Here is a 57,671-nt window from a genome sequence, read left to right as displayed (position 1 = left end):
AGTTGATAACCGGCCAAATCGTTCCTCTAAGTTAACCTGAAACTTACCCGCTAATTCATGCGCAAGTGGCCAATCAAATTGACCATAGCTCATCTGTACCAAGTCAAAAATCTTTCGAACCTTCAGTCGTTCAGCATATAAATTCGCCTCACTCATTAGGTACATTTTTGAGAGACAATCATCATTTTCAAAAACTTCTGTATTATCAAGCATGACATCCCCGCTGCTTGGGAATATTCGGTTAGTAATTATATTTAGCAGTGTACTTTTACCAGCGCCGTTACGCCCCAGCAATCCATAAATCTTTTGTGGTTCCAACGTCATCGTCACGTCTTTTAAAACCTGATGTTTGCCAAAATGCTGTGAAATATGATTAACGTGTAGTGTCGTCATTTTGATACCCCCGTGAAATCAGTTGTTCCAATTTATCCTGCGTTAAGCCCAACTTCTGAGCTTCTTGAACCAGGTTCAACACATAATCAGAATAAAAACTTTCTCGTCTTTGATGCATAATTTTATCCTTCGCTCCTTGTTTAACAAACATTCCCAGCCCACGCTTTTTCTCAATCAAATCCTTAGCCACCAGTAAATTCATACCCTTTAATACCGTGGCAGGATTAATATGAAACTGCTTTGAAATTTCCGTTGTCGAAGGGACCTGATCATCCTCATTAAAACCACCCGTAAAAATTGCCTCTTCTAATTGCGCGGCAACTTGTTGGTAAATCGGTTCAGTACTATCAAAATTAAACTGCATCCTCTCACCCCCGCTTCGTGTCTTTCAAAACCAGTTGTCGATAAATAACGACCGTTACAACGTAGTACACGGCGTAGCAACCAACAAACATAAGGCTCGCCATACCAAAGGTATGATATGGACTAAGCATCAATTTGGTAAACATCCGCAAGCCCAATGCAACATAACTTACCCCAAGGACGGCTGGAATAATAAACAAGGTTCCAATTTCAGTCACCAGTGCCCAGTCTAATTGCCGCTGACTAGCCCCAATATTATTCAACACGTGATAGCGTCGTTGGTCAGCGCGGGTCCCTGATAATACTTTAAACATCAAGCAACTTGCAAGCATTGTCAAAAAGGCAATCCCCAAGAAGAGGCCCATAAATTCTAACCCACCAAACATGGAATTAGCGACTAAATACATGTTGTATCCGTTACTCGTCTCCATCCCACTTTGCTGTGCCGCTGTTTGATACTTCGCTAGTTTCTTCAGAACTGGCAGGCTGGCATGCAAATCTTTAACCCGGATTAACGTCAGGGCTGCACGCTTACCCGTTTGTGCTTTAAATTTAGCGGGTGTCAAAATAATGATTTCTTTATTCCGAACACTCGGATCTTGCAGCTCCTTAAACATCGCCTGTTCAGTGCCCGATTGAATCAACTTTTCGTTGGGAATGTTTCGGTAAGTTGGTGCCGAAACACTGGTCGTATCTTTGATAGTTCGGACCATCTGAAACGGCTGTTGCTTCAATTCTGCCTGATTGTAATAAACATACTTTCCTGCACTAATTTGATGGTACACAACCTTCTTTTGAACGTTCAACTCTTTGATCAATTTTTGTGCCTTCGTACTTGGATTCGTTAAGTTCATCGTATACGCACTGGCACGTTCACTGACAACCGGGATCTGTTGGTAATAGCCCGTTCCGACGGTAATGGCTCCCAGTGCAAGTGAGAAGAGAATCGTCACCATGGTTAAAATTCGTGTATAACTTCCAATTCGAAATTCCAGTTGACCCATCGTGAACTTGCGTAAATTTTTGGATGAAAAACTGGTCTTGCGCAGTAGTCGAATAATTAGAGTGAACAGTGAGCCGATAAGCAAGTAACTACCGAAACAGATTGTCACTAATGCAATAACAATGGCCATCAACCGTAGCTGCTCAATGCGATCCATTGCAATAAATCCGACTGCTAATAACACGATGCCGACGATTACACCAGCGAATAACTTATTTGTCGTCACCATTCGTTGGTTAGCTTGTTGCTGCGCATGAATAATTTGGGTCAGTGGTTTTCGATGGATCGAAATAATCGACGTAATGGCGCAAAATAGCGCTAAAATAAAGAAAATTACTAACGTTGTTACAACGGAAGTCACGGACCCTACATTCAACCCCGTCAATTTGAAATCAATCATCTTAGCTAATGCACCACTTGCAAACTGGGTCAAAACTGCACCCACAATAATGCCGATAATCGTTGACCCAAACTGAATGACAAAGGTTTCGATCATAATTAACTGATCAATTTTGGAGCGCCGTGCACCGAACGTCAGTAGCATTCCATAATCCTGTAGCCGCATCTGTAACAGAAACGACTGCGCGTACCAGACGTACACAATCGCAATCACCGTCAACAAGACAACCCCAAAGTAGAAGACCTGCGTCACTAATGAAATGCTAATATTTTGTTTCAAAAAATGCTCGTTAGTCGCAATTGACATAAAAAGATAAAAAATGGCTGAGCTAATGATCAAGCCGGAAAATAAAATGAGATAGTCCGCCAAGCGACGACGAATTCCGGTAAGTCCTAATTTTAATAACATTGATTGTTCTCCTTATCTATAGGTGCCCAGATCAGATAGGATTGACTGATAGAAATCATGGCGCGGTTGGCCATCTCTTTCAATCGTCTGACCAATTTGACCATCCTTAATCATTAAAATCCGTTCGCAATACGAAGCTGAGAATGGATCGTGGGTCACCATCAAAACGGAAACATGATCTTCCTGGTTGATTTGTGTTAATAACTCCATCAAATCACGCGCATTGTCTGAATCCAATGCCCCAGTCGGTTCGTCCGCTAAAATTAACCGTGGTTCATTTACCAATGCTCGAGCCGCGGCTACCCGCTGCTTTTGCCCACCAGATAATTGCGCCGGATATTGGTCAATAAACTTTTCAATCGATAGTCGGCGACTGATTTTTTCTACCTGAGCTCGCGATTGCTGCTTGTTTACCCCTTGAAGATCTAATGGCAATGCAATATTTTCAGCCGCGGTCAGATTTTCCAATAAGCTAAAATCTTGAAAAATAAAGCCTAACTGTTGGCCCCGAAACTCGCTTAACTGTCGATCCGCAATTTGGCTTAGATCCTGATCATTAATTTTAATCACACCACTTGTGGGACGATCAAGGGTTGCCAGTAGGTTCAATAGCGTGGTTTTACCCGAACCAGAAGCACCCATCACCCCAACAAATTCACCAGCCATGACCTGAAAATTAATGCCCTTTAGAGCCTCATAACTAGTTGTTTGTTGACTACCATATACTTTATGAACGTCTCGTACTTCAATAACTGACGCGGTTTGTTTTTTCATAATGCCCTCCATAGATAACTGGTTAATTACTTATGCAACTAACTATATATGGTTAATGCTTATTTGTCAAACAAAAATTCCAACTCCCGTTATCGCGGTCGTTGGAATTTTTGTTTTTTATGGTCGGTTCAACCCATCAAATTTTTGCTTAATAAACTCAGCAGAGCTCTTTAACTGTCCGTCTTCCAGTTCCGAAAGCTTTAGGAAAACCAATGATTCGATCCCATTTTTACCAACAATTGCTGGTTGCCCCACATAGGTCCCGAGTCCAGGATGGTAAGTAGATACTGGAGCTGCTAAATGGGCATCGGCAAGTACTGCGCGGGCCAATTTAACTGCGCACGTTGCAATGGCATAGCACGTATACCCCTTACCATTGAAAATATACCATCCTCCACGGCGTGAATCTGTTTCAAGCTCCTCGTAGTTAATCCGGTAGTCCGCTTCAATTTCTCCAACCGGGCGACCGTTAACCGTGACCGTTGACCAAGCTACAAATTGTGATTCACCGTGTTCACCATACACATAGCCACCAATGTTTTTCGGATCGACCCCTAATTTATTGCCCAATGCTCGCTGTATTCTCGCGGTATCGAGAAACGTGCCGGTCCCAAAAACTTGGTTGCGGGGTAATCCTGTCAACTCTTGATAATAGGCTGTTACCACATCACACGGATTACCAATGTTAATCAAGACCCCATTAAATCCAGATGCTTTAATCTTAGGGGCAATCTCTTGGACCGCGGCTTCGTTGAATTTTAACTCACCAAAACGATCACCATCTTGTTGAATCACATTGATATTCCCCACTGCAGAAATGATGACATCGGTATCTTTCAATGCCGCATAATCCTGCACCACAATCTTGGTCGACGTATCTAATCTCGCAATGGCATCCATTAAATCATACTGTTCGGCAACGACCTTATCCGAATTCGTATCAATCAACACGAGTTCATCCGCAATTCCCTTTGTCACCAATGTGTATGCAACTGTGGCGCCAACATGTCCCAATCCAATCACTGCTATCTTGCGCATTCCATCACCCTTTTTCTTTAATACCTTGATTATATTACAAAAGGAGCCGTCCCACTATCGTGGAATCGACTCCTTTTTTAGTGATGCTAGTTTTTTCCGTTTGGATAAACAGGAACAACAGCACCCTTATAATGCTTAGAAATCCATTGTTGAGTGCTCTTAGATTGCAGTGCCTTCATCAACTTTTTAATTGCTGGTTTATTCTTGTCACCCTTACGTACAGCAACAATGTTGGCATATGGTGATGAGTTCTTTTCAAGGGCAATCGCGTCCTTGGTTGGATTTAACTTCGCCTGTTCAGCATAGTTAGCGTTAATAACAACTGCATCGCCTTCACCCTTTTGATAGAATTGTGGCATCAATTTGGGCTCGAGATCCGTCTTAAACTTGATATTACGCTTGTTGTCTTGGATATCACTAAACTTGGCAGTCGTAATATCCGTTCCCTTCTTCAAAGTGATTAATCCGGCATCCTTGAAAAGGGTTAGCACACGGCCATAGTCAGAAACGTTGTTACTTACCAATACAGTTGCACCATTTGGTAAGTCCTTCAAACTCTTGTATTTCTTAGAGTAAATACCGATTGGTTCCAAATGAACTTTTCCGGCACTAACCAGTGTGCCGTTATTTTCTTTATTCCAGTTGTTAAGGAATGGTGTGTGTTGGAAATAGTTGGCATCCAAGTTCTTATTCGCCAAATCTTTATTTGGTAACACGTAGTCTTGGAATACCTTAATTTTCAGGTTGATTCCTTCTTTTTTCAGTTGTGGCTGAACATGCTTCAAAATCTGTGCGTGTGGAATGTTTGATGCTCCCACTGTCAAAGTTGTTTCCTTTGTTGATGATGACTTCCCACAGCCAACCAACAACAGTGCCACAGCTGCAACACTTGCTAAACCTGCAATCCATTTTTTCTTCATTATAATTCCCTCCATAACATAATTTGACTAACGCTTATCAATTCGCTTGACAGCAAAGTCTCCCAAATATTGAAATACAAACACAATCAGCACAATAATCACAGTTGCCATTAGTGTAACTGCGTTATTGGATGCTTGGAAACCATCCAAGTAAGCTAAATTACCCAAGCCACCAGCACCAATCGCACCGGCCATTGCCGTATACCCAATTAATGAAATTGCAGTGACGGTAATGCCCGAAACTAACGCTGGCATGCTTTCCGGTAGCAGAACCTTCAAAATAATCTGCCACTTGGTTGCTCCCATCGCTTCAGCTGCTTCGATGACCCCGTGATCAATTTCATGAAATGCAATTTCAACCAAGCGAGCGTAAAACGGCGCTGCCGAAATGATCAACGACGGTAATGCAGCTTGTGGTCCAATAATCGTCCCCATAATCAACTGCGTCGTTGGTAGTAATAAGACAATCAGGATAATAAATGGAATCGATCGAAAAATATTTACAAATGCTGCTACAATCCAATTCAAGATTTTAATCAAAATTGAACTACTACCATTGGTTTCAAACAAAACCAATCCTAACAAAATGCCAAGAATCGTGACGACAATAATTGAAACGACCGTCATCCAAACGGTTTCCCACGTTGCTTGTCCCATGTTCGCCCAGTTCACATTACTAAACTGAAAGTAGGACGCAAATCCGTTACTGTTCACGCTTAATCACCTCTGTTTCAACACGCATGGTATTAAAGTACTCTAGCGCTCCTTGGAGACTATCATGATGCTCGCTCAACAACTGGATATAAAGTGAACCCAAGGCACCTTCTTGCGTTTGATGAATATTACCCTCGATAATACTAAGGTCGACATCCGGAAATTGTCTTAACATTTCCGAAACGATTGGCAATTTAGCTTGGTCACCATGGAAAGTCAGTCGAACAATCAATCCATTTGGATACTTCTCCAACAATTCGCTGACGACCACCGTTGTGTCATCCAAACTTGCACTCGAGGTTTCTTGATTAACAAACCGTTTCGTAATCGCCTGTTGTGGATTCTTGAAGACATCCAATACTGGGCCTTGTTCCACGATCTTACCAGCATCCAGAACGGCAACATGATCACAAATTTTACGAATCACATGCATTTCGTGTGTAATCACAACCACCGTTAAATTCAGCTTCTTGTTAATATCAATCAGCAGATCTAACACTTCATCCGTCGTTTGTGGATCCAATGCACTCGTCGCTTCATCAGAAAGTAAAATTTCTGGGTCATTAGCTAACGCCCGAGCAATCCCGACCCGTTGTTTTTGTCCACCAGATAATTCAGAAGGATATGCATTTTCACGGCCTTCTAGTCCAACTAGCGCAACGAGTTTTTGTGCTTTTTGCCGCCGTTCTTCTTTAGCAACTTTTGCAATTTCCAACGGAAACTCGATATTTTCAAGTACCGTCCGTGACCATAGTAGGTTGAAGTGTTGGAAAACCATTCCAATTTTAAGACGCTGTTCCCGCAGCTCTTTGCCCTTTAAACTACTGATTTCACTACCGTTAATTGTCACGGAACCGGTGGTCGGAAATTCCAACCCGTTTAACATTCGAATAATGGTACTTTTACCGGCACCAGAGTACCCCACAATTCCATAAATTTTACCATCTGGAATTGTTAGATTCACATCTTTAACAGCGTGAACGGTGCCTTCTTTGGCAGTGAATGTTTTGGAAACATTCTTAAATTCAATCACCGCTGAATCCCTCCTTTAAATCAAAAAAGCTTTCCATCCTGAATCGGCCTAAAAACCGATTCGGGACGAAAAGCTTTGCTTTGCGTGGTACCACCCAACTTTTTAGTAATCTTGTAATTACTAACTCAACGAGTCTACTGACTCCCGCGCGATAATGGGCACGACCATTGCAAATTCATAACTCCCTTGAGTTACTTATTTACAAGTTAACAACCTCAAGACCATATTCGGTACCGTAACCTATTTCCTTTCACCAACCGGAAACTCTCTACCAGATTACTAGAACCTACTCATCCTGATTAACTTATACAACTTAAATGATGCTGAACATGATTATACTAATTCCAAAAATGAATGTCAAGTTCAGGGTCATCATTCAAAATCACATTTCAGCCTAGCTTTGAACCGTTAAAATCCAACGACTGCTCTCCACGTCACCATTTAAATCATCAGTCGAGTCAACCAAATTAGGATTTACAGCCACCACTTCGCCGGTCACCGGACTAGGAATATCCGTAACCGCCTTTTCGGCTTCGACAGAAATAAACTCACCATCTTGCGTTAACTGCGTACCCACATCCGGTAAATCAATAAAATTAACCTGTCCGAGCTCACTCACACCATTGTTATTAAGCCCGATCTTTACTTGCCCATCTGCAACGGGGGTTACCCAAAAATAACGACCTTCTTGTGCCATAATGACTGCCTCCTAATCACCTAAACTGTTCTTTATTGCTAAACATATACGAACGTTGATGGAACCTCATCGACATGATCATGCCAATTCCCAACATGTTCCCGATTAATGATGACCCACCGGCACTGATAAATGGCAATGGAATCCCAGTTAACGGTAACAACCCAATGTTCATGCCAATATTTTCAAAGACGTGGAACAAGATCATCATGATTACGCCGGTCGAAATATAAGCATAAAATTCGTTTTTCGTATCAAAAGTAACACGAACCATTTGGTAGATCAAAAGCAAATACAACAGTACCAGTAACGCACCACCAACGAACCCAAAGTTTTCACCAATGACGGAGAAAATCATATCAGATTCTCGCACAGGTACGTAGACATTGGAATTATTGAATCCAGTACCAACAATTCCACCAGATCCAACCGCCTTGATACTTTGCCAAAGTTGATACCCATTATTCGACGTATCCTGCGACGGATGCAACCACGTATCAACCCGCGCAAACTGATAGGCTTGGAATCCTAAATGCTCCAAGATTGAACGGCCCCAACTTGTCGTAACAAAGGCAAGTGCAGTCCCCCCAATCACAGCAACTGCGGTCACACCCGGTACAATTATCCGCCAACTAATTCCGGAAACCAGCAACATTCCCGCAAAGATCGCAGCAAACACTAACGTCGTCCCAAAGTCATTTTGAAAATGCAGAGAAATGACGATTGGTAATAACCAGCCAATCATTTTCCCAATCAACGCAAAATCGGATTCTAATGTATGATTAGGATATTGCGTATTGTGATTTGTTATGACCCGCCCCATCATCAGAATATACGCGGGTTTCATCACTTCAGACGGCTGAAAGGTAATCGGACCAACCGCAAACCAACTTTTAGCACCGGTACTAACATAATAGGATCGACTGTAAAATACTAAGATTGCGAACATCAAAAATATTCCCAACCAATATGCAATCGGTGCAACCTTCCATAACTGTTCGGAATCAAATTGCATCACGATAATGATGGCAACCGTTCCAATCACGTACCACATTAACTGAGAAATAACGGCCTTCATCACACTGGTACTTGATTTATCATGGTTAGCGGCAACATAGATTGAAGCTAGGCCAATTAACGCTAATAACAGTACACAAAAAATGATACCGTAATCAATTCTCGAATTTTCTTCTTTTACGTGTGCACTTCGCTGCATTACAAACTCCTTTTAACTCTACCGATTAAATTTTGTCATTCATGACTAGTTGTGTAAGTTATACTGACGCAACACTAATTCGATACCATCATCGACGGACTGCGCTCTAAATGGCTCTTCGTTAATTACTGCTTGAAACTTGCCTTGATCGTCAATCACCTGACCAACCACATTTTTACCAACTAAGACTTCGGTTATGTTTTTTGCACCATCTTGAACATCACGAATTGAGACTTCAATTGTTTTATTTTTTTTAGACACGACTTCACCTTAAAATTTATTTTGTTGATTTCGTAGTAACGTGAAATGATCCGGTACCGGATCATAGCCCCCCTTAACAAAAGGATGGCACCTTAAAACGCGGGCAATGCCCATCAAAATTCCTCGATATCCAAATCGTTCAATTGCCTGCAGCGTGTATGTTGAACAGCTTGGGACATAACGACAAACGGGTGGCCGTTTGGCGGACACCCCTCGCTGATACCAGACAATTAAGATTTTGATCAATTTAAGCACGTTTATTTTCTCTTTTTACCTGTTTTTTGCATCCGTTCAAGTAATTCACCGGCGCCTTTAGCAACATTATCCAGTGGATCTTGAGAAACAACAACGGGAACCTTCAAATGTTCACTAAACAACTGGTCGATGCCGGCTAATAATGCCGTTCCTCCAGTTAACATTACACCACGATCGATAATGTCAGATGCTAACTCGGGCGGTACTGTTTCTAAGACGTTCATGGCAGCATTAATGATCTGTTGTAGCGTCTCATGAAGCGCACTTTCCACTTCATTGGCATCAATTTCAATTGAGCGGGGCATTCCACTAACTGCATCGCGACCACGAACTTCCATTTTCTTAGGGTCATCAACACGGAGTGCAGTTCCAATTTCCATCTTGATATTTTCGGCCGAGTGTTCACCAATAATTAGACCATGTTGTCCCTTGATGTAACCCACAATATCGCTGTTCATCTTATCGCCAGCAATTCGTAATGATTGGCTGGAAACAATATCACCTAATGATAAAATGGCGATATCACTTGTACCACCACCCATATCAATGACCATGTTTCCACTAGGCTTGAAAATATCTAAGCCAGCACCAATTGCAGCCACCTTAGGCTCGTATTCAAGATATACTTTGCCGCCACCAGATTGTTCGGCCGCTTGCATAATCGCTTTACGCTCAATTTCAGTAATGTTTGTCGGTGCGCAAATCATAATACTTGGCTTAGACATGAATCCTTTAACGTTTAGTTTGTTAATAAAGTACGTGAGCATTTCTTGCGTCACATCGAAATCGGAAATCACACCATCCTTAAGTGGACGGATAGCACGAATATTGCTAGGAGTCCGTCCAACCATCCGGTAAGCCTCTGATCCAACGGCCAAGACCTTGTCCGTTTTTGTGTCTACAGCCACCACAGATGGTTCGTTCAAAACGACCCCTTTTCCTTGAACGTAGATTAAAACGTTCGCAGTTCCTAAATCAATTCCAATATCCCTTGCCATTATGTTTCTCCCTTCAAATTTTTCGTTCGTATTATATCATATAATGATCAACTAGTTTGTGTTTCTAGCTGGATTATTCATCGTGAACGTTGTCGTATCGTCAACATCACCACGGTAAATGTCGGCCCCGAGGCGACTAAGCTTCCCGGTAAAATCATAGTAGCCACGATCGAGGTATTTTAAATTCGTTACTTGGGTATAGCCATGTGCAACCAGACCAGCTAAAACCAAGGCGGCTGCGGCCCTTAAATCCGTTGCGGCAACTTGAGCGCCGTTAAAATCGGTTGGCCCTTGAAGCATAGCGGCTGAGCCTTCGATTCTGAAGTTGGCATTCATTCGCCGCAGTTCGTTGAGATGCATAAACCGATTTTCAAACACGGTTTCTTCCAACACTGAAGTCCCATGCGCACACAACTGTAAAATCGAAATCTGTGGCTGCATATCCGTTGGAAATCCGGGATGCGGCATTGTTTTAACATTTGCCGGCAAGATGACCGACGTTCCAATCACACGCACGCCATCATCCTGACCAATTACTGTAACGCCCATTTCACGCAGTTTCGAAATTAGCGGTTTATTATGCTCAGGAATGGCATCCGCAATAACCACATCACCATTCGTCACGGCTGCTGCAACCATAAACGTCCCGGCTTCAATTCGATCCTGAACCACGCTGTGTTCACAGCCATGAAGGAAGGTAACCCCTTGAATCCGAATCGTTTCTGTTCCAGCACCGTGAACGCGAGCCCCCATTTTGTTCAAGACATTCGCTAAATCAACAATTTCTGGTTCACGGGCCGCATTCTCAATCGTTGTAATTCCATTAGCCAGTGTTGCCGCCATCATGATGTTTTGGGTAGCCCCGACACTTGGAAAATCGAGATAAATATTATTCGCTTTTAATTGATCAGCAAAGGCCTCGATGTAGCCATCGTGCTGTTCAATTGTTGCGCCAAGGGCTTCGAGTCCCTTGAGGTGTAAATCAATCGGCCGTGAGCCAATTGCACAGCCACCCGGTAACGCCACCTTGGCATGACCACAACGCGCCAACAATGGCCCCATCACAACCATAGATGCTCGCATCTTCGAAACATATTCAAATGGTGCTTCCGACGAAATCTTCTCAGAAGCATCTAAAATCAAGTCATTGGTGGCCTGATTAAACTTCACGTTAATATTGAGAAACTTGAGTACACTGTTCATTGTAAAAACGTCCGATAGTATCGGTACATTATGTAATTGGACAATCCCAGTCGAAGCTAAGATACTGGCCGCTTGAATCGGTAAAACAGCATTCTTAGCGCCCTCAATTTTGACGCGTCCTTCAAGTCGTTTGCCGCCCTTAACAATAATTTTATCCATGAATATTTCCTCCGCGGTTCCAAAGTTACTTGAGTAAATAGCCTAAGTTTTGTAATGAACTGAAAAAGCTCATGAAGAAGCTCGCACAGCCATAGCCAATTGCGATCGACAAAAGAACTTTCATCAGTGGTAATGCCTTTGGTACCTGACGAAATAGTCTCTCAAAGTGAAGTTCTTGGAGACCTTTGAATGTCACCCAAATAAACCCCAGTTGAACAACAATCGTTATAATTGCATCGATTCCAATCTGTTTCATGTCAAAAACTCCTTTGCAGTCATCATCCATAATACCATATTCATACTGCGAATGTCGCCGCCCTTTAACAAACTTTAATAGTCCTTACAACACAAAAAAGACCAGATTATTTTTCAATAATCTAGTCTTTTAAAGTCATCACAGCGACTATTTTTCAGTTAAACTCAATCGGTTCAAGGCACGTCTTAAAGCAACCTCTGCCCGAGCTAATTCATCCTTATCGGATACTTCCTTAGCATGGGCAATATGTTCCTCGGCACGTTCCTTGGCACTTTGAGCACGTTGGACATCAATATCTTCAGGCAATTCCGCACTATCGGCAACAATTGTGGCAAGATTATTTGAAAATTCAACGAATCCCCCGTTGACGGCAACTTGATCTTCGCCATCTTCGAATTTGACTTTAACAGCATCGATCTTAAGACCGGCAACCACGGGAACGTGATTAGCCATAACCCCGATGTCACCACCGGTAGTCTTCAAAACGATCATCGTTGCGTTTTTTTTGTCGTACACACTTCCATCAGGAGTAACAATGGTGACGTCTAATGTATGATCAGCCATTTTTATGCCCCCTAGTTAGTCTGTTGCATTTGTTCAGCTTTTTTCTGTGCGTCTTCAACAGTTCCGACCAGACGGAATGCTTCTTCGGGAAGATCATCATACTTACCTTCAAGAATTTCCTTGAAGTCTTGAATGGTTGTCTTCAAAGGTACATAGGCACCTGGTAAACCAGTGAATTGTTCGGCAACACTAAAGCTTTGCGACAGGAAGTTTTGAATGCGACGAGCACGACCAACGATCGTTTGTTCTTCGTCAGACAATTCATCCATACCAAGAATTGAGATAATATCTTGTAATTCACGGTACCGTTGCAAAACGTGTTGTACGCCAGTAGCAACTTCATAATGTTCTTGACCAACAATTTCTGGCGTCAAGGCTGTTGACGTTGAGGCAAGTGGATCAACGGCTGGATAGATCCCGATTTGAGTCAGGGCACGATCCAAGTTAGTCGTTGCGTCCAAATGCGCGAAAGTGGTAGCAGGAGCAGGGTCGGTATAATCATCGGCAGGAACATAAACGGCTTGAATTGAGGTAATTGACCCCTTCTTCGTTGACGTAATCCGTTCTTGCAACTGACCCATTTCAGTAGCCAACGTTGGTTGGTAACCAACGGCGGATGGAATCCGACCTAACAGAGCTGAAACTTCTGAACCAGCTTGAGTAAAGCGGAAAATGTTGTCAATAAACAGCAACACATCTTGACCCTTAACATCACGGAAGTATTCAGCAATGGTTAGCCCAGTTAAGGCCACCCGCATACGTGCGCCAGGCGGCTCGTTCATTTGACCATAGACCATGGCCGTTTTTTCGAGAACCCCCGATGCCTTCATTTCAAAATACATATCATTTCCTTCACGAGTACGTTCACCGACACCCGTAAAGACAGAGATACCATTGTGTCCCTGTGCGATGTTATGAATCAGTTCTTGGATCAGAACAGTCTTACCAACACCGGCACCACCGAACAGACCAACTTTACCACCACGAACGTATGGAGCTAGTAGATCAATAACTTTGATCCCAGTTTCCAAAACTTCCGTACTGTTGTTAAGTTCGTCATAGGCTGGTGCGTCACGGTGGATTGGCTTACGTTCAGCATCTGCGCCGAATTCAGCTCCACCGTCAATTGGTTCACCTAAGACATTGAACACCCGACCTAGAGTATCGTCACCCACGGGAACCGTGATTGATGATTCAGTGTTTTCAACATCCATACCACGTTGAAGACCATCAGTACCATCCATGGCAATGGTCCGAACGACACCGTCACCCAATTCAAGGGCAACTTCGACAGTCAGACTATTGCTATCAGATAACTTAATCTTCAAAGCAGTGTTGATATCAGGTAATTTACTGTCTAAGGGGAACTCAACGTCGACGACTGGTCCGATAACTTGTACAACTTTACCAGAACTCATTTAGTTGTTTCCTCCTCTTCCTGTAGATTTAGTAGATTTATTCAAGGGCAGCTTGACCACCAGTGATTTCAGTAATCTCAGTGGTGATGGCAGCTTGCCGGGCACGGTTATATTGCAACTCAAGAGCTGCAATTAAATCGTCAGCATTATCTGAGGCCGACCGCATCGCATTTGTACTTGAAGCGTGTTCAGATGTTTTGGCATCTAGAATCGCGCCATAAACCAAGCTTTCAGCGTATTGTGGCAAGACGACGGATAAAATATCTGTTTCTGAAGGTTCAAATTCATATTCTGGACCCACTTGCTTATCTTCTGCTGATTCCTCATCAGAAACATCTTCAAGCGATTCTTCAGAAATAGGTAACATCTTATAAGTCTGAACGCGTGATGAAATCCGGTTCAGAAAATGGCTGTACGAAAGATAAAGTTCATCAAAAACCTCATTTCCATACATCTCTGTTACCGTTTTGACGATTTCACGAACTTCCACAAACTTCGGCACATCGCTGACACCACTATACTGGTACGCAATATTCATACCACGTTTAGTAAAGAAGTCCGTTCCTGTGTTCCCGACCGTCAAAAATACCGTGTTATCCTTGTTTAGGTTGTGCTCACGCATGAAATCAAGCGTTTGCTTAATGATGTTACTATTGTAACTACCAACCAACCCACGATCAGAAGTGATCACAAGAATCCCAGTCTTTTTAACTGGTCGCTGGACAGCAAGTTGAGAAATCGACGAATTTTCACCAGCAGAAACGAGACTGAAAATGTGAGCTTGTGCTAGATGTGCAACAACGCTTTCAACCTTCGATGCATATACACGATACGTCTGCGTGTGCTTTTGAATCTGGTTCAACTTAGAAGATGAAACCATCTGCATGGCACTCGTAATTTGACGTGTACTCTTAGTAGACGCAATCTTATGTTTAACAGCTGCTAATGATGCTGGCACTTAATCTCACCGTCCTTTCCTACCGGTCAAACTATTTATTTGAATCTTTAGAAGCAGCCTTCTTGTCGGCACTACCTTGGAATCCAGCAGCAAATTCCTTCACTGCGTTATCTAAGCTATCACCTTCAGGAAGCTTTTTTGTCTTCTTAATTTCGTCAAAGACATCTTGGTGGTTGGCAGCGATGAAATCAAGTAATTCACTTTCGAATCGTTGAATATCATCCACTTCGATACTATCAAGGTATCCATGAGTCAAAGCGAACAGAATGGCAACCTGTTGTTCTGCGGCCTCTGGTTGGTGAAGTCCTTGTTTCAAAACTTCAACCGTTCGACGACCACGGTTCAACTTAGCTTGCGTTGCTTCGTCCAAGTCAGAACCGAATTGAGCAAATGATTCCAATTCACGGAATGAAGCGAGATCCAAACGAAGGGTCCCAGCAACTTTCTTCATGGCTTTGATTTGGGCATCCCCACCAACACGAGAAACTGAAGTACCGGCATCAATGGCTGGACGAGTTCCGGCGTAGAATAAGTCAGAATCCAAGAAGATTTGACCATCAGTGATGGAGATAACGTTCGTTGGGATATAAGCAGAAACGTCCCCAGCTTGTGTTTGAATAATTGGTAGGGCAGTCATTGAACCACCACCCAATTCATCAGACAATTTAGCCGCACGTTCCAACAAACGTGAGTGGGTATAGAAGATATCACCAGGATAAGCTTCACGACCAGGAGGACGACGAAGAATCAATGACAGTTCACGGTAAGCATCCGCTTGTTTAGTCAAATCATCGTAAACAATCAAAACATGCTTGCCATTGAACATAAATTCTTCACCCATTGCAGCACCGGCATAAGGCGCGATGTAAAGCAATGGAGCTGGATCAGAAGGACCCGCATCAACGACGATGGTGTAGTCTAAGGCACCATAACGACGTAATGTTTCAACTTGATTTCTCACAGTTGATTCCTTTTGTCCAATTGCAACGTAAATACAGATCATATCCTGATCTTTTTGGTTAATAATCGTATCCATGGCAATTGAAGTCTTACCAGTTTTACGGTCACCAATAATTAATTCACGTTGTCCACGACCAATTGGAACCAAGGCATCAATCACCTTAATACCAGTTTGAAGTGGTTCGAAGACACTTTTACGTTGCATAACGCCCGGTGCCTTCCGTTCGATAGGACGTGTCTTATCAGTATTGATTTCACCTAAACCATCCAATGGACGACCTAGTGGATCAACAACACGTCCTAACAGTGCATCGCCTACGGGAACTTCCATGATCCGACCAGTACGTTTGACGCTATCGCCTTCACGAATACTAGTAAAATCACCAAGAATAACGATACCAACATCGTTACTTTCGAGGTTTTGGACCATTCCGTAGACACCATTATTAAATTCGAGCAACTCACCAGCCATAGCATTGTCTAGACCGTGCGCACGAGCGACACCATCACCAACATACGTAACTGTCCCAGTTTCTTCAACTGACAGTTGATCTTGGTAGTTTGCTAATTGTTGCTTGATGAGTGAACTGATTTCCTCAGCCTTAATGCTCATAAATGTCTCACCTCTTTATAAGATATTCATTATTTAACAAGTAAACGACGTATCTGTTCAATCTTTGAGCTAAGACTACCATCCCACGTTTCATTATTAGCGTGAATGATTACCCCGCCTAAAATCGAGGGATCAACTTGTTCAGATAACATAATTTCATTGGCATCAATTTTTTTAGCCAATGTTTGTGACAGTTGATCTTTTTGTGTCGCATCAAGCTTAACCGCTGTGACAACGTCGGCATGAACTCGTTTTTTCTTTGAATCATATCGCCGTTCAAACTCATCAATAATTGCGACCATATCATCCATCCGGCCGTAATCAAAAACCATCATAATTAAGTTCTTAACTACTGGTGTTGCACCATCAGTCAAGATCTTAAGGATTGATTGCTTTTCTTGAAGTGATAATTCAACACTTGTTAACAAGTAAGCTAAATTATCGTTGGTTTGAAAAACATCACGTAATTGTTTCAGTTCTTCAAACGTTGAGTCAAGCTGATCTTGTTCAACGACTAATTCAAACAATGCCTTAGCATAGCGGTTTGCAATTGTCATTTTATCAAGACTCATCTTTTCCCAACCCTTCAATATAAGAATCAATCAAGGCTTTTTGATCATTGGCATTTAATTCTTTGTGAATGATCTTGGAAGCAATCTCAATAGACAAGTTTGCAACATCGTTTTGAGCACTATTCAAAGCGTCTTGACGCGCCTGCTTAGCATCTTGCTGAGCATTTTCCTTAAGTGCTTGCGCATCATTTTGCGCCGATGCAATAATTTGAGTACGTTGCTTCTCACCGCTTTGCTTAGCGTTGCTAATGATCGTTGCAGCTTCCTGACGTGAGTTTTGCAATTCGACCTGACGCTTTGACGCTAAATCACTTGCTTCGTTGCGTGATTGCTCAGCACTATCAATATCATTAGCGATTTTTTCTGCACGGTCATGCATCATCTTGACAACAGGTTTCCAGGCAAATTTCTTCACTAATAACATCAAGATGATGAATGAAATTATGTAGAAGACCATGTCACCTACGTACAAACTGTTTGATTCAGCTAGAACACTTTGTGCAAACATCTATCGGCACCTCCCTATAAATGAATTTATTAAAAGCTTTGATTACTTGTTCATTACAAGGAAAGCAATAACAATTGAAATAATAGGCATAGCTTCAACAAGACCAACACCTAAGAACATGGTCCCACGAAGTGAGCCACCTAATTCAGGTTGACGAGCCGTACCTTCAATTGTACTTCCAATAACAACACCGTTACCAATCCCAGCACCGATAGCGGCACCAGCAGCGGCGATTCCTGCAGCAATTGCTCCCATTATAAAATCCTCCTTAATGTGTGTTATTCCTCCGTCGAGACCTTCGAAGAAATATAAACCGTCGTTAATGTTACAAAGACATAAGCTTGGACCCCACCAATGAAGAACGAGAACCCTTGCCAAACAACTTCAAGCGGCAGGCTCACGATCATTGTCGGTATACCATGTGAAAAGGCCATCTGAGCAAGCAGCTTCAATAGCAATTCACCGGCATAGATATTCCCAAACAGCCGCAAACCTAACGTTAGGAAGTTACTGAACTCTTCAAATAAGTTGATCGGTAACATCGCGGTATATGGTGTGCAGTATGATTTAAGATATCCGACAAAACCATGTCGGGCAACCCCAGCAAAATGTGTCAATGTCATAATAACCAACGCAAGCGTCATTGTGATGATTGGGTCAGCTGTTGGACTTCTGAGTAATTCGTGACCGCCCCAGCCGAATTGGAAAATTAAACCAAATTCGTTGGCAATCAGAATAAATACGAATAACACAAACGCCATAAAGTTGTAATGTGGGGCTTCGTTAGCGGGCATTTGACCACGAACGATTCCGTTCGTGAAGTCAATCATCCACTCCATTAGATTTTGGGCACCTTTGGGCTTCATTTGAAGCTTTCGAGACAACCCATATAATAGACAAAAAACAAGTACAAAGATTACTAATCCTGAAATCAAGTTCGTCCAGTTAAACATGAGGCCCAAAAACTTAAATGTATAAGCGTCACCACCCATGTATATTCCACCTCTTTTCTTTATAACAATTAATTTGGTTGCGTTGTACACCGAAATGTCTAAAAATACGTAACAGTATCCACGACACTCCAAAATACATAGCAAAATGATACCACCAATTCAAACAAATATCAAAAAAATTTCAAAAATAAAAGTATTGTTAGTAACGCTAACAAACCGCGTTATAGCAATACTTCTCGTATTATTTTACTGTTCACTATGGGCATTTTTCGGTAAAATTAAATTTAAAAGGATGCCTAATACCGCGGCAACAGCGAGTCCTGAAAATTGATACTGACCAATTTGTAAATATGCATTCCCAATTCCGATCACTAAAATTGTAGATGCAATCATTAAATTCCGTTTTTGATCAAAATCAACTTTCTTTTCAATCATCACTCTCAGCCCACTGGAAGCAATCACCCCAAACAGAAGAAACGAAATCCCCCCAATAACTGGACTAGGAATTGATTCGATCAAGGCGCTCAACTTTCCAACAAAACTGAATAAAATCGCAAAGAAGGCTGCCCCGCCCAGGACATAGACACTATGAACCCGGGTGATCGCAAGAACCCCAATGTTTTCGCCGTAGCTAGTCACTGGCGGGCCACCGACAAAGCCAGCAATAATTGAAGCTGAACCATCCCCCGCCAGGGTATGACGTAGTCCAGGATCCTTGAAGAAATTACGTCCGGTTAACTGATTGAGCACCATAATATGGCCTAAGTGCTCTGTCATCGTGACAAACGCAATGGGGGCCATACTTAAAATCGCGCCCCAGTACAGATGTGGATGATAACTCACAAATGGAATTTGAAAGGCCGGTAAACTAAACCAAGCAGCCTGTTCGACCGGCTTAAAATCAACGATCCCAACTGCCACGGCTACCAAGTACCCCACGACAATTCCCAGTAGGATTGGAATCAATCCTAAAAAGCCACGTAAATACATGTTGAAAAAGATCGTAACCAGCAATGTAATCAAGGCCACAGCAAAATATTTAATTTCGTAAGTTCCTGCCGCGTTAAGCGTGGCATCCTTTGCTGCCGTTCCAGCAAGCGAAAGACCAATCACCATGACAATCGGCCCAACGATGACAGGCGGTAAAACACGGTCGATCCAATCTGAGCCAAACAAACTCACAATTAGGGCCACAATTAAGTAAACCACCCCAACAGCAATCGTTCCCTGTGCGATTGCCGGATAACCAATCGTCTTCATCATGGCCATCATGGGTACGATAAATGAAAAGCTCGAACCCATATAAGCGGGAATTTTGGCCTGGGTAATTAAAATATAGAGTAACGTCCCCACCCCAGAACTAAATAATGCAATTCCAGGATTCAATCCGACTAAGATTGGAACCAACACCGTTGAGCCAAACATTGAAAACATATGTTGAATTGATAACCCAACCCATTGCGCAAACTTTGGTCGTTCACCAATGTCCAATACGACATGTCTTTGTGCCATTTACATATTCCTCCAAAAATGAAGCCTTAAACTAGGGGTCCAGTTCAAGGCTTCATAAAAAGAGTTCGGATAATGCTTATCCGCTATTTAACTCCCTTGAGGCCTCACTGGACCAACTTAAAAGGACTTCCAATTCAATTGATAGTAGTTTAATCGTTTTTCGATGAACTGTCAACGACCACTTTATCTTTACGTCGCGCCATTACCAAGGATGTAATCGGGACTGTGATAATCACACCAACAAACGAAACCAACACCATAATTAATTCTGATACAAAAATTTTGTTATTAATAATCGAACTAAAGGAATATCCTAACCCAACGAACCAGATAAACAAGGCTAAGAAACCACCAAAGAAACCAAAAAACAGCGTATTAAACGTCGTACCAATAATATTTTCACCGATTGATAGACCGCTATGGAAGAGCTGCTTTCCAGTAGATTGCGGGTGATTTTGCAAGACCTCTGCCAGACCAGCCGAAATGGCCATCGCTGCTTCGGCAATGGCCCCCAGCGTACTGAGAACCGTCGTCGTCACCGTCACCTTTAAAAAGTTAATGCCAATTAAAATCGACATACCTTCCAAATCCTCGGTGTCTTCCTCACCAAATCCTTGGACCATTGCCCAGTGTTCTACTGGAATAATCAGGAGAATTAATACAGCTAATACGATTAAAGACGCGTAAAATGCCGTCTGCGTAGTCAATAAATCATCCTCACCCATAAAAATCGTAATCGCTAGGATCACCACGCCGGTAAAAATGGTGACGGCAAGGGGCGGCAGATGGAACGCAATTAAAATTACAGCAAAGAAGAGAAACCCAAAATTTAAAATGATACTTAAAAACGATTTCCACCCCTGCTTTCCACCAACTAATACCATTAAAACCAACAACACTAATCCTAATCCGGTAATTGTACTCATCTATGCACGCCTCTTTCCCAATAATAGTCCCGCAAAGGCACTCGCAACGGGGATTGCCAGCACGATACCAATCCCACTGATCAAGCTTTGAACCGTTCCTAACCCCATATTCATCGCAAACGTATAGCCCCACGAATTACCATTCTTAATGTATAGAAGGCTTGAGGTGAACGTGTCTGCCATAAAAATCATAAATAAGACGTTAATTAGTGGTCCCATGATTGACTGTCCCACGCGTCGACCGGATAAAAACAAGCTTTTAGCACTAATGTCGGGATTGAGGGTCTTGAGTTCGAAAAGTGTGGAGACGATGTCCGTGGACTCGTCCATCACGGCCCCGAGAGAACCAAGTAGGGTTTCAGCTAAAAATAAGGGTCTTGCAACCTGAGTAACATACTGCATGGATTCATAGTACATTCCACGCTCATGGGTCCACGAAAAGACTAGTAGGCTGATCACCATTGATAATACGGTACCAATCGTTGTTGCGCCCAGCGTTGCCATCATCTGTTTGGTTGGTCCTTGCACAATTAGCAATGTAACCACCGCAAATACAAAGGCCAGACTCCCAAAGATCCACATCACATGATTCCCCTGAAAGTTTAAATCAAGTTGAATCGAAATAAAGAAAATGACTGCATTTAATAGGACACTTAAGAACGCCAGAGCCCCCTTAAACTTCATAATTAAGAGCAGCAAACAGACAACGAGCCAAACAAGAAAGACCAGTACCCGGTCTCGTTTATATCCTTGAATGGTTGCTGATAAAGCCCCGTGTCCACCGCGTTGAATACTTAAAAAGACCTGATCCCCAACCCGATACCGCTGATCCATCGCATGGGAATCGGTAAATTCATTCGTTACCTTGATGTGTTGTTCCTTGTACTTTCCGTTAACGACACGTACGGTAACAACCTGAGATGTCGTGTGGTCAACGTTATCAAACGTATCTTTTTGTTTCTGTGGTTTGCCATTCTTAACCGCTACGACTTGCCCAATCGGTTCACGATAAAACGCCTGATTGTGGTTCACAAAGTACATCGCAATTAATCCCGTTACGGCTACCAGTAAAAACATGGTCAATGTTCGCCAATTAATGATCTTTTTCATTCTCATGTTTCCCTCTCCAAATTATTTCCATCCATCATTTTAATCCAATCAGCGCTCATCGACGCTGATGATTTAAATTCTTTAACAGATTATAACTTGAAATAAAAAAAGAAGATCACTTTTTTGTGATCCCCTCATTAATTCAGTTCTATTTGGTACCAAATAGCCGGTCACCAGCATCACCGAGCCCTGGAACAATGTAGCCATCTTCATTCAGCTTTTCGTCCAAAGCAGCGGTGTAGATATCAATATCAGGGTGAGCTTCTTGCAAAGCTTTAACCCCTTCCGGTGCCGCAACAAGGCACACAAACTTGATATTAGTAGCGCCACGTTTCTTAAGCGCATCGATTGCCATGATCGCTGACCCACCAGTTGCAAGCATCGGATCAACGACAAATAATTGACGTTGATCAATATCTGAAGGCAACTTCACGAAATATTCGTGGGGCTTGAGCGTTTCTTCATCGCGATACATTCCGATATGCCCCACCTTAGCAGCAGGAATCAGTTCAAGAATGCCATCTACCATGCCCAAACCGGCACGTAAAATGGGAATAATCGCTACTTTTTTACCAGCCAACTGTTTCTTGACAGTCGTTTGAATTGGTGTTTCAACCTCAACATCTTCAAGCGGCATATCACGCGAAACTTCATATCCCATCAGAGTTGAAATTTCATTAACAGTTTCCCGGAAAAACTTAGTACCGACGTTCTTATCACGAATTAACGTTAACTTATGTTGGATCAGTGGATGATCAAGTACTTCAAACTTGCCCATGGCAAATAAACACTCCTTTAAGTTTCTTAACTATTGTACCAAATATCACGAACTAATACCCATTTCTAATTAAAAATTAATCAACTTTATGAGCGTTGGTCAATTCATGCACTTTGTTGGCAACAGCCTGCATAACGGCATCATCATCACTATGATGAATAACCTGTAAAATTAGCCGTGCGACTTCGGCTGCTTCGGCTTGCTTAAATCCCCGACTGGTAATGGCGGGCGTCCCAATTCTTAATCCGCTCGTTACAAAGGGACTAAGTGGTTCATTTGGAATTGATTCCTTGTTAGCCGTGATCATTACGCTATCCAGCAAGTTTTGTAGTTGCTTGCCATTTAAGTCTGTCTTAGAAATATCAATCGTCATTAAATGATTATCCGTCCCACCAGACACGACATGAACCTGTTCGTCAGCGTTAAACACCGCCGCCATTGCCTGTGCGTTAGTTACAACCTGATTGATATAGGTCGTAAAGTCAGGTTGCAACGCTTCATAAAAGGCTTGGGCCTTCCCAGCAATTACGTGCTCTAATGGGCCGCCCTGTGAACCGGGAAAGACAGCTGAATTTAACTTCTTGGCAAATTTTTCCTGGCTCAGAATCATCCCCCCACGTGGACCGCGGAGTGTCTTGTGGGTCGTCGTTGTGACAACATCTGCAATTCCAATTGGGCTCGGATGTGCACCAGTGGCCACTAGCCCCGCAATATGGGCCATATCCACCATTAAGTAGGCGCCCACTGCGTCCGCAATTTCACGGAATTTTTGCCAGTCAATAATCCGGCTGTAAGCAGAGGCTCCGGCAACAATTAGTTGTGGGTGAACTTCTTGTGCCTGCTTTAAAATCGCATCGTAGTCTAGACGCTCCGTTTCCGGATCAAGACCATACCCATATGACCGATAAAATTTACCACTGAAGTTAACGGCGGCACCGTGAGTGAGGTGACCACCAGAGTCTAGTCCCATCCCAAGAATGGTATCGCCTGGTTTTAGTAATGCTTGGTAGACCGCAGCATTAGCTTGTGAGCCTGAATGGGGTTGCACATTTACGTATTCAGCCCCAAATAATGCTTTCGCATGGTCAATTGCTAATTGTTCCACTTCATCAATATACTGGCATCCCCCATAGTAACGCTTTTGGGGATAACCCTCCGCGTACTTGTTGGTGAGCACCGTTCCCTGAGCTTCACGGACCGCGTCAGAAACAATATTTTCAGATGCAATCAACTCGATGGTGTCTTCTTGCCGTTGGACCTCTTTTTGGATCGACTGCCATAAGACAGGATCTTTACCTTGATAATTCACGTGCCTCACTCCTTTACTTTAAAACTATTGTAAATGAATTCAGTTAATTAACAAACCTTTTCGACTACATTTTGTCATTAAAGTGGGCCCCACCGGCCGACTTATCTAACCGGTTCATGTAAGCTATTCCGAGTCCTTGTTGACTAAATCCCTGGGCAAAGATGACGGTTACTTCGGGGTGTTCATCAGCACCACGTAATCCCGCAAAAAGATGGGCACTTGCTTGTTGAACCCCTGTGCCCAGCGAATATTGCACCACATTATCCGGCCAGTTAATGGCTGTTAAAATAGCTTCTTCTGCTAAAATCGCCGCCGGTTGCGAATGATTTGTCAGCCACCTTGCCACTTGCTGCCAATCCGACGTGTGATCGACAATGTAAACTTGGGCACGTGGTGCGTAGTGCTTGTACTTCATTCCGGGAGCCTTGGGTGTCTCATCCTTGCCTACGTGGTGATGGTTGATATTTATCGTACCGATCACCGCTTCAATTTGCTCTTGCGTGACCGCGCCAGGTCGCAGAATCACCGGATTGTCCGTTGACATATCAAGGACCGTTGATTCAACCCCCACTGCGGTCGGACCATCATCTAAGATGCCAGCAATTTTTCCTTGTAAATCATGATAAACATGCTGTGCTGTCGTCGGACTCGGCTTACCAGAAGTATTCGCCGATGGTCCCACAATCGGACATCCTGCCTTTTTAATAAGGGACAATGTCGCTTGATTGTTAGGAAACCGAAAAGCAGCCGTTTGTAAACCGCCCGTTACCGTTTTAGATAGTACCCCCGGCTTTAGTTTAAAAATCATCGTCAGCGATCCCGGCCAAAAATGCGCCATTAATTGACGTGCGGCCGGAGAAATGGTTGCCGCATACTTTTCTACCGTTGCCACATCAGCAACATGCACAATTAGCGGATTATCACTGGGACGCCCCTTGGCAGCATATACCTGTGAAACCGCCGCTTCATTAGTGGCATCGGCGCCCAGTCCGTAAACCGTCTCCGTTGGAAATGCAACTAATTGACCAGCAGCTAACTGCGCGGCGGCCGCATCAATTTGTGCCACCGTATAAATTTTCGTATCCAATTCACTCACTCCATTTCTTTCTGATTTAATCGCACCCGAACCATTCTCATTAGGCCATTAATATCATGTTTAGTATCCACTGTTGCTGTGGGAAGAGATTGGTGAAACAGTGTTTGAATCGCTTTTTCTTGTTGAAACCCGGTTTCACCAAATAGCATCCCGTTATGCGCCAATCGATTCTCGAGGTGCAATGCAATTTGTTCATAGATTGCCAATCCTTCATGATCAGCAAATAGCGCCATTGCCGGTTCGTATTTGAGCACTGCCGTATCCATTAGATCACGTTCCGCATCTGCTATATATGGTGGGTTAGTCACAATCACATCAAATGTCGCATCAGGAGGTAACTGATCGAAAACATCACTTTGATACAACGTGACCTGAGCCCCCAATTGTGCTGCATTCTGCCGAGCCACCATTAATGCCGTTGGTGACAAATCGCTCATGGTAACCTGCCATTGAGGCCGTTCCAGTTTCAGGGTAATGCCGATCACGCCACTGCCCGTACCAAGATCTAAAATACGGACCGGCCGTTGAGCGGGAAGCGTTTCGAGCACCCATTCGATAAGCTCTTCTGTTTCACTTTCAGGAACCAGCACTTGATCATTCACGGTAAACGAGCGGCCATAAAACGGGGCCTTGCCAACGATGTATTGTGCTGGTTCATGCGCCAAAATACGGGGCACCGCCTCCTGCAAAAAAGCGAATTGCTCTGCTGGAATGCGGTGGCGCCGGTTCAGTAACCAATCAGTCGTGGACCAATCATTTAGCATCGTAATGATAAACTGTGGTGCATTCTGATCTACATTTTTTCCCTCAATACAAGAAGAAGCCCAACTAAGGGCTTCCTGGTAAGTCATTGTGTTATTCATTACGGAGTTGCTCCATTTTTTCAGCTTGATCCGCAATGACGAGTGCATCAATAATTTCATCTAACTCGCCATTCATAATTCGATCCAATTTATTCAGCGTTAAGCCAATTCGATGATCGGTTACCCGGTTTTGAGGATAATTATAGGTCCGAATTCGTTCCGAACGATCCCCCGTACCAACAGCAGATTTCCGTTGTTCATCGTAGGCACTTTGTTCTTTTTGCTGGTAGTAATCATAAACCCGCGCCTTTAGAATTTGCATTGCTTTGGCCCGGTTTTGTTGTTGTGACCGTTGATCTTGCATCGCCACCACAATTCCAGTTGGTAAATGCGTCATTCGTACAGCTGATGACGTCTTGTTGATATGTTGACCACCGGCCCCAGATGACCGATAAACATCAGTCCGAATATCCTTTGGATCCAAATCAATATCAACATCTTCAGCCTCGGGCATAACCCCAACAGTCGCGGTTGACGTATGAACCCGTCCCGCCGATTCGGTCACTGGCACCCGTTGAACCCGGTGTGCACCGTTCTCGTACTTCAGCTTCGAGTAGACACTGTTCCCAGTAATCATCAGGACAATTTCCTTGAATCCACCAACCTCGGTTTCGTTTTTATCAACCACCTCAGTTGTCCACCCCTGCTTTTCGGCATATCGGGTATACATTTCAAATAAGTCACCAGCAAATAGGCTCGCTTCATCCCCACCAGCGGCCCCATGAATTTCCATAATAATGTTCTTATCATCATTTGGGTCCTTAGGGAGTAATAACACCCGTAACGCCTGTTCAAGTTCTTCCTGTTGGGCTTTAGATTCTGCTAATTCTTCCTTCGTCAACTCTTCCATTTCTGGATCTAGTTTTTCGCGGAGGAGTTCCTCATCATCGCTCACCTGCTGCGTAATTTTTTTGTACTCGTTATACTTTTCAACGGTTTCCCGTAAGCTGCCTTCTTCTTTTGACAACTTCATAAATTTTTGCGTATCCGCAATAATATCTGGATCACTAATTAATTCGTTTAATTCGTCGTAACGGTCGGCAACCGACTGTAACTTATCAAAGATTTCGTCCATCATAATCTCCTTTATTGCTTAGTCTAACTTGGGATGAAAATAGTGCTTTCGGCATACCGGGTAGTAGGATTCATTGCCACCAATCATGACCTGTTGTCCTTCATAGACGGGCTTACCATCCAACACACGCAAATTCATAATCGCCTTTTTCGTGCAGAACCAACAAATGGTCTTCATCTCTTCTATTTTATCAGCGTAAATCAACAGGTATTTAGAACCCTCGAACAACTGATTGCGAAAATCGTTCTTTAATCCAAACGTCATGACTGGAATATTAAGGTCATCGACAATCTGGGTCAATTGGATAATGTGGGCCTTCGTTAAAAACTGCGCTTCATCAATCAGCACACAAGCAGCCTGCGTGTTAGTTGTCTTCACGTAATCGTACACGTTGGTATCTTGCATCACCGGTACTGCAGCACGTTGCATGCCAATTCGGCTGGCAATCTTGCCCACACCCGCACGATCGTCGACACCACTAGTCAAAATAATGACCGACTTACCCTGCTCTTCATAATTATGAGCCACTTTTAAGATCTCAATTGATTTTCCTGAATTCATTGCACCGTATTTAAAAAATAGCTGGGCCACTTGTGTTCACCTTTTTCTTTGCAGATTCTTTTATAGTATAACAAATTTAGTTCTCCGAACAAATATTGTTTTCTAATTGATTTCGCTTACTTCCCAATAATTATCTGTTTTGACAATGGTTATCACATAATTTAAACAATCTTTAGCTTATTTCTAAAATAAAATATGATAGATTATGTAGTGGTAACCTACCGAAGTCATGTAATATTTGTGATTTAGGTGAATTAACGCTAAAATAAGGCGTTAAAATAGTTTTTTTACATTAAATACGACTCAACCATTGGAGGAAAATGTCACATGTCAGTTAGAAGTACTTTGGCCACTGCCGCCGGCAAGTCAAGTTACTGGTTCTTGCATACTTTTTTACACGGTGGAAGCTCCCTACCTGGGAAAATCACTACCGCCATTGATCCTAATATTTTAAAAGCGTTCGGCAAAAAATATGATGTGGTCATCATCACCGGTACCAATGGCAAAACGTTGACCACTGCTCTGAGCGTTCGCGTCTTGAAACAAAAGTATGACAACGTTCTGACCAACCCCACTGGTTCTAACATGGAACAGGGCATCGTAACGACGTTCATCACGGCTCAAAAATCAAAACGGGGTAAGACCCTGGCCATCCTTGAAGTTGACGAAGCTAACGTTGTGAAGGTCACTAAATATATCACCCCCATCGCCTTTGTCTTTACCAACCTCTTTCGGGATCAAATGGATCGGTATGGTGAAATTTACACGACTTATGATAAAATCTTGGCCGGTGTGAAGCTCGCACCTGAAGCTACCATTATTGCCAATGGTGACGAACAAATTTTCAACTCGCGAGAACTACCAAACCCAATCATCTATTACGGCTTTAACCATCAACTAGCTGGTGATATCAAAGCGCCGGCTAACACAGATGGGTTGCTTTGCCCCAAGTGTAACCATATCTTGCACTTCGGGTTTATCACTTACGCTAACTTGGGTGATTACTTCTGTCCCCACTGTGGCTTTAGACGGCCCACCCTTAACTATCAAGTCAACAAACTGACCGAATTGACCCCCACTAGTTCGACGTTTGAAATTGACCATCACGAATATAAGGTCATGATTGGTGGTATGTACAACATTTATAACGCACTCGCTGCCTACGCCCTCGGTCGATTTTTAGACGTTTCTCAAGATCAAATTCAAACCGCCTTTGAAGCCGATAAGAAGGTTTTCGGACGGCAAGAGGTGATTAACGTCGACGGTAAACAGGTCACCTTGATCCTGGTTAAAAATCCCGTTGGCTTAAACCAAGTGCTAGATATGATTCTGACGGATAATGATCCCTTTTCGTTTGTAGGCCTCCTCAATGCCAACTACGCCGACGGAATTGATACCAGCTGGATTTGGGACGGTAACTTCGAAAAACTGAAGGAGCATGCAATTCCTGCATTTATGACGGGTGGCGAACGTTATAAGGACATCACCTTTAGACTCAAAGTTGCCGGTATTGACGATCCAATCACCGAACCCGATCTGGCTAAAGTGGTCGATAAGCTCAAAACACTGCCCACGAAAAAGGTTTATATTTTGGCAACCTACACAGCTGTGTTACAATTGCGCAAACAACTAGCCGAACAAGGCTACATCAAGGAAGGAATGGAAGCATAATGGCAACATATTCATTACACTTAGCCCATTTATATGGCGACCTTCTCAACACCTATGGTGACGTTGGTAACATTCTAGCACTCCGCTACTATGCCAATTTAATGGACGCCGATTTAACTACCAAAGTCATCAGTATTGAACAATCATTTGATCCTGATCAGTTTGATCTTGCCTTTTTCGGTGGAGGTCAAGACTACGAGCAAATGATCGTGTCGAAAGATATCCAAACAAAAAAAGATGGCATTGTTAAGTTTATTAATGATGACAAACCAATGCTTGCAATCTGTGGTGGATATCAACTTTTAGGCCACTACTACATTGGCGCAGATGGTGAAAAGATTCAGGGAATTGGTGCCCTCGATCACTATACCTTGAGTCAGGACCATCATCGTTTTATTGGGGATATCACCATAAAAAATGAACAAACTGGCGAAACATACCATGGCTTCGAAAACCATAATGGCAAAACCTACACTGGTAAAAGTGAACAACCCCTCGGCGTTGTCGTTGACGGCCATGGTAACAACGGTGAGGATCATCAAGAAGGTGCCATTTATAAGCAAACTTATTGCTCATACTTCCACGGCCCCATTCTGACCCGTAACGGTGAACTCGCTAAACGAATGCTGCTTAAAGCACTCCACAACAAGTATCCCGATGCTGATCTCAGCGCACAAGAAGCACTAGAAATTAAACCAACTTTTTAAAGTTGGAAAACGCTAGCGCAATTTAAACGAACTCGGCAACAGCCGCGCTTCGCGGCCCTGACCATTACAATTTATAGTCATGAAAAAGGCTGGACAAAACTCACGTTTTGTCCAGCCTTTTTGCCTATTTTTCTTGTAGATACGTTTGAACTAATTGATGACGACGCTCAATAAACTCGGGGTTATTAGCGCTCGGGTGTACCCGATTAGAAAGCATAATAAAGCCCTGTTTAGTTTGTCGATCTAGTATCATCCAGGTTCCTGTGTACCCAGTGTGATAAATAACCATGTGCGGCTGATTGTCACACGTCGGTAATACACGCCAACCAAACGAACGACCGTGATAACCAGGCATCGGTGTTTGATCGACAAACAGATGATCCATCGTTTCGTTCGTCAATATTCCGGCTAAATTATCAGTGACCATTGCCTGACCAAAACGGGTTAGATCGCTCAATGACGAAAACAGTCCCGCACACCCGCAGTGTTCTCCTAAAATATAACCTTTTGGATCATGAGTACTTCCGCGAATCAACCCCCGCTGTGGTTGAATCTCCGTCGGTACGCACTGTGCCGCGATCGGTTGAAAGGTACTCTGATCCATTCCTAAGGGCGTTAATACTGCCTCCTGAATTACCTGTTGAACGGGACGGTGATAAAAATGTTCAATAATCCACCCCAAGTAAATAAATCCGATATCGGCATACTTCACCCGTTGGTTAAAATCTTCACCAACATGTAACCCAAGAAGGGCCTGTGTTAATTGATCGGGGCGTAACTGATTCCGGTTCGGAATATATCCCGTAATTCCAGATGTGTGGGTCATTAAATGACGAATTGTAACCCGTTCATCACCAAATGTTGGTAAATAACGGCAAATTTCATCGTCAACGGACAATTTGCCGTCTTGCACCAATTGCATCATAACCGTGGTCGTACCTACAACTTTGGTCAAAGATGCAACATCGTACAAGGCCCCCTGCCATAGTGGCTGAGTCGTCGGCTGTAGTTGACTAGCGCCAAAAACTTCCTCAGTCTTTTCTTCACCGTCAAAAATAGTATATGAAACACCTGGAACAACCTGATCATCTACCAGTGCGTGCAACTGAGCAATTGTTTTTTGGTAACGCACAACCATGCCTCCTAAATTTCATTGCCTAAAAATTGACTATTGTAAAGATCCGCATAGAACCCATCTTGAGCCATCAGCTCTTCATGATTACCGGTTTCAACAATCTGCCCATGATCCATTACAATAATTTTTTCGGCATTTCGAATGGTAGAGAGCCGGTGTGCCACCACAAAGCTGGTTCGGTTACGTTGTAGATGACTCATCGCTGACTGAATCAGGGACTCCGTTCGTGTATCAACCGAGCTTGTCGCTTCATCTAAAATTAAAATCTCAGGATCCGCAACAAATGCCCGTGCAATTGTCAGCAATTGCCGTTGTCCCTGCGAAATATTAGACGCAGATTCATCGAGAACAGTCTGATACCCATCTGGCAGCTGTCGAATAAAGCTGTCAGCATGCGCATCCCGAGCTGCCTGACACACTTCTTCCTCTGTCGCAGTTTCTCTTCCGTACTTGATGTTATCGTAAATTGTTCCGGTAAACAACCACGTATCCTGCAATACCATCGCAAAATGCTGTCGAACCGCCTCTCGACTCATATTCCGCGTTTCTTGACCATCGAGGTAGATATGTCCGCCTTGAATATCATAAAATCGTTCCAACAGATTAATAATGGTTGTCTTACCAGCCCCCGTCGGCCCGACAATTGCCACCATATGATTTTGCTGGGCGTTCAGACTAAAGTCTTTAATTAATGGCGTTTCATCGTAACTAAAAGCCACCTGGTCAAAGACAATCTTATTTTCCTGAACAGCTTGCTGTTCAAATTGTTGCGTCCCATCAATCATCTCCGGTTCGTCTAATACACTAAAAATCCGTTCGGCCGATGCGATCGTCGCCTGAATGGTATTAGTAAGGTTGGCAATCTGGGTGATTGGCTGAGAAAACTGATTCGTATACTGCAAGAAAGCCTGAACGTTCCCGAGCGTGATTTGTCCGTGTGCCACCTGAATTGTTCCGAGAACGGCCACCAACAAGTAACCGATATTTTTAATGAAATTCATCATGGGAAAAATCAGGGTTGAAAAGAACTGGGCCTTCCAAGAGGCTTTGTAGTAAACCGCATTTTGTTGTTCAAATTCATCAACCGCATCTTGTTCATGGTTAAACGTCCGAACAACGGTATGGCCGGCATAGGTTTCTTCAACCTGATCATTAATTTTTCCCAACGTTGCCTGTTGCCGGGCAAAGAGCTTTTGGGAATGCGGTGCAATGACCCCCACCACTAACAAACTCAGTGGAATAATGACTAATGAAACCAATGTTAACTTCCAACTGATCGTCAGCATAATATACAGCACACCGAAAAACGTTAACAAGCTCGTCACAATTTGAATCAAACTTTGTTGCAACGTCCCCGCAATATTATCCATATCGTTAACAGCACGACTCATGATATCACCGTTAGAATGCGTATCATAATAGCTGACCGGAACCCGCTGCATTTTCGCCTTAAAGTCCTTCCGTAACTGATAAACAACTCGTTGTGAAATACGAGTCATCACGACCTGCTGCACCACGCTGAACAGCGCGGAAAATCCATACAGTAACGCCACAACGATCATAATATGAATGATTTTATCAAAGTCAATCGGTAACTTGGAGACATGCAGCCCCATCTTCATTTCCCGGTAGCCCTTCATCACCCCGCTAAAGATTTCAGTCGTTGCCTTCCCAAGAATCTTAGGTGCATTGATCGACAAAATAACCGAAGCGCCCGCCAAGATAACGGACAATACAATTCCTGGAATCCATTTATTCATATAACGAAAGAGACGAGCAGTCGTTTTCCAAAAGTTATGTGGCGTATCAACGACACCCTTTGGTCCATGATTATGCATGTGCGCCATCTCCTTCCTGAATTTGTGATTCAATAATTTGCCGATATGTGGCATTGGTTGCTTTCAACTCTTGGTGGGTACCTTGGCCGACCACTTGACCGTCTTCCAGAACCAAAATTAAATCAGCATCTGCGACCGTTGAAACCCGCTGTGCAACAATCACGGTCACAGCCTGTTGAACCTGCTGATCTTGTTTCAATGCCAACCGTAATTGGGCATCCGTCTTAAAATCAAGTGCAGAAAATGAATCATCGAAAACATAAATACTAGCAGGCTTGATGATCGTTCGTGCGATTGCTAGACGCTGGCGCTGACCACCAGAGAAGTTCCCGCCATTTTGCTCAACAACCGCGTCTAGTCCACCACTTTCCTCGACAAACGTTTTGGCCTGTGCAATTTCAAGTGCTCGCCACATCACCTCATCCGTTGCCTGTTCATACCCGTACTGCAAATTCGATCTAATGGTTCCTTTAAACAGCACCGCTTTTTGCTGCGTAATTGAAATCAGGTCGTGCAAATCATGCTGTGCGACTTGGTCAATCGATCGACCATTGACTAAAATCTCCCCTTGATCATGATTAAACAGTCGCGGAATTAAATTAACTAATGTTGATTTACCAGATCCGGTTCCGCCGATGATCGCTACCGTTTGTCCAGCATGTGCTGCAAAATTAACTGCCGTTAGCGCATTTTTTTCGGCGCCACGGTACTTGAAGGCGACATCCTTAAAAGTTAGTGATGCCGGCTGCGTTGCGTCAAACTGCTGTTGCTGTTCAACCGGAACATCGCTCACCGAGCTTGGGCGAGTCAAAACTTCATTAATCCGTGCTGCAGAAGCAGACGCCCGCGGGACAAACACGAAGACCATCGAAAGCATCATAAAGCTCATCAAAATTTGAGTAGCATACGTCATGAAAGCAACCAAATTACCAACCTGCATTTGCATATCGGCAATTAAGTGCCCGCCTAGCCAAATAATGCCAATGTTCGTACCACTTAAAATCAGGGTCATCACTGGAAACATAAATGAAACCAGCGTATAGGCCTTCATCGCCGTTTTCGTATAATCTTGGTTAGCACCATCGAAGCGATCCTGTTCAAATTGATCCTGATTGAAGGCACGGATTACCCGGACCCCCGTTAACCCTTCACGAAACACCAAGTTAATCCGATCGGTTTTCTTCTGAATACTTTTAAAGAGTGGCACCGCGAAATACATAATCACAATCACACAAATTGCCAGAATTGGCAGTGAAATTAAGAAGACCTTTGTCAACCGTGCTTCCCGGTTAAACGCCAGTACACCAGCCGCAATCAGCATAATCGGCGATTGGAGCATCATCCGTAAAATGGTAACCATCACATTTTGAATTTGGACAATATCGTTGGTCGTTCGAGTAATTAGCGATGCATCGCCAAAATCAGTGAACTCACGACTAGCAAAGTTAACTACCTTGCTAAACATTTGTGAACGTAGCTTTTGGCCCACCTTCATCGCTTGAGTCGATGCAAAATAGACGTTTCCGCCAGCCGCAACTAACCCAATGACCGACACCAGCATCATCTTAATTCCTTGCTGCCAAATATAGGCGGTGTCATTTTTGGCAATTCCCTTATCAATTAGATCTGACGTAATTGTTGGCAGATATAAATCACAGCTCACCTGGACCAACAGAAAAGCGACGGCTAAGGTCACCGCCCACCAGACTAAATTTTTGCGTGCAATTTTTATCATTGACCATCGCCTGCTTTCTTAATTTGTTGCTGTAACGATTGAGACATTTTTTGCAAGATCGTCGTCATCGTTTGGATCTCACTTCCCGACAAGCTCCCAAACATCGTTGCTTCAATCTCTCGGCGAACTTGAATATTTTGCCGTACGATTTGTTGCCCCTTCTCAGTAATCGATACCCGCACCACCCGTCGATCATTTTGATCTCGGGACCGAACGATCAACTGATCACGTTCCAATTTTTCAAGTAGATCCGTTAACGAAGCTGGGCGGATGTTGAGCCATTGGGCGAGTTCTTTTTGCGCAACATCGTTATGCTTCATTAACATGCCTAAAACATGCCCTTGACCATGATGAATCCCATGTTGAGACTTCATTTTAACGAGGCTCATTCGCCTCATCGTTTGCATCAGATGAAACATCTCCTGCGATAAATCACTATATTCATCGTTCATAATTGACTCCTTTACATAAACACTTAGGTACCTAACGGTTTCTTAACTTACACTTTTACTTACAAAAAGTCAATCATATAAAAAAGCGTGCATCTTGAGGAAGATACACGCTTTGAGCCGAGTGCAATTTACTTGGCTATTTAACTTTATAAATCCAGCCTTCGGGAGCTTCAATATCACCAAATTGGATCCCGGTAAGTTCATTGTATAGTTTTTGAGTAATTGGACCGACCTCAGTCTCACTGTAAAAGACATGCAAGTCATCCTTGTACTCAATGCCACCAATTGGTGCAATTACGGCTGCGGTTCCCATCGCACCAGCTTCCTTGAACCGATCAAGATCATCGATAAAGACATCGCCTTCTTCTGTTTCCAGACCCAGTCGATTTTTTGCAAGAAACAGTAACGACCGCTTTGTGACACTTGGTAAAATAGAATCTGATTTTGGTGTTACAAATTTATCATCCTTAGTAATACCAAAGAAGTTTGCAGAACCGGCTTCTTCAATCTTAGTATGGGTTGCCGGATCGAGATAAACCACATCAGAGTAACCCGCTTTATGTGCTTCATCACCAGGAAGCAAGCTACTCCCGTAGTTACCACCCACTTTGCTTTGCCCCGTACCATGAGGCGCAGCACGGTCATAATATGAAGTCGTAAAGTTTGTCGGCTTAACGCCACCCTTGTAGTAGGCCCCAACCGGCATTGCAAAGATCGTAAAGATATATTCAGGTGCAGCGTGAACCCCAATGGTACCACCAACACCAATCATGAGTGGTCGGAGATAAAGCGTGCCACCAGTACCATAAGGTGGTACAAAGTCTTCATTTGCTTTAACCACTTGCATTGCTGCATCAATAAAACGATCAGCCGGCATCGTTGGCATTAACAGCCGCTTACAACTGTTTTGCATCCGTTGGGCGTTTTGATCGGGCCGGAACAATTGAATTTCGTTATTCTTTGTCCGGTAAGCCTTCAATCCTTCAAAATCTGCTTGCCCATAGTGGAGTGCTGTCGCACCCTCACTAATATGTAGTGTTGAGTCTTCTGTCAGCTCGCCTTCATCCCACTGGCCGTCTTTCCAATGAGCTAAGTAGCGAAATGGTAAGTCCATGTATTCAAAACCTAAGTTCTTCCAATCAATCGTTGACGGTTCTGGTGCTTTTGTCATAAATGATGCCTCCAAAGAAATATGTATTGAACTCTCACAATTCTAACGAGAATTTAATAAAAGTCTAGTCACATTAGGAGAAGATGTCAAGTAAGTTTTCAAAAAAATGGACATGATACTAATGGTGCTATTTCAAGCCCGTTGTATAATTTAAATTTTACATATTTCGCTTAATATCTTCTCATTTTTTGAAAACTTTCCCAACAGCTTACTTTTAATCAGGTTTAGCATTCTATTGTCAACATCTTTGATTTCTTTTCAATTAGGGCGACTTAGTCGTAATCTGAGGCCCAGCTCGCCATTGATATAATCTGTCAACATGGACCAATGACTTGCTATATCAAGCTTTAAAGGATAAAAAAAGAGCTACCAGAAAACATCTGGTAGCTTGAATATCACCCGCACGGGGATCGAACCCGTAACTCCGCCTTGAGAGGGCGACGTCTTAACCAATTTGACCAGCGGGCAAAAATACAATAAATAGTATATCGATAATAGGAGACAGTGTCAAGAATTATTCGAAAGATAATTCAACTAAGTAACGTCCCTTAGCGACCAAGTGCGACGTTGTCACCCACACATCATGGTAGTTAGGAATCTCCTGCTTTGTCATGTCATAAAAGAAATCCAATAACTCCCCATTTTTTGCGACAAAATCAACACTCAAGCGGTTAACCATTAACTTTTGATCGGGAAAATAGATATCCGCGTCCGCGACCTTAAATGTATCTGGAACACTTAGTGTAATGACATTACCATACCGGAGAGGTTCAGCCGTAAATAGCTCAGGTTGGGATTGCATATGCGTCAGTAGATAGTAAATTGAATCAGAATTACTTGCCATTTTGTACTTCCTCCTTAATTCTCTCCCTGTCATTGTACCAAATTAGACTTATTTTGGATAATTTATTATTTTTTCAAAAAGAATGGTTGAATCTGGTCGAATGATTTTGTATAATTATTATCGTTCGTTAGCGATAGCGAAGAAAATCATTGGGCATTCGCCAAATTGGTAAGGCAGCGGACTCTGAATCCGTAATTTACTGGTTCGAGCCCAGTATGCCCAATTGTAAGTTGATCTCGGAGCCTTTTGGCTAGTGATCGACTTTTTTTATTTAGTCGTTATATATATTTTAAGAATGTTTTACTTGTAATTTTATAATTATTGGTATAACATCTCTTACAATAATCATAACTGCTTTCTCCCAGTTTGGTTATGTTAATTGAGTTTGTCTTAAGCCATCTTGCCAATGATATTTTATATTTTTGGAATATTGTTTAAGAAGTACTATCCTATACCCCTAATAGCGAAAAAACGATCCCCATTCAACTGAGGATCGTTTTTTAGTATCCAATTGTAAGTAAAGCACCCTCATGTAGTAACGAGACCAGCGACTGAGTACTGCTGAGTTCGAGGTGTAGTGACAGCATAACCGGCACCGAGACAATGGGAATGATGATCAATGTCATCAGGGAAAACCAACCCAGTCGGTTTTCGGCAGCCTCTTGCGGACCGATCGTTCTATCGAAGGTCGGCGCCATCAACTGCGGTAAAGCAACGATTCCGCGCTCAATTGCGTTGAATATTGCATGAACGACCGCCCAAGTCCCAACAACCAAATAGATGTTAAACCATTTATTGCCGACGACGGTTGGTGAAGTTAATAGGTCCGGACGTAACAGCCACAGCACAAAAATAACGACCAATACGCCAAGCGATATCATCGCCAACATCCATTTCTTTGTCATTGTTGATTTTGCAACCCGCTCCATTATCCGACACCCTCTCACCGTTAGAATGTCCAAAATTATAGCATAAATATTTTGACGATTAAACAATAAAAATAAGACTTTTTTATAAATGAAAACATTGTGAAAACTTATTCGTATCCGTTTTCACTGCTTCTTTCATTTGTCTGGAAGCGGATTAAAACTAATAATATCAATTAATTCCATCCACCTAATTATGTCATTATTTTTATTTCCACCACAAAATGTATTCCCTTTAGTGCAGCAAAAAATATTTTTTACACAAACTAGTCTTGCTCACGTTTCATCAAGTTAGTCGACACAGAAACATTAGATTTTTTTCATTTTCTAATTATTTTGCCATTTACAAATCTTACTTTCAGGCGTATGCTAACGACATCAAATTGATGTTAGGAGTCCTGATAAATGAATTTAACCAGCGTACAAGTTAACATTATTATCGACCATACAATTACCAAGTGTGGGCGATAGTTTTGATTGTCCGCACTTCTCCGCGGACAGCGTTGGTTTCGCCAAGAGCTGTTTTGTTGCTCTTGGCTTTTTTATTTGTCTAAATCACTAACATCACCCTCTAGGAGGCGAGGATCGCAAATCATCGATCAGTTTTTTATTGTACTTAATACCAACGGCATACATAATTGAGGAGTGAATTATATGGAAACAGTTACACCTACAACATTACATACGAGTCAAACAACCAAACTCAAGCGAGATTCCGTTAAAACCGTCATCCTAGCATCTATGATTGGGACCGCGGTTGAATTTTACGATTTTTACGCCTATGGGACCGCGGCAGCTGCCTACTTTCCCAAAGTCTTTTTTCCAACTATGACCCCCGCAATTGCGGTGTTACTTAGTTTGCTGACCTTTGGTGTTTCATTTGTCGCCCGACCGTTAGGATCCTTTGTCTTTGGTCATTTTGGTGACAAAATCGGTCGAAAAAAAACGTTACTAGTTTCACTAGTTCTCATGGGATTTTCAACTGTCCTCATTGGCTTTCTTCCCGGTTACGCGACTCTCGGCTTTTCAGCCGTCCTACTCCTTTGCCTTTGTCGCTTCGTACAAGGAATCGGTCTTGGCGGTGAATGGTCCGGCGCCGTACTAGTCGCCACAGAAAACGCGCCCAAAAGAAAACGCGCGCCCTATGGATCATTTCCAGAACTCGGTGCACCATTGGGCTTTTTCCTCTGCAATGGCCTGTTCTTCGTCTTGGAATCATTCTTAACCCCCGCACAAATGCTAAGCTTTGGTTGGCGAATTCCTTTTCTAGCCTCGTTCGTGATGGTTGCCATCGGCCTATGGGTTCGTGAAAAAATGCAGGAAACACCGCTTTTCCGACTAGCACAAGAAAAACAGCAAGTTACAAAATCACCATTGAAAGATGTCTTTAGAACTAGCTGGCGTCAAATTCTCAAAGGAACCTTTATCGTTTCGGTAACCTATACCCTTTTCTATACCCTCTCGACTTGGTCATTGACCTATGCAACAACCACCTTAGGCTTCTCTAATCGTGCTTATCTCTTACTACTCATGACCGCAATCGTTGTTTTTGCCGCCATGATCTTAGCATCATCATACTTGGCTGATTTCTGGGGTCGCAAAAAGATGCTCATGACCATTTCCGCTGCGCTCGTCGTCTTTTCGTTTGCCTTCCCTTACCTCCTCAGTGGTCAGCATAACACTGGTGGGGCACTCACATTTCTCGTGATTGGCTTTTTCCTAATGGGCTTCATTTACGGACCTGTCGGGGCCTTACTTCCCGAACTCTTTTCCACCAAGGTTCGCTACTCGGGGTCGGCACTCGCATACAACCTCGCAGCAATTATCGGTGCAGCCTTTGCGCCAACAATCGCTACTTGGCTCGCCGATACTTGGGGTGTCAAGTATGTTGGTCTCTACCTTGGTGTAATGGCCGTCTTTTCCTTCGTTGCCTTAGCACTGACCAAAGAAACGAAAAATATTGACTATACTAAGTAAATTTAAAACGGATGTTGCATCTTCTTCATGCAACATCCGTTTTTTTATAACCAGTATCCGCCCGCCAGTAGAATGCACCCACCAACATACGTCGCAAAAACGTAGTAAAACGCCAAACGATAGTAGTGTTGCTTAATTAACACCACCGTTTCCAGACTCAATGTTGAAAACGTTGTAAAGCCACCACAAAATCCAATTCCCAGAAGCGCATACCAGCCAGTGGTTGCATTAAAATGACTTGCCACTACCCCCAAAATCAGGGCTCCCAGCCAGTTAATCAGCAGGGTGGCCACTGGAAACGTACTGGCACGCTGCTGCTTGATCCACTTAGTCGTATCATAACGGGCAATGGCACCAAGAGCAGCGCCACCGCCAACTAACACGCCACTAATCATCGATTGAAGCCTCCCGTCTTTGATTCGAGCCTAACCACATTCCTGCGGCCGCCATCAAGGTTCCACCGATAATACTACTTACTATGTATGTTAATGCCAACCACCAATGCTGACTCAAAATAAGATGGTAAACATCCAGTGTCAACGTTGAGAATGTTGTGAACGCGCCAATCATCCCCGTTCCAAGTGCTAGGCTCAGAGCCGCCGGAATTTTCAACCGCCGCACGATATTGCCAGACATCCAGGCCAACAAAAAGCTTCCCACTAAGTTGATCAAGAGTGTTGTCAGCGGCCACTGACCAGTTGGTAGTAACTGACCCACCAGCCATCTCAAAACGCCACCCACAATTGCAAACAGGCCAATTAATAATTCGTCCATCTTTTCCCTTCTTTCCTAATCCCATCAGTCTATCACAACTCCTCTCAGAAAACACACCCAGAAAGCGCGCCACCAACTATCGGTGACGCGCTTTTTAGATTGTTCATTATAGATGATTAGCAACGTAGTCACCAAACCCGCTGGTTGACAGGATGGTCGCTGTGTCGTCGGTTGCGAAATCTTCTGTCACGTGATGACGCTTAATTGCGGATTGGATTCCCTGTCGAATCAGTGTCGCGACCTCTGACCAGCCGATGTAGTCGAACATCATCGCACCAGATAAAATAATCGAAGTTGGGTTTAATCGATTCTGCCCCGCAAACTGCGGTGCCGTACCATGAGTGGCCTCAAAGATTGCATGGCCGGTTTCATAATTGATGTTACCACCAGGTGCAATCCCAATTCCGCCAACTTGAGCTGCCAATGCATCTGAAATATAGTCACCATTCAAGTTCATTGTTGCAACAACCTCAAAGTTTTCTGGTCGCAACAACGCCTGTTGAAAGAAATTATCGGTAATCACATCGTTCACGATTACTTTCCCCGCTTGTTTGGCGTTAGCTAAGGCCTGATCTGCTGCATCAGCACCGGAATTTTGTGCGATCTGCTCATACTGTGGTGTTGTAAATACTTGTTCTGCATACTGATTCTCGAGAAAGTCATACCCCCATTTTTTGAAACTACCCTCGGTCTTTTTCATGATGTTGCCTTTATGAACTAGCGTCAGGGTATGGCGCTGATGGTTCAGGGTATGTTCAATGGCCGCCTTCACCAACCGCTTCGTCCCCTCACTCGAAATTGGCTTGATCGCAAATGCCGCGGTCTCGGGGAAGCGCACCTTCTCGAGTTGTCCCTGAGATGCAAGTAACTGCTTAATTGCCTGAGCTGCTGGCGTTCCCACATCCGCTTCAATTCCCGCATAGATATCCTCAGTATTTTCACGAAACACGTCGATATTGACCCGTTCAGGATGAATCACCGGTGATGGCGTGCCTTCGTAATAATTGACTGGCCGGAAACATGCGTATAGGTCCAATTTCTGCCGCAGCGTCACGTTAATTGAGCGATGTCCCTCACCGATGGGCGTTGTCAGTGGTCCCTTAATGGCAACCAGATCCTCTTTTAATACCCGTAGTGTATCATCCGGAAGCCACTGGCCCGTTTCCTTAAATGCAACCTCTCCTGCCAACAGCGACTGCCAGCTAACACGTCGCGCCCCCTGATACGCCTTTTGAACTGCCGCATCAAATACTTTCTGGGCTGCTTGCCAAATTTCCGGTCCAATACCATCCCCCTGAATGTAGGGAATCATGGGATTGTCTGGTACCATCATCTTCCCGTTGACCTTCGTAATCTTCTCCGCTGTCATTTTTTTTGATTCTCCTTCTCATGTCCTGGATAGTGCCGACCAGTCGGTCCCACATACTCTGACGATGGCCGAATGAGGCATCCATCACTTTGTTGTTCCATAATGTGTGCCAACCATCCCGCCGTTCGACAAGCCGCAAACATTGTCGTAAATGTTGACTTATCCAACCCCAAACAATGGTAAATTAATGCCGTATAGTAATCTACATTGGGATGCAGATGTGTTTTTTCAAACATGTAATCCCGAATTTGCTCTTGGAGGTTGAAATACACCGAATTATTGGTCTCGTCTGCAATCTGTTCTGCAATTCCGCGTAAAATTTTGGCGCGGGGATCACCATCCTTATAAATTCGATGACCAAATCCCATGATTTTTTTACCGGCCGCAATTCGCTTGTTGACATAGTCAATGGGCTTTTGTCCGGTATGACGAATCTCTTCTAACATCTTGAAAACTTGCTCGTTAGCACCACCATGCAAGGGGCCCTTGAGTGCACAAACGGCCGCAGTTAAACAAGAATAATAATCCGCTTGCGTGGATGCCACGACACGTCCGGTGAAGGTGGATGCGTTAAATTCATGATCCGCATGCAACACCATCACCGTATTGAACATGCTGACCTGACTCGGTGTTGGGCGTTTGCCCGTAAATAAATACATGAAGTTTTCCACAACGCCCCATTGTGGATTAACCTTCATCAGCTCCTGATTGTCCCGCAAGCGGATGATTGCGGCAATCGCAGTTAACATCTTCGATAAAATTTTGAGTGGCTGATCTCGTCTAACATCATTATGGGTGGTCCCGAGCAACGATACCGTCGTTCGTAAAATACTCATTGGGTGTTGGGGCTCCAGCGCCACATACTTCATTAACCGAATTGTTTCATCCGGTAATTTCATTTCATCAACCAACTGGTGGCGCACCTCTTTGAGCTGTGATTCAGTTGGCAATTTCTTATGCCACAGCAAGTATACGACTTCTTCAAACGGCGCATCCTTGAGTTCATTAATTGGGTAGCCGGCATAGGTGAGAATTGCGTCCTTGGTTGAGCTAATTTTAGTCTCAGAAATGACGACCCCTGCCAGTCCTTCTGGTAATTTCATTCATACACCTCCTCGTACTGTTCACCTAAGCATTCAACTTATCATCCACAATTAACGGTAGGATTCCACCATGCTCGTAATAGGTCCAGTCAATCGGGGTATCGAAACGCACCCGCGTATCAAACTTAACCTGTCGCGTAGCAGTCGTTGCAGTCACGTGCGCGATCTGCTTATCCAACTGAATCGTATACGTTTCGGTTCCATCTAGCCCGATTGTGGCTGCCGTTTCTCCTGGCAAATATTCTAGGGGAATAATGCCCATCATGGCCAAATTAGACCGGTGGATTCGCTCAAAGCTCTCGGCAATAATAACCTTCACCCCGAGCAACTTAACCCCCTTGGCGGCCCAATCACGAGACGATCCCATCCCGTAATCTTTGCCGGCTAAAATAAGCAAGGGTGTCTGGTCATGCAGATATTCACGTGAGGCTTCAAAAATTGTCGTGGGCTCGTTTGTTGGTAAGTAAGTCGTGAATCCACCCGTGGTTCCAGGTGCTAATTCGTTTTTGAGACGGATATTGGCCAGGGTACCACGCATCATAACCTCATGATTTCCCCGTCGCGATCCGTAGGAATTAAAGTCCCGCACTGCAATTCCATGATCTTGTAGATATTTTCCAGCAGGGGTCTTAGACCCAATGAACCCAGCCGGCGAAATATGATCAGTAGTAATTGAATCTCCCACTTTCGCCAATACTCGAATCCCTTGAATCTCCTCTGGTTGTTGATCTGCCGTTTCAAAGAACGGCGGTGACGCAATGTACGTAGATGCAGTATCCCAATCGTACGTGGCAGACGTTGGTGCTTCCAATTGATTCCAAGTTTCATTTTGTTGGAAAATCTGTTGGTAATTTTCAGAGAATTGTTTGGGTGACAGGTACTGACGCGTTAAATCAGCAATCAAATCGTCTGAGGGCCACAAATCCTTCATGTATACCGGTTGTCCGTCACGCCCCGTTCCAACGGGTTCGGTCGTCAAGTCGATGTCACAGGTTCCCGCCAGCGCATAAACCACGACCAATGGTGGCGAAGCCAAGTACGTATCCTTCACGAGTGGATTAACCCGTCCTTCGAAGTTTCGATTACCACTTTCTACCGCCGCAATTGGATACGCATCTGCACTGAGTCGCGATTGAAGCTCTTCGAGAAGCTGCCCAGAGTTCCCAATACACGTCGTACAGCCATAGCCCACTAAGTTAAATCCAATTTCATCCAAATACTGCTGTAATCCAGCCGCCTTTAAATATTCCATGACGACTCGTGAGCCTGGTGCAAATGAGGTTTTAACATAGGCCGGTACCTTCAATCCCAATTCAACCGCTCTTTTGGCCACTAAAGCCGCTGCTAAAAGTACCTGAGGATTAGAAGTATTTGTACAACTCGTGATAGCGGCAATTCCAAGCGACCCCGGCCGTAACTCAAACGACTGCTCATTAACCATCACCGGGTAGGCCGGCATGTCGCGACGATCATCAAACTGCTGTGGCATTTGCGCTAATTTCACTAAATCCTGTGGTCGATTAGGTCCAGCCACACTACTTTCTACGGTGCCTAAATCTAGGGTTTCATACTCACTATACTGCCGTTGATCATCTTGACCAGACTCGTAAAATAAGTGGTTTTGATGCGCATATTGTTCAACCAACTCAATCAGTGCCGCTGGCCGATCAGTCAATTTTAAGTAGTCGAGTGTCTGCCGATCGATTGGAAAGAACCCACAGGTCGCACCATATTCTGGTGCCATATTAGCCACCGTTGCCCGATAAGCCAACGGTAAATGATCCAATCCCTCACCGTAGAATTCAACGAACTTTCCAACTACTTGATGTTGTCGCAGTAAATTCGTCAGCGTCAACGCTAAGTCAGTGGCGGTCACACCTGCTGCGAGACGGCCGGTTAATTTGACGCCAACAACCTTAGGAATTGGCATAAACGAATTTTCCCCAAGCATACTTGCTTCCGCTTCAATTCCGCCGACACCCCAGCCAAGCACACCGAGGCCGTTAATCATGGTGGTGTGCGAATCGGTTCCGACTAAGGTATCCGGAAAGGCTTCGAAGCTCCCATCACTTTGTTGCTTGGTCATTACGACCGTTGCCAAGCGTTCCAGATTCACCTGATGAATAATTCCGGTATCGGGCGGAATAACTGTTAAATTATCAAAACTATTCTGCGCCCACTTCAAAAATGTGTAACGTTCATGATTACGTTCAAACTCTTTTTGAACGTTAAACGCAAACGCCGTATCATCCCCTGATCGATCAACTTGAACAGAATGATCAATCACCAAATCTACTGGCACTTCGGGATTGATCGCCTGCACATCGCCACCCTTTTTAGCAATCGCATCGCGCATCGCCGCCAAGTCGACTAACGCGGGGACCCCGGTAAAATCTTGTAAAATTACCCGTTCGGGTTTGTAAGCCACGTCAGCATCGTGTTGGTCATCCCAGTGGACTAGCGCAGTAAGTTCATCACCTTGGGACTGATTGTGATTATGCCGTCGAACGGCTGCTTCTAGTAGGATGCGAATTGTATACGGAAACTTATCGACATCCACCTGATGCTGAGCTAAAAACTCGGCAATATCGGCAAATCGATAAGTCTGATGATTCAGTTGAAAACTATTTTCATACGTGGTATTCGTCAAATTTATCACCATCTTTCGCCTTAATTGAAACCCGATTTACATCTTCTAATTTTTCTCTCATTTAAATCGGAATAGTCTCAATCTAAAGCAAGTAAAGGGTTTCGTCAAGTTAGACGATGTAAACCAGTTGCATCTTTTCTAATTAAAATTTAATTATAGATTAGTTTTACAAACTTTTCTTAAGTGAAAATCCCCTCCAAGTTTATGAATCAACAATATCTCACATTTTCATGTCATCGTTATAAATTTTTTTATACTTTAACGCAAAAAAAGAGGAAGCCAGTGCTTCCTCTTTTGCCAAGTCTGATTTGACTAGTTCAATCGTGCCCGTAATTTATCACCAATTTCTTCGAATCCTGGTTTGCCCAATAGGCCAAACATATTGGTCTTGTAGGCTTCTACCCCTGGTTGGTTGAATGGATTAATACCATTTAAGTAGCCAGAAATACCAATCGCCACTTCAAAGAAGTAAATCAGGTATCCTAGTGTGAATTCATCTTGTTGTGGAATATTAACAGTCATCACTGGTACACCACCGTCAACATGGGCCAAAACAACGGCTTGGTACGCCTTGGCATTAACAAAGTCCATTGTTTTTCCTTCTAGATATCCCAAACCATCGAGATCTGTGTCTTCACTTGGAATTTCAACATCGTGTACTGGTTGGCCCACTTTTACCACGGTCTCCATCAAATTCCGCTGACCTTCTTGAATATATTGCCCTAGCGAATGTAAATCGGTTGAGAAGTTCGCAGATGATGGGTAAATGCCCTTTTGATCCTTGCCTTCTGATTCACCGGCCAGTTGCTTCCACCATTCGGCAAACATTGTCATCGTTGGCTCGTAATTCTCTAACAATTCAGTTGTGTAGCCCTTCCGATATAAAATATTACGATAGGCCGCATACTGGTATGCTTCATTTTGACTCAAATCAGGATTACTGTAGTCATTTTCAGCCGCACGAGCACCAGCCATTAATTGATCGATATCGGCACCAGCCGCTGCAATTGGTAGTAATCCAACCGCAGTCAATACTGAGTAGCGCCCCCCAACACCGTCAGGAATTACAAAGGATTCGTATCCTTCAGCGTCTGCTTCCGTCTTTAACGCACCTTTTTGACGATCGGTTGTGGCGTAAATTCGTGTCTTCGCGCCAGCTTCCCCATATTTTTTAATTAACAATTGCTTGAAAATCCGGAAAGCAATTGATGGTTCAGTCGTGGTACCAGACTTCGAGATAACATTCACAGAAAAATCACGATCGCCAATCAAGTTGATCATGTCATAAACATATGATGAGCTCAGTGAATTACCTGCAAACAAAATTTGTGGCGCTGGACGATCCTCATCCTTTTGAGCTTGGAAGAAGGCCGTGTTTAAAAAGTCAATGGCTGCACGAGCTCCTAGATATGACCCCCCAATTCCGATGACAACCAAAACCTTTGAATCCGACTGAATTTTCGTAGCAGCCTTCTTGATCCGCGCAAATTCGTCCTTATCATAGTCGGTTGGGAGATGAAGCCAGTCGATATAATCGGCACCGGCACCCGTTCCCTGACGTAATTGATCGTCAGCGGCGTTCACCATTGCTTGAAGTTCGCCAAGTTCATTGTCATGAACGAACGTTTTTAAACTGCTACTATCAAATGAAATATGTGTCATCTATAAAACCTCTTTCTTTTCGAATAATTGGTATAGATATTATCAAATTTACAAGATTCGCCTTACAAAGTAATATTCTACCGCGGTTATTCAATTTTCACAACCGAAAACGGAACAAAAAAAGATAATTGGTATACTTAAATACCAACTATCCTTTAGAATTATTCAACACTTTGATGTTTTGCATGGTCCCGATCAGGGAAGAATACAGTAAACTTCGTCCCCTTACCAGATTCGCTATCGACCTTAATCGTCCCACCGTGCAAATCAACTAATTGATGCACGATTGCCAGACCAAGCCCCGATTCGCCATATTTGGTGTTCATCCGTGAACGATCTGCTTTATAGAACCGTTCCCAAATATTTTTAACCTGATCTTCTGTCATGCCAATTCCGGTATCTTGAATACTAAATTCACTTCCCGTATCGGTTTGACGACCGGTAACCGTAATCGTACCATTTTCCGTAAACTGGATGGCATTTTGAATAATATTAAACAAAATTTGAACAAAGCGATCGTAATCGGCATAGGTCATCACCGTCGACGGCGTTTCAATTTCAATTACGTCTCCCTGGGTTGCAGCCTTCTTTCCTAGTTGAGCACTCAAATTGTTCAACACATCAGCAGCATTAAAGACCTTCCGGGACATAGAAATTTGGTTCGTGCGAATTTTTTCATAATCTAAATTATCATTGACCAGCCGGATCAACCGTTTCGTATCATTTTGCATTAGCTTGATACTATTCGCCTTATCCTCTTCTGGAATTGCATCATAGGCTAAGCCCTCTAGCAGTCCGTTGATGGTCGTCAACGGCGTTCTCATCTCATGGGCAGCGTCCGCCATAAACTGGCGTCGACGCTCTTCTTGCCGCTTAATTTCTTCTTGAGATTCCTGCAACGAATCCGCCATTTTATTGAAATCAGTAGACAAATCACTCAGCTCATCGCTACCTTGGACAGCCAAATGCACATTATAGTTTCCCTGAGCAATCTGATGCGTTGCTGAGCGCATCTTATCAATTCGCCGAGTCGTCGAGCGGGCCAAAAGGTAACTCAAAACCAACGCGATCAACGATGAAATCACAAACGCAATCCATAGATTACTGCGAATTTGCTGCATATTTCCTTGAATATCGGACACAAACGATCCAATCGACACAACTGCAACTAATTTACCCTTGTAGAAGTACGGTCGCAAGACATCCGTCATTAATGGTCGACTACTACTCTTAGTCGAGCTTGATTTTTTCGGTTTTTGACTCGATTGCTGCTGATTGGTCGGTCGTGACAAGCGATCCTCCATCTTATGAATCGTCTTACCAGCCTTTAGCTTTTTCCAATCGGCACTGGTCAACACCGCAGAATAGTTTGAGCTGGAATAAATGACCTTGTCCTTGGCACTATAAATCGTAAAATGCACGTTTTGACGCTGTAACAGCTGGGCATTATTTTCAAGTGGCACGGTTGTGAATCCTTCAAACTGTTGCGTTGCGGTATCATAACGCATCGAATCTTCAATCAAGCTATCAGAATAACTCTGCAGTTGCTTCCAGGTGTTGGTGTAAAGCATTCGACTCGTTACGTTGATGAACAGCACACCAACAATCACAATTAAGGTTAAAATAACGGCAAAGAAACCTAACATTTGCCGATAAATTAGTTTCATTGTGTCACTCCATTGTCATCAAACTTGTAGCCAACACCCCACACAGTCTGAATCACCTGAGGACCCACTTTTTCGATCTTTTGACGGAGCTTTTTAATGTGCGCGTCAACCGTCCGTTCATCACCATAGTATTCGTAATCCCATACGAGTTGCAATAGTTGTTCACGTGAAAAGACTTGGCGGGGCTTTTGCGCTAAGGTCTTCAGTAAATCAAATTCCTTCGGCGTCAGATCTTGTACCTGTTGGTCATTCAGGTAAACCTCGCGCGTCTTAGTATTTAGTTTAAAGTGGTCAGTAATCACGTCAAACTGCTCGTCGTTATTTTCATCAGTGACGTTACCGATCGTATTCAGTTCACTCCGGCGGTACAGAGCTTTGATTCGTGCAATCAGAGTAATTGGACTAAATGGTTTGGTAACGTAGTCGTCAGCGCCCATTTCCAGCCCCAACACTTGGTCACTTTCCGAATCACGTGCAGTGAGCATAATAATGGGAACCGTTGGAGACAGGCGCCGTAGTTCTGCAGCCACCTGCATTCCGTCCATTTTAGGCAAGTTTAAGTCAAGGGTGACAATATCCCACCCTTTCACATCGTCTTGAAATTGTTGCACGGCTTCTTCACCGTCATACGCAAAGTGGGCGTCCCACTTTTCCTTCTTAAAAAACATGGCCATCATTTCTGAAACTGACTTATTATCTTCAACCATTAGTATTTTCATAAATTATGCTCCTCCCGAAAGCGGATTATCTAAGTTTTAGTATACGGCTTTTACGCCTCTTTTAATAGATCATTACTTTAACAATCATCATTTTACTAAACACTTATAATGATTTATTGATAAGAATGTGAAGAAAAAACGATCTTTACTTCGCCCGCTCTATTGTAATCGATAGGTCAAATTACGTTGAATAAACCGTGCAACATGGTCCCGATAATCTGCTGGATCGATCCAAAAACTCTCAGCATGGGTCGCGTTTTTGACAATCCACTTCTCTTTTGGCCCGCGCGTCGCGTCAAAGTTAGCTTCCACCATGTTAAGCGGCACATATGCATCCTTTTCACCGTGAATAAATAAAATCGGTCGATAATTATGGCGAAGCTGGTTAACTGATGACACCTTTTTTAGATTGAATCCTTGCCGATAAATGTTGATCGCACTGACTGCTGGTAAAAAAGGATATTTGGGTAAATGAAAAGTTTTCTTGAGTAAGTAACTCATCTCATCATCAATATTTGAGTAACCACAATCTGCAATGATACACCGCACTTGTTCTGGTAATGGTTCACCACTCAACATTTCCATCGTCGCCCCACCCATTGAAACACCAAACAAGACAATTCGAGCGTCTACGCCAGTTTCTTGAATCACCCGCTGAATCCAGTTTTGATAATCAAGTCGGTCTAACCAACCGAATGAAATGTACTCACCGCTTGAATGCCCGTGGGCCCGATCATCCGGTAGCAATACGTTAAAGCCTAGCTCATGAAACATGTTGGCATAGTTAGCCATAGTTTCACCATTGCCCTTATACCCATGAGCCACAATCACCGTATCCGTAGTTTCCTCTGCCGCCGGAATATAGGTGGCACTTAGTTTTAATGGCCGATCAAACGCCTCAATTTTCCAATTACGCGTTGGTTGTGTCTTGAGCCAGTTCACATAATGGTAGTATTGATCCGCATATTTTTGCTTCTCAGCCGAAGTTTCAGGAACCTCATCAACCCGATGAAATGCAAATTTATATAGTTTCTCTGCTGCTCCCATCGTTCCCGCAGCAACAAAAAGTGGCGCCATCAGGCCCATTGCAGTTTTCTTTTTCATTTTCGTCTCTCCTATAATGTTGCCAACATCATCATTTATAACTAATCATTCTACTATAAAAAGTTGATTACCGTCATTCAATCGTCTTCAGTATTACTAAAACATAATATTTGCACGCAAAAAAAAAGGATACCATCGCTGATATTCTTAACTGTGTCACCTACGTGACCCATTATAAATGGAGATGGCGGGATTTGAACCCGCGTCCAAGCATATCGCCATTCCAACCTCTACGCTCATATCTCAACTATTTAAGTTTCGCCAATCAAAACGCCGCTGATCAGGGCTTTCAAGATTCGCTAGTCCGATTAGTCTCTTCTGATTGCTCCTGACTGAAGCTCACAGCGTAAGTTCACTAAATTTAGGACCCAGTAACGAGCCGTGAACAAGCCCGGCTGGATCTACACCCGCTACTATTTAGGCAGCTAAAGCGTAAGAGTTGTTATTATTTTTTGCAGTTATAATTTAAACTGAGCGTTTTTACGAAGACGCAACCTTCGAAGCGCAGTTGAAACTCGACCTATACCTGTCGAATCCATAAACATCCCCATGTCTACAGCTGACATTGTAACATAACCACACCTAAAATACCCCATTTTCGCTCAAAAAAGGCTCCCCACTAATCGTGAGAAGCCTAGTTAATCTTTAATTTAAATTTTAGTACCAGCCATTAGCTACCCAGTGTGCTTTGGCAGATGACCATGAACCATAACGGCTCGTTACGTACTGGTTAGCAACCCGCTCTTGGTTAGCAGCAGAATAATCACCATGCAAGTAGCTGGCGCTCAATTGGTACTTACCAACGTACTGTCCGTTACGAGCACCGTAGTTTCCACCTGATTCGCGTCCGGCAATCCACGCCTTGGCAGAAGCATCCGAACCACTAGCAGCAGCTGTCGTACTCTGCGTTGTCGTGCTTTGAGTGGTGGTTGTTTGCGTGTTAGTTGTGGTAGTGGTAGGTGTTGAAGCAACTTCGGACTGTGTTGCTTGCTTGATCTCACCATTACTCTTGATCAATAATTTTTGACCAACATAAATCACATTAACATCATTAATTTTGTTTTGTTGCGCAAGGTCATTCACCTTGTTCACATCATGTGCGTAAGTCGTGGCAATTTCTGATAAAGTGTCGCCCGCTTTAACAGTATAAATTTCATCAGCGTTTGCTTGAACTGTAGTGGCAACAACGCCCAATGCTGCGGCTCCCAATGCTGTTGCTGAAATCTTCAGGATGTTCTTTTTAATATCCATAATTTATATATCCGCCCCTAATTTTTAATACTTCTTTTCTTATCAACGGTGCATATAATAACGCATAGATATTACTAATCTGTAACATAGAGATTTCTTTTTACATTAATTTTGTCATGTTGGTAACAATTAGAAATACTTTTCGATAAAATCTGCCACCCCATCGTCATCATTAGAAAGGGTTACATCGGTTCCAAGCGCCTTAATGTCTGGTTTACCATTGGCCATGACCACACCGACCTGCGCCGCTTGTAACATACCACTATCATTTTCAGCGTCGCCAAACGCCATCAAATTTTCGAATGTCCAACCATAATGTGCTAATAATGCTTTTAACCCTACCGCTTTATCCATATCATGATCTAAAAATTCAAGAATTTTAGGTTGCGAACGAACAATATGATATTGAGCTGCCATTGCCGGTGTAATTTCCTGAGTAACATGATCTAAAATCTCGGAATCAGTTGCCATGACCACTTTACTGTATGGTTGTTCCTTCAAATCTGCATACGATTTTGGAACAAAGGCAATGTTAGCGTTCAGCATTTTCTGATAGACCGACGGCGTCAAGTCAGTTAAGGGATAAACTTGTTCGAAATCAAGAACATCAAGCGGATATCCTCCTTGAACGCAAAAATCATGCAGTAACGCCAAATTGTCCTTATTCATTCCCTGCTTAGCCAATACTTGCCGATCTGGGTTCTGAATTACCAACGCACCATTAAACGTAATGGTGTAGTCGTCGGCACCGGTCAAGCCAAGCTGTTCAATATACTTCCAAATTGCATTAATTGGACGTCCCGTGCATAGCACAACTTTAATTCCCTGCGCTGAAAGTTGTTTAAGTACCCGTTCATTTCGAGCGCTAATTTTCTTATCTGTGGTCAGTAACGTACCATCTAAGTCAAGTGCAACCATTTTTATCATTGTCTGTCATCCTCCATGTACCTAAATTTAACATCATTTTTAGAATAAAAAAAGAGCTGTCACCAACTTTAGTTGGTCCGCAACTCTTCCTATCTTCCACTACTTTAATTCAGACGATGCCTGTTGTTCAATCTTATCTTGATTTACAATGCGCCGATCAAAATCTTCCAGAAAGTCTAAAAATTCCTGTGCTTTTTCTTCACCGAAAATTTGAACCCATCCCGTAAAACGATCAGTCACATCCTGACTAATTTCCGCTTCTACGCGCTTGCCTTCCTTCGTCAAATGAAGGAAGAGTCGGCGCCGATCATTGGGGTCGGCCCGCTGGTACACGTATTTGTGATTGAGTAACACTTTTATTTGTCGCGAAATGGCACTTCTCGTTACCTGTCTTTGTTCGGCAATATCCATCAACATAATCTTTTTTTGTGTCGCGATATCATGTAAAATTAAGTACTGTTCGAAAGATAAATAGTACTTCGCTGCTGGTTCAGAAATGAAACTGTCAAGAGACTTTAGCGTCGACATGTACAAACTGATTGCTCTGTTCAATAAATCATCAGAAGCCATTGTAATCACCTTTTTTCCGATCATCAAAATTTAGAATTGAACTCATTCACTATAGAATATGCTACACTTTAACCAATCTGTCAACTCATTAATATTTAGGGGCGTTAACTTTTGAATCTAAAACCAATCCATCAAATTGAACTTAACCTATTGGAAACTTTTATTATGCTTTGCCATCAGTATTCGCTTAACTATTTTCTAATCGGTGGCTCATTACTCGGGGCCGTGCGTCATCAAGGATTTATTCCCTGGGACGATGACTTAGATGTTGGCATGCCACGTGAAGATTACAATCGCTTTTTAAAAGTTGCACCAGTTGTGTTATCTCATAGTGCATATTTCCTTCAAACACCATTTACGGATCGTAATTACGGCCTTAGCTACGCCAAACTGATTGACACTGAAACCCAGATTGAAGAATACAATAATATGAACCATGCCAAAAAAGGCCTTTTTATCGATATTTTTCCCTTCGACCAAATTTCTCCATCGTCCGGTGAACGGACATCACAGATGGCTAAACTCAAACTCCTTGATGGTTCTATTCTGGTTCGCCTCGGATATCACATCGTTGAGACCCCACTTTCCCAGATGGCGCGTCCCTTAACGGTCAAACAATATAATGCCGTTCGAACGCTCAAGCATAAACGTGAAGCACTCATGCAAGCATTCAGTGCCCCGCACCAGTCCGATGCAGCATTTAAAAATCTGGCATCGCAATACGGCTACGATAAAGAAATTTTATCGGCTGAAGAAATGACTCATCTAACACCACACCTTTTCGAGCACTTAACCGTTAATATTCCGACAGCCTACGATGCCATTCTGACACGGATGTACGGCAACTACCAGCAGCTACCTAACGCAAATCAGCAAGTCCCGAAGCATTTTAAGCATGTCAGCATTAATAACAATCTATTATTTTAATGATTAAAAGAAGCCCCGGAGAAACCATCTCCGGAGCTTCTTTGCATTTCTAACGCACAACGATTACTGAACAAGGGGCATTTTGGGACATATAACTAGCCTGTGAACCAATAAAAATACTACTTTTATCTTGTGTTTCCGAACCGCACACCAACAAATCAGGTTGAAATTCAGGAATGATCTCACGCACAATCTGTTTCCCGGGTTTTCCCTCCCCTAAGAACCGACTCACATCATCCACCCCAAAATCTTGAGCCTTTTGAACATACGCATCCACCGCGGCCGCCATCTCTTGGCGTTCCTTTTCAAGCACATTAGGTTGTAAGCTGTCGTAGACGCTTAAATCGCCAGTTTCAAGGATCGTCACAATTCCTAATGGTACCTTATATGCATGTGCCAGTGTCACGGCATAACAAAATGCCTTTCGCGATGAACTAGAATCATCCTCATCAACCGCAACTAGGATCTTCTTAAACGTCATTGGTTGCACATCGAAATCAATCTCTGTTTTTTTCATTATCTCGCTACCTGTCTTTTAAAATTTGCGTCACAATTAGTCGTGTGTAATAGATATTTCCTTTATCACTGGGATGAACATTATCACTGGCAAACCAGCTCGTATGCCCCTTACTGTAACTGTACCAATCAATAACATGCACATTTTTGTGGGCTTGAGCAGTTTTTTGAATCGATTTATTGACCGTATTTTGCCAATTTTTAGTCGGAACATGGGCCGTGACCCAGTATAACTGCCGCTTACTGCCGACTGCCGACAAAATCTGTTGAATCGTTTGTTCACTTAAGGCCCCATTTGTTCCCAAGTTGATCACAACCACATCATTCAAATGCCCTTTGTTGGCAAGTTGCTTAATCAAGGCTGGTGCCTGATACCCCTGACGTCCCACCTCAGCATTCACGTATGCATTGGGCACAACCTCTTGTAAATCAGCAGCACCATCGGCCAATACCGAATCTCCAACTGCTGTTATTTTGAGTGTCTGCGCTTTCGTTGCTTGTTTCTTTGTCAATCCATACTTCTTTTCAATGGACTGCTTTTTACCGGATGGATTAGGTACCGGTTGACCCTTTTCAATTGCATCATTACGTGCTTTAACTTGCTTGGAACTCTTCTCAATCTGAGTCTGCACGTGATTAGGTTTGGGTGGTTGTGGCTTCAGGACCATTCCCACCACAAAAACGATACTAAATGCAGCGGTGATCGCCGCACCAAGCCATTTTTTCCAGCCAGCATTGCGATCAAATACATGCCTTACATCGGACATTGCATGGTGCCAATCATAGTGCAGCAAAGGTTGTTCAATCCAACGGTACGAGGCTTCACTAATCAGGAGAATAATAATTAATTCAGCCAACGCATTTAACACGGGATGGTCACCCATTGATCGAACGCGGGATTCATAAAAGACCATCACTGGGTACTGATAAACATAAATGCCATACGACCGTTGTCCAATCCATTTAAATACCGGATTGGTGAGCCAGTCGTTCATATGGCCTCCCGGATGAGCAATTACCGCCATTAAGATCATGGCGAACAGGGTAAACACAAACATGCCACCAAAATAGGTAAATGGCGCCTGCCCCTGCAATACAAAATATAACAACAAAACCATTGCCAGACAGACGATTCCCGTTACATCCAAAATGCGCGTCGAATTCTTCGAAATCTGGCTTTTTAAGCGATCTACCGGCCATACCATTGCCAACCACGCACCAAGAAAAATGGCAAAGCTCCGTGTATCACTACCATAGTAAGCACGATTAATATTAGTTGGATCATAAAAGACTGCCATTAGAATGGCTGAAAGGATGGCCAGTCCAAAGACAATTCCTTGAATCAATGATTTTCGTTTAACTAACATTACCAGTAGTAGTAGCAAAATGGGCCAAATTAAATAAAATTGGCCTTCGATACTCAGTGTCCACATATGCGTAAATGGCGACTCACCCGCAAATCGATCAAAATAGGATTGCCCATGACCGATCTCCCACCAATTATAAATCCACAGCAGGTTTGTTACGACAATACTTCTTAAATCCTTTAATAGCACCCGTTGAAACAACGTAATATACGTCGTACTCAATACCAACATCGCAATGAGCACCGGATACAAACGTCGTAATCGTTTCAAATAAAACTTAATCAGGTGGATTGTTCCCGTTCGTTGAACTTCTTTCATTAAACTGCCAGTAATTAAATACCCAGTGAGCAGTAAAAAAATCGGAACCCCGAGATAGCCTCCCTGAAGGGTTGCCGGTAGTAAATGATACACAATTACCCCAATCACTGCGAGTGAACGTAACCCGTCGAATCCGGTAATATAGCGTCTTTTTCCCAACTGCTGCTCCTCAAATGATGGATGCATTCTTGCTCCCCCTAAAAAATAATTCCGCTTCATTATACTTCACTTTTACAGGGATTAGTAGCAAAAAGAGCACCGTCATCATTGCTGATTAGCGCACAAAAAAACACTCTATTTCTAAAGTGTTTGCTAGCTGCCCCGGTAGGGTTCGAACCTACGACCTCTTGATTAACAGTCAATTATTCTACCACTGAACTACGGGGCAATACTATTAAATTATAAAACAGGTGCTCTCACACCG

Annotated in this window: 57 protein-coding genes, 3 tRNA genes, 1 other RNA gene and 1 other annotated feature (1 of these 62 running past the window's edge); of the genes, 5 read left to right on the top strand and 56 right to left on the bottom strand. The window is 43.3% G+C overall.

Annotated elements, in window-relative coordinates:
* The 32 genes from FC26_RS11500 to FC26_RS11345 form a co-directional block, all read right to left on the bottom strand.
* On the bottom strand, positions 1-393 hold the beginning of the coding sequence (locus FC26_RS11500) for an ATP-binding cassette domain-containing protein (RefSeq protein ID WP_057780866.1). 483 nt of this gene lie to the left of the window's left edge; only the first 393 of its 876 coding nucleotides appear in the window; its start codon is at positions 391-393; its stop codon lies beyond the left edge, outside the window.
* Positions 374-757: a GntR family transcriptional regulator gene (locus tag FC26_RS11495; RefSeq protein WP_057780863.1), complete on the bottom strand. Its 384-nt coding sequence runs from the start codon at positions 755-757 to the stop codon at positions 374-376. The genes FC26_RS11500 and FC26_RS11495 overlap by 20 nt, the downstream gene beginning before the upstream one ends.
* 4 nt (positions 758-761) lie before the next feature.
* Positions 762-2,567 carry an FtsX-like permease family protein gene (locus FC26_RS11490; protein ID WP_057780860.1) on the bottom strand — a complete coding sequence of 602 codons (1,806 nt, stop codon included), beginning with the start codon at positions 2,565-2,567 and terminating at the stop codon, positions 762-764.
* Between the two features lie 12 nt (positions 2,568-2,579).
* Positions 2,580-3,341, bottom strand: a complete 762-nt coding sequence (locus tag FC26_RS11485) for an ABC transporter ATP-binding protein (protein ID WP_057780858.1) — start codon at positions 3,339-3,341, stop codon at positions 2,580-2,582.
* Between the two features lie 117 nt (positions 3,342-3,458).
* Complete coding sequence (locus FC26_RS11480; protein WP_057780855.1) at positions 3,459-4,379, bottom strand: L-lactate dehydrogenase; 921 nt, start codon at positions 4,377-4,379, stop codon at positions 3,459-3,461.
* 86 nt (positions 4,380-4,465) lie between these two features.
* Positions 4,466-5,299 carry a MetQ/NlpA family ABC transporter substrate-binding protein gene (locus FC26_RS11475; protein WP_057780852.1) on the bottom strand — a complete coding sequence of 278 codons (834 nt, stop codon included), beginning with the start codon at positions 5,297-5,299 and terminating at the stop codon, positions 4,466-4,468.
* 27 nt (positions 5,300-5,326) lie between these two features.
* Positions 5,327-5,956: a methionine ABC transporter permease gene (locus tag FC26_RS11470; protein ID WP_157061211.1), complete on the bottom strand. Its 630-nt coding sequence runs from the start codon at positions 5,954-5,956 to the stop codon at positions 5,327-5,329.
* 46 nt (positions 5,957-6,002) lie between these two features.
* Positions 6,003-7,046 carry a methionine ABC transporter ATP-binding protein gene (locus tag FC26_RS11465; protein WP_057780846.1) on the bottom strand — a complete coding sequence of 348 codons (1,044 nt, stop codon included), beginning with the start codon at positions 7,044-7,046 and terminating at the stop codon, positions 6,003-6,005.
* Between the two features lie 58 nt (positions 7,047-7,104).
* Positions 7,105-7,358 (bottom strand) — a binding site (T-box leader).
* Between the two features lie 82 nt (positions 7,359-7,440).
* A complete protein-coding gene (locus FC26_RS11460) occupies positions 7,441-7,743 on the bottom strand; it encodes a glycine cleavage system H family protein (RefSeq protein ID WP_057780844.1) in 303 nt (100 codons plus the stop codon).
* A gap of 16 nt (positions 7,744-7,759) precedes the next feature.
* Positions 7,760-8,959, bottom strand: a complete 1,200-nt coding sequence (locus tag FC26_RS11455) for an FtsW/RodA/SpoVE family cell cycle protein (RefSeq protein WP_057780841.1) — start codon at positions 8,957-8,959, stop codon at positions 7,760-7,762.
* Positions 8,960-9,004: 45 nt separating this feature from the next.
* Positions 9,005-9,220, bottom strand: a complete 216-nt coding sequence (locus FC26_RS11450; RefSeq protein WP_057780839.1) for a DUF2969 domain-containing protein — start codon at positions 9,218-9,220, stop codon at positions 9,005-9,007.
* Positions 9,221-9,229: 9 nt separating this feature from the next.
* A complete protein-coding gene (gene yidD / locus FC26_RS11445; protein ID WP_057780837.1) occupies positions 9,230-9,475 on the bottom strand; it encodes a membrane protein insertion efficiency factor YidD in 246 nt (81 codons plus the stop codon).
* A 2-nt stretch (positions 9,476-9,477) separates the two neighbouring features.
* The gene (gene mreB, locus FC26_RS11440) at positions 9,478-10,473 is read right to left on the bottom strand and encodes a rod shape-determining protein (protein WP_057780835.1); all 996 of its coding nucleotides are present in this window, start codon (positions 10,471-10,473) and stop codon (positions 9,478-9,480) included.
* A gap of 51 nt (positions 10,474-10,524) precedes the next feature.
* The gene (gene murA, locus FC26_RS11435; protein WP_057780832.1) at positions 10,525-11,835 is read right to left on the bottom strand and encodes a UDP-N-acetylglucosamine 1-carboxyvinyltransferase; all 1,311 of its coding nucleotides are present in this window, start codon (positions 11,833-11,835) and stop codon (positions 10,525-10,527) included.
* Between the two features lie 25 nt (positions 11,836-11,860).
* Entirely contained in the window at positions 11,861-12,091 is a 231-nt protein-coding gene (locus FC26_RS11430) for a DUF1146 family protein (protein WP_057780828.1), read from the bottom strand.
* 147 nt (positions 12,092-12,238) lie between these two features.
* On the bottom strand, positions 12,239-12,655 hold the full coding sequence (locus FC26_RS11425) for a F0F1 ATP synthase subunit epsilon (RefSeq protein WP_057780825.1): 417 nt from the start codon (positions 12,653-12,655) through the stop codon (positions 12,239-12,241).
* A gap of 11 nt (positions 12,656-12,666) precedes the next feature.
* Positions 12,667-14,073, bottom strand: coding sequence for a F0F1 ATP synthase subunit beta (gene atpD, locus FC26_RS11420; protein WP_057780822.1), 1,407 nt, complete (start codon positions 14,071-14,073; stop codon positions 12,667-12,669).
* Positions 14,074-14,110: 37 nt separating this feature from the next.
* On the bottom strand, positions 14,111-15,031 hold the full coding sequence (locus FC26_RS11415; protein WP_057780818.1) for a F0F1 ATP synthase subunit gamma: 921 nt from the start codon (positions 15,029-15,031) through the stop codon (positions 14,111-14,113).
* Positions 15,032-15,062: 31 nt separating this feature from the next.
* Complete coding sequence (gene atpA / locus FC26_RS11410) at positions 15,063-16,604, bottom strand: F0F1 ATP synthase subunit alpha (protein ID WP_057780815.1); 1,542 nt, start codon at positions 16,602-16,604, stop codon at positions 15,063-15,065.
* Positions 16,605-16,633: 29 nt separating this feature from the next.
* Positions 16,634-17,176 (bottom strand): ATP synthase F1 subunit delta, encoded by a 543-nt coding sequence (gene atpH / locus FC26_RS11405; protein ID WP_057780812.1) that lies wholly within the window; start codon positions 17,174-17,176, stop codon positions 16,634-16,636.
* Positions 17,166-17,684, bottom strand: coding sequence for a F0F1 ATP synthase subunit B (atpF, locus tag FC26_RS11400; protein WP_057780810.1), 519 nt, complete (start codon positions 17,682-17,684; stop codon positions 17,166-17,168). Before atpF ends, atpH begins: the two co-directional genes overlap by 11 nt.
* Positions 17,685-17,726: 42 nt before the next feature.
* On the bottom strand, positions 17,727-17,939 hold the full coding sequence (gene atpE, locus FC26_RS11395) for a F0F1 ATP synthase subunit C (protein ID WP_010622844.1): 213 nt from the start codon (positions 17,937-17,939) through the stop codon (positions 17,727-17,729).
* 23 nt (positions 17,940-17,962) lie between these two features.
* A complete protein-coding gene (atpB, locus tag FC26_RS11390; protein ID WP_057780807.1) occupies positions 17,963-18,676 on the bottom strand; it encodes a F0F1 ATP synthase subunit A in 714 nt (237 codons plus the stop codon).
* Positions 18,677-18,883: 207 nt separating this feature from the next.
* Complete coding sequence (locus FC26_RS11385) at positions 18,884-20,149, bottom strand: solute carrier family 23 protein (RefSeq protein WP_057780805.1); 1,266 nt, start codon at positions 20,147-20,149, stop codon at positions 18,884-18,886.
* A gap of 149 nt (positions 20,150-20,298) precedes the next feature.
* Positions 20,299-21,075 carry a YibE/F family protein gene (locus FC26_RS11380; protein ID WP_057780802.1) on the bottom strand — a complete coding sequence of 259 codons (777 nt, stop codon included), beginning with the start codon at positions 21,073-21,075 and terminating at the stop codon, positions 20,299-20,301.
* Complete coding sequence (locus tag FC26_RS11375) at positions 21,076-22,185, bottom strand: YibE/F family protein (protein ID WP_057781030.1); 1,110 nt, start codon at positions 22,183-22,185, stop codon at positions 21,076-21,078.
* Positions 22,186-22,333: 148 nt separating this feature from the next.
* The gene (gene upp / locus FC26_RS11370; RefSeq protein ID WP_057780799.1) at positions 22,334-22,963 is read right to left on the bottom strand and encodes a uracil phosphoribosyltransferase; all 630 of its coding nucleotides are present in this window, start codon (positions 22,961-22,963) and stop codon (positions 22,334-22,336) included.
* Between the two features lie 76 nt (positions 22,964-23,039).
* Positions 23,040-24,272, bottom strand: coding sequence for a serine hydroxymethyltransferase (glyA, locus tag FC26_RS11365; RefSeq protein WP_057780796.1), 1,233 nt, complete (start codon positions 24,270-24,272; stop codon positions 23,040-23,042).
* A gap of 64 nt (positions 24,273-24,336) precedes the next feature.
* Positions 24,337-25,359 carry an L-threonylcarbamoyladenylate synthase gene (locus tag FC26_RS11360; protein ID WP_057780794.1) on the bottom strand — a complete coding sequence of 341 codons (1,023 nt, stop codon included), beginning with the start codon at positions 25,357-25,359 and terminating at the stop codon, positions 24,337-24,339.
* Positions 25,360-25,364: 5 nt separating this feature from the next.
* Complete coding sequence (prmC, locus tag FC26_RS11355; RefSeq protein WP_057780790.1) at positions 25,365-26,231, bottom strand: peptide chain release factor N(5)-glutamine methyltransferase; 867 nt, start codon at positions 26,229-26,231, stop codon at positions 25,365-25,367.
* Complete coding sequence (gene prfA, locus FC26_RS11350) at positions 26,224-27,306, bottom strand: peptide chain release factor 1 (RefSeq protein WP_191978894.1); 1,083 nt, start codon at positions 27,304-27,306, stop codon at positions 26,224-26,226. The genes prmC and prfA overlap by 8 nt, the downstream gene beginning before the upstream one ends.
* Positions 27,307-27,324: 18 nt before the next feature.
* Positions 27,325-27,897, bottom strand: a complete 573-nt coding sequence (locus tag FC26_RS11345) for a thymidine kinase (protein WP_057780784.1) — start codon at positions 27,895-27,897, stop codon at positions 27,325-27,327.
* 297 nt (positions 27,898-28,194) lie between these two features.
* On the opposite strand from FC26_RS11345, the gene FC26_RS11340 reads away from it, so the two are divergent.
* Positions 28,195-29,538, top strand: a complete 1,344-nt coding sequence (locus FC26_RS11340) for a Mur ligase family protein (protein WP_057780781.1) — start codon at positions 28,195-28,197, stop codon at positions 29,536-29,538.
* The gene (locus tag FC26_RS11335; protein ID WP_057780778.1) at positions 29,538-30,245 is read left to right on the top strand and encodes a type 1 glutamine amidotransferase; all 708 of its coding nucleotides are present in this window, start codon (positions 29,538-29,540) and stop codon (positions 30,243-30,245) included. The genes FC26_RS11340 and FC26_RS11335 overlap by 1 nt, the downstream gene beginning before the upstream one ends.
* 124 nt (positions 30,246-30,369) lie before the next feature.
* Here the strand turns inward: FC26_RS11335 and FC26_RS11330 are convergent, their stop codons facing one another.
* The 7 genes from FC26_RS11330 to FC26_RS11300 all read right to left on the bottom strand — a co-directional run bounded on the left by FC26_RS11330 (position 30,370) and on the right by FC26_RS11300 (position 37,420).
* A complete protein-coding gene (locus FC26_RS11330) occupies positions 30,370-31,383 on the bottom strand; it encodes a serine hydrolase domain-containing protein (RefSeq protein WP_057780776.1) in 1,014 nt (337 codons plus the stop codon).
* A gap of 5 nt (positions 31,384-31,388) precedes the next feature.
* On the bottom strand, positions 31,389-33,218 hold the full coding sequence (locus FC26_RS11325; RefSeq protein WP_057780773.1) for an ABC transporter ATP-binding protein: 1,830 nt from the start codon (positions 33,216-33,218) through the stop codon (positions 31,389-31,391).
* Positions 33,211-34,953, bottom strand: a complete 1,743-nt coding sequence (locus FC26_RS11320; RefSeq protein WP_057780770.1) for an ABC transporter ATP-binding protein — start codon at positions 34,951-34,953, stop codon at positions 33,211-33,213. The genes FC26_RS11325 and FC26_RS11320 overlap by 8 nt, the downstream gene beginning before the upstream one ends.
* On the bottom strand, positions 34,950-35,405 hold the full coding sequence (locus FC26_RS11315) for a MarR family winged helix-turn-helix transcriptional regulator (protein ID WP_057780767.1): 456 nt from the start codon (positions 35,403-35,405) through the stop codon (positions 34,950-34,952). The genes FC26_RS11320 and FC26_RS11315 overlap by 4 nt, the downstream gene beginning before the upstream one ends.
* Positions 35,406-35,541: 136 nt before the next feature.
* Complete coding sequence (locus FC26_RS11310; protein ID WP_057780764.1) at positions 35,542-36,576, bottom strand: branched-chain amino acid aminotransferase; 1,035 nt, start codon at positions 36,574-36,576, stop codon at positions 35,542-35,544.
* Between the two features lie 395 nt (positions 36,577-36,971).
* A tRNA-Glu gene (locus FC26_RS11305) sits at positions 36,972-37,044 on the bottom strand.
* Positions 37,045-37,090: 46 nt separating this feature from the next.
* The gene (locus tag FC26_RS11300; RefSeq protein WP_057780761.1) at positions 37,091-37,420 is read right to left on the bottom strand and encodes a hypothetical protein; all 330 of its coding nucleotides are present in this window, start codon (positions 37,418-37,420) and stop codon (positions 37,091-37,093) included.
* Between the two features lie 150 nt (positions 37,421-37,570).
* Here FC26_RS11300 and FC26_RS11295 point away from each other — a divergent pair.
* Positions 37,571-37,643, top strand: a tRNA-Gln gene (locus FC26_RS11295).
* Positions 37,644-37,920: 277 nt separating this feature from the next.
* On the opposite strand, the gene FC26_RS11290 is transcribed toward FC26_RS11295, so the two are convergent.
* Positions 37,921-38,301: a hypothetical protein gene (locus FC26_RS11290; RefSeq protein ID WP_157061207.1), complete on the bottom strand. Its 381-nt coding sequence runs from the start codon at positions 38,299-38,301 to the stop codon at positions 37,921-37,923.
* Between the two features lie 699 nt (positions 38,302-39,000).
* On the opposite strand from FC26_RS11290, the gene FC26_RS11285 reads away from it, so the two are divergent.
* Complete coding sequence (locus FC26_RS11285) at positions 39,001-40,323, top strand: MFS transporter (protein ID WP_057780754.1); 1,323 nt, start codon at positions 39,001-39,003, stop codon at positions 40,321-40,323.
* A gap of 44 nt (positions 40,324-40,367) precedes the next feature.
* On the opposite strand, the gene crcB is transcribed toward FC26_RS11285, so the two are convergent.
* From crcB to FC26_RS11225, 13 genes are all read right to left on the bottom strand, one after another.
* Positions 40,368-40,718 (bottom strand): fluoride efflux transporter CrcB, encoded by a 351-nt coding sequence (gene crcB, locus FC26_RS11280; protein WP_057780751.1) that lies wholly within the window; start codon positions 40,716-40,718, stop codon positions 40,368-40,370.
* A complete protein-coding gene (locus FC26_RS11275; protein ID WP_057780747.1) occupies positions 40,711-41,097 on the bottom strand; it encodes a fluoride efflux transporter FluC in 387 nt (128 codons plus the stop codon). The genes crcB and FC26_RS11275 overlap by 8 nt, the downstream gene beginning before the upstream one ends.
* Before the next feature lie 106 nt (positions 41,098-41,203).
* Positions 41,204-42,466, bottom strand: coding sequence for an NADP-dependent isocitrate dehydrogenase (gene icd / locus FC26_RS11270; protein ID WP_057780744.1), 1,263 nt, complete (start codon positions 42,464-42,466; stop codon positions 41,204-41,206).
* Complete coding sequence (locus FC26_RS11265) at positions 42,463-43,569, bottom strand: citrate/2-methylcitrate synthase (protein ID WP_057780741.1); 1,107 nt, start codon at positions 43,567-43,569, stop codon at positions 42,463-42,465. The genes icd and FC26_RS11265 overlap by 4 nt, the downstream gene beginning before the upstream one ends.
* A 25-nt stretch (positions 43,570-43,594) precedes the next feature.
* Entirely contained in the window at positions 43,595-46,231 is a 2,637-nt protein-coding gene (gene acnA / locus FC26_RS11260) for an aconitate hydratase AcnA (RefSeq protein WP_057780738.1), read from the bottom strand.
* Positions 46,232-46,531: 300 nt separating this feature from the next.
* The gene (locus FC26_RS11255) at positions 46,532-47,881 is read right to left on the bottom strand and encodes a glucose-6-phosphate isomerase (protein WP_057780735.1); all 1,350 of its coding nucleotides are present in this window, start codon (positions 47,879-47,881) and stop codon (positions 46,532-46,534) included.
* A 161-nt stretch (positions 47,882-48,042) separates the two neighbouring features.
* The gene (locus tag FC26_RS11250) at positions 48,043-49,548 is read right to left on the bottom strand and encodes a sensor histidine kinase (RefSeq protein WP_057780732.1); all 1,506 of its coding nucleotides are present in this window, start codon (positions 49,546-49,548) and stop codon (positions 48,043-48,045) included.
* Entirely contained in the window at positions 49,545-50,267 is a 723-nt protein-coding gene (locus FC26_RS11245; RefSeq protein ID WP_057780731.1) for a response regulator transcription factor, read from the bottom strand. The genes FC26_RS11250 and FC26_RS11245 overlap by 4 nt, the downstream gene beginning before the upstream one ends.
* Before the next feature lie 159 nt (positions 50,268-50,426).
* Positions 50,427-51,371, bottom strand: a complete 945-nt coding sequence (locus FC26_RS11240) for an alpha/beta hydrolase (RefSeq protein ID WP_057780727.1) — start codon at positions 51,369-51,371, stop codon at positions 50,427-50,429.
* A 176-nt stretch (positions 51,372-51,547) separates the two neighbouring features.
* Positions 51,548-51,920: a transfer-messenger RNA gene (ssrA, locus tag FC26_RS12615) on the bottom strand.
* 108 nt (positions 51,921-52,028) lie between these two features.
* Entirely contained in the window at positions 52,029-52,622 is a 594-nt protein-coding gene (apf, locus tag FC26_RS11235; protein ID WP_057780724.1) for an aggregation-promoting factor, read from the bottom strand.
* Positions 52,623-52,751: 129 nt separating this feature from the next.
* Positions 52,752-53,549 carry a Cof-type HAD-IIB family hydrolase gene (locus FC26_RS11230; protein WP_057780721.1) on the bottom strand — a complete coding sequence of 266 codons (798 nt, stop codon included), beginning with the start codon at positions 53,547-53,549 and terminating at the stop codon, positions 52,752-52,754.
* Between the two features lie 99 nt (positions 53,550-53,648).
* On the bottom strand, positions 53,649-54,119 hold the full coding sequence (locus tag FC26_RS11225) for a MarR family winged helix-turn-helix transcriptional regulator (RefSeq protein WP_235809513.1): 471 nt from the start codon (positions 54,117-54,119) through the stop codon (positions 53,649-53,651).
* A 111-nt stretch (positions 54,120-54,230) separates the two neighbouring features.
* Between FC26_RS11225 and FC26_RS11220 the strand changes: the two genes are divergently transcribed.
* Positions 54,231-55,046 (top strand): LicD family protein, encoded by an 816-nt coding sequence (locus FC26_RS11220; protein ID WP_057780715.1) that lies wholly within the window; start codon positions 54,231-54,233, stop codon positions 55,044-55,046.
* A gap of 49 nt (positions 55,047-55,095) precedes the next feature.
* Here FC26_RS11220 and FC26_RS11215 read toward each other — a convergent pair whose 3' ends face one another.
* From FC26_RS11215 to FC26_RS11205, 3 genes are all read right to left on the bottom strand, one after another.
* Entirely contained in the window at positions 55,096-55,563 is a 468-nt protein-coding gene (locus FC26_RS11215) for a universal stress protein (protein ID WP_057780712.1), read from the bottom strand.
* Positions 55,564-55,570: 7 nt separating this feature from the next.
* Entirely contained in the window at positions 55,571-57,433 is a 1,863-nt protein-coding gene (locus tag FC26_RS11210; RefSeq protein WP_057780709.1) for an acyltransferase family protein, read from the bottom strand.
* 130 nt (positions 57,434-57,563) lie between these two features.
* A tRNA-Asn gene (locus tag FC26_RS11205) sits at positions 57,564-57,635 on the bottom strand.
* Positions 57,636-57,671: the final 36 nt, after the last annotated feature.

Origin of the sequence: Paucilactobacillus vaccinostercus DSM 20634 (assembly GCF_001436295.1) — a bacterium.
Classification (GTDB): Bacteria; Bacillota; Bacilli; order Lactobacillales; family Lactobacillaceae; genus Paucilactobacillus; species Paucilactobacillus vaccinostercus.
The sequence above is the reverse complement of the archived record's forward strand: the minus strand, read 5'-3'. Positions and strand labels throughout refer to the sequence as shown.

Bases quoted from the DNA above. Each gene is read 5' to 3' on its own strand.
- FC26_RS11495 (WP_057780863.1), bottom strand. From the start codon at position 757: ATGCAGTTTAATTTTGATAGTACTGAACCGATTTACCAACAAGTTGCC.
- FC26_RS11490 (WP_057780860.1), bottom strand. From the start codon at position 2,567: ATGTTATTAAAATTAGGACTTACCGGAATTCGTCGTCGCTTGGCGGAC.
- FC26_RS11485 (WP_057780858.1), bottom strand. From the start codon at position 3,341: ATGAAAAAACAAACCGCGTCAGTTATTGAAGTACGAGACGTTCATAAA.
- FC26_RS11480 (WP_057780855.1), bottom strand. From the start codon at position 4,379: ATGCGCAAGATAGCAGTGATTGGATTGGGACATGTTGGCGCCACAGTT.
- FC26_RS11475 (WP_057780852.1), bottom strand. From the start codon at position 5,299: ATGAAGAAAAAATGGATTGCAGGTTTAGCAAGTGTTGCAGCTGTGGCA.
- FC26_RS11470 (WP_157061211.1), bottom strand. From the start codon at position 5,956: ATGGGACAAGCAACGTGGGAAACCGTTTGGATGACGGTCGTTTCAATT.
- FC26_RS11460 (WP_057780844.1), bottom strand. From the start codon at position 7,743: ATGGCACAAGAAGGTCGTTATTTTTGGGTAACCCCCGTTGCAGATGGG.
- FC26_RS11455 (WP_057780841.1), bottom strand. From the start codon at position 8,959: ATGCAGCGAAGTGCACACGTAAAAGAAGAAAATTCGAGAATTGATTAC.
- mreB (WP_057780835.1), bottom strand. From the start codon at position 10,473: ATGGCAAGGGATATTGGAATTGATTTAGGAACTGCGAACGTTTTAATC.
- murA (WP_057780832.1), bottom strand. From the start codon at position 11,835: ATGGATAAAATTATTGTTAAGGGCGGCAAACGACTTGAAGGACGCGTC.
- FC26_RS11430 (WP_057780828.1), bottom strand. From the start codon at position 12,091: ATGAAACAGATTGGAATCGATGCAATTATAACGATTGTTGTTCAACTG.
- FC26_RS11425 (WP_057780825.1), bottom strand. From the start codon at position 12,655: ATGGCTGATCATACATTAGACGTCACCATTGTTACTCCTGATGGAAGT.
- atpD (WP_057780822.1), bottom strand. From the start codon at position 14,073: ATGAGTTCTGGTAAAGTTGTACAAGTTATCGGACCAGTCGTCGACGTT.
- atpA (WP_057780815.1), bottom strand. From the start codon at position 16,604: ATGAGCATTAAGGCTGAGGAAATCAGTTCACTCATCAAGCAACAATTA.
- atpH (WP_057780812.1), bottom strand. From the start codon at position 17,176: ATGAGTCTTGATAAAATGACAATTGCAAACCGCTATGCTAAGGCATTG.
- atpF (WP_057780810.1), bottom strand. From the start codon at position 17,684: ATGTTTGCACAAAGTGTTCTAGCTGAATCAAACAGTTTGTACGTAGGT.
- atpE (WP_010622844.1), bottom strand. From the start codon at position 17,939: ATGGGAGCAATTGCTGCAGGAATCGCCGCTGCTGGTGCCGCTATCGGT.
- atpB (WP_057780807.1), bottom strand. From the start codon at position 18,676: ATGGGTGGTGACGCTTATACATTTAAGTTTTTGGGCCTCATGTTTAAC.
- FC26_RS11385 (WP_057780805.1), bottom strand. From the start codon at position 20,149: ATGGCACAAAGACATGTCGTATTGGACATTGGTGAACGACCAAAGTTT.
- FC26_RS11380 (WP_057780802.1), bottom strand. From the start codon at position 21,075: ATGAGTACAATTACCGGATTAGGATTAGTGTTGTTGGTTTTAATGGTA.
- FC26_RS11375 (WP_057781030.1), bottom strand. From the start codon at position 22,185: ATGAAAAAGATCATTAATTGGCGAACATTGACCATGTTTTTACTGGTA.
- upp (WP_057780799.1), bottom strand. From the start codon at position 22,963: ATGGGCAAGTTTGAAGTACTTGATCATCCACTGATCCAACATAAGTTA.
- prmC (WP_057780790.1), bottom strand. From the start codon at position 26,231: ATGAATAACACAATGACTTACCAGGAAGCCCTTAGTTGGGCTTCTTCT.
- prfA (WP_191978894.1), bottom strand. From the start codon at position 27,306: ATGGACGAAATCTTTGATAAGTTACAGTCGGTTGCCGACCGTTACGAC.
- FC26_RS11340 (WP_057780781.1), top strand. From the start codon at position 28,195: ATGTCAGTTAGAAGTACTTTGGCCACTGCCGCCGGCAAGTCAAGTTAC.
- FC26_RS11335 (WP_057780778.1), top strand. From the start codon at position 29,538: ATGGCAACATATTCATTACACTTAGCCCATTTATATGGCGACCTTCTC.
- FC26_RS11330 (WP_057780776.1), bottom strand. From the start codon at position 31,383: ATGGTTGTGCGTTACCAAAAAACAATTGCTCAGTTGCACGCACTGGTA.
- FC26_RS11325 (WP_057780773.1), bottom strand. From the start codon at position 33,218: ATGCATAATCATGGACCAAAGGGTGTCGTTGATACGCCACATAACTTT.
- FC26_RS11320 (WP_057780770.1), bottom strand. From the start codon at position 34,953: ATGATAAAAATTGCACGCAAAAATTTAGTCTGGTGGGCGGTGACCTTA.
- FC26_RS11315 (WP_057780767.1), bottom strand. From the start codon at position 35,405: ATGAACGATGAATATAGTGATTTATCGCAGGAGATGTTTCATCTGATG.
- FC26_RS11310 (WP_057780764.1), bottom strand. From the start codon at position 36,576: ATGACAAAAGCACCAGAACCGTCAACGATTGATTGGAAGAACTTAGGT.
- FC26_RS11300 (WP_057780761.1), bottom strand. From the start codon at position 37,420: ATGGCAAGTAATTCTGATTCAATTTACTATCTACTGACGCATATGCAA.
- FC26_RS11290 (WP_157061207.1), bottom strand. From the start codon at position 38,301: ATGATATCGCTTGGCGTATTGGTCGTTATTTTTGTGCTGTGGCTGTTA.
- FC26_RS11285 (WP_057780754.1), top strand. From the start codon at position 39,001: ATGGAAACAGTTACACCTACAACATTACATACGAGTCAAACAACCAAA.
- crcB (WP_057780751.1), bottom strand. From the start codon at position 40,718: ATGATTAGTGGCGTGTTAGTTGGCGGTGGCGCTGCTCTTGGTGCCATT.
- FC26_RS11275 (WP_057780747.1), bottom strand. From the start codon at position 41,097: ATGGACGAATTATTAATTGGCCTGTTTGCAATTGTGGGTGGCGTTTTG.
- icd (WP_057780744.1), bottom strand. From the start codon at position 42,466: ATGACAGCGGAGAAGATTACGAAGGTCAACGGGAAGATGATGGTACCA.
- FC26_RS11265 (WP_057780741.1), bottom strand. From the start codon at position 43,569: ATGAAATTACCAGAAGGACTGGCAGGGGTCGTCATTTCTGAGACTAAA.
- acnA (WP_057780738.1), bottom strand. From the start codon at position 46,231: ATGGTGATAAATTTGACGAATACCACGTATGAAAATAGTTTTCAACTG.
- FC26_RS11255 (WP_057780735.1), bottom strand. From the start codon at position 47,881: ATGACACATATTTCATTTGATAGTAGCAGTTTAAAAACGTTCGTTCAT.
- FC26_RS11250 (WP_057780732.1), bottom strand. From the start codon at position 49,548: ATGAAACTAATTTATCGGCAAATGTTAGGTTTCTTTGCCGTTATTTTA.
- FC26_RS11245 (WP_057780731.1), bottom strand. From the start codon at position 50,267: ATGAAAATACTAATGGTTGAAGATAATAAGTCAGTTTCAGAAATGATG.
- FC26_RS11240 (WP_057780727.1), bottom strand. From the start codon at position 51,371: ATGAAAAAGAAAACTGCAATGGGCCTGATGGCGCCACTTTTTGTTGCT.
- apf (WP_057780724.1), bottom strand. From the start codon at position 52,622: ATGGATATTAAAAAGAACATCCTGAAGATTTCAGCAACAGCATTGGGA.
- FC26_RS11230 (WP_057780721.1), bottom strand. From the start codon at position 53,549: ATGATAAAAATGGTTGCACTTGACTTAGATGGTACGTTACTGACCACA.
- FC26_RS11225 (WP_235809513.1), bottom strand. From the start codon at position 54,119: ATGGCTTCTGATGATTTATTGAACAGAGCAATCAGTTTGTACATGTCG.
- FC26_RS11215 (WP_057780712.1), bottom strand. From the start codon at position 55,563: ATGAAAAAAACAGAGATTGATTTCGATGTGCAACCAATGACGTTTAAG.
- FC26_RS11210 (WP_057780709.1), bottom strand. From the start codon at position 57,433: ATGCATCCATCATTTGAGGAGCAGCAGTTGGGAAAAAGACGCTATATT.